The 56,789-nt window shown below is 71.4% G+C and carries 54 protein-coding genes (2 of these 54 only partly in view); 30 read left to right on the forward strand and 24 right to left on the reverse strand.

Annotated elements, in window-relative coordinates:
- From MED01_RS06405 to MED01_RS06430, 6 genes are all read right to left on the reverse strand, one after another.
- Positions 1–249, reverse strand: the 5' end (the start) of a protein-coding gene (locus tag MED01_RS06405) for a uroporphyrinogen-III synthase (RefSeq protein WP_238667554.1). 840 nt of this gene lie to the left of the window's left edge; 249 of the gene's 1,089 nt are visible here — the first part of the coding sequence; its start codon is at positions 247–249; its stop codon lies off the left edge, out of view.
- Positions 249–596, reverse strand: coding sequence for a nitrite reductase small subunit NirD (gene nirD / locus MED01_RS06410; protein WP_091402335.1), 348 nt, complete (start codon positions 594–596; stop codon positions 249–251). The genes MED01_RS06405 and nirD overlap by 1 nt, the downstream gene beginning before the upstream one ends.
- Positions 593–3,130 (reverse strand): nitrite reductase large subunit NirB, encoded by a 2,538-nt coding sequence (gene nirB, locus MED01_RS06415; RefSeq protein ID WP_238667555.1) that lies wholly within the window; start codon positions 3,128–3,130, stop codon positions 593–595. Before nirB ends, nirD begins: the two co-directional genes overlap by 4 nt.
- Positions 3,127–4,566: an FAD-dependent oxidoreductase gene (locus tag MED01_RS06420; RefSeq protein WP_238667556.1), complete on the reverse strand. Its 1,440-nt coding sequence runs from the start codon at positions 4,564–4,566 to the stop codon at positions 3,127–3,129. The genes nirB and MED01_RS06420 overlap by 4 nt, the downstream gene beginning before the upstream one ends.
- Positions 4,563–6,752 carry a molybdopterin oxidoreductase family protein gene (locus MED01_RS06425; protein WP_238667557.1) on the reverse strand — a complete coding sequence of 730 codons (2,190 nt, stop codon included), beginning with the start codon at positions 6,750–6,752 and terminating at the stop codon, positions 4,563–4,565. Before MED01_RS06425 ends, MED01_RS06420 begins: the two co-directional genes overlap by 4 nt.
- A gap of 477 nt (positions 6,753–7,229) precedes the next feature.
- The gene (locus MED01_RS06430; RefSeq protein WP_238667559.1) at positions 7,230–7,559 is read right to left on the reverse strand and encodes a hypothetical protein; all 330 of its coding nucleotides are present in this window, start codon (positions 7,557–7,559) and stop codon (positions 7,230–7,232) included.
- 264 nt (positions 7,560–7,823) lie between these two features.
- On the opposite strand from MED01_RS06430, the gene MED01_RS06435 reads away from it, so the two are divergent.
- From MED01_RS06435 to glmM, 9 genes are all read left to right on the forward strand, one after another.
- A complete protein-coding gene (locus tag MED01_RS06435) occupies positions 7,824–8,591 on the forward strand; it encodes a helix-turn-helix domain-containing protein (RefSeq protein WP_238667560.1) in 768 nt (255 codons plus the stop codon).
- Positions 8,588–8,782: a DUF397 domain-containing protein gene (locus MED01_RS06440; RefSeq protein ID WP_238667621.1), complete on the forward strand. Its 195-nt coding sequence runs from the start codon at positions 8,588–8,590 to the stop codon at positions 8,780–8,782. Before MED01_RS06435 ends, MED01_RS06440 begins: the two co-directional genes overlap by 4 nt.
- Positions 8,783–8,917: 135 nt before the next feature.
- Positions 8,918–9,613, forward strand: a complete 696-nt coding sequence (locus tag MED01_RS06445; RefSeq protein ID WP_238667561.1) for a class I SAM-dependent methyltransferase — start codon at positions 8,918–8,920, stop codon at positions 9,611–9,613.
- 88 nt (positions 9,614–9,701) lie between these two features.
- Positions 9,702–9,959: a DUF6364 family protein gene (locus MED01_RS06450; RefSeq protein WP_091403518.1), complete on the forward strand. Its 258-nt coding sequence runs from the start codon at positions 9,702–9,704 to the stop codon at positions 9,957–9,959.
- Positions 9,949–10,242, forward strand: a complete 294-nt coding sequence (locus tag MED01_RS06455) for a hypothetical protein (protein ID WP_238667563.1) — start codon at positions 9,949–9,951, stop codon at positions 10,240–10,242. Before MED01_RS06450 ends, MED01_RS06455 begins: the two co-directional genes overlap by 11 nt.
- Before the next feature lie 160 nt (positions 10,243–10,402).
- Positions 10,403–11,785 (forward strand): nitrate/nitrite transporter, encoded by a 1,383-nt coding sequence (locus MED01_RS06460; protein ID WP_238667564.1) that lies wholly within the window; start codon positions 10,403–10,405, stop codon positions 11,783–11,785.
- 209 nt (positions 11,786–11,994) lie between these two features.
- On the forward strand, positions 11,995–12,438 hold the full coding sequence (rplM, locus tag MED01_RS06465) for a 50S ribosomal protein L13 (RefSeq protein WP_053653864.1): 444 nt from the start codon (positions 11,995–11,997) through the stop codon (positions 12,436–12,438).
- A 20-nt stretch (positions 12,439–12,458) separates the two neighbouring features.
- On the forward strand, positions 12,459–12,941 hold the full coding sequence (gene rpsI, locus MED01_RS06470; RefSeq protein WP_238667566.1) for a 30S ribosomal protein S9: 483 nt from the start codon (positions 12,459–12,461) through the stop codon (positions 12,939–12,941).
- 118 nt (positions 12,942–13,059) lie between these two features.
- Positions 13,060–14,415, forward strand: a complete 1,356-nt coding sequence (gene glmM / locus MED01_RS06475) for a phosphoglucosamine mutase (protein ID WP_238667568.1) — start codon at positions 13,060–13,062, stop codon at positions 14,413–14,415.
- A gap of 72 nt (positions 14,416–14,487) precedes the next feature.
- Here glmM and MED01_RS06480 read toward each other — a convergent pair whose 3' ends face one another.
- Both MED01_RS06480 and MED01_RS06485 read right to left on the reverse strand, forming a co-directional pair.
- The gene (locus MED01_RS06480) at positions 14,488–15,684 is read right to left on the reverse strand and encodes a pyridoxal phosphate-dependent aminotransferase (RefSeq protein ID WP_308193424.1); all 1,197 of its coding nucleotides are present in this window, start codon (positions 15,682–15,684) and stop codon (positions 14,488–14,490) included.
- Between the two features lie 40 nt (positions 15,685–15,724).
- A complete protein-coding gene (locus tag MED01_RS06485; protein ID WP_238667570.1) occupies positions 15,725–16,420 on the reverse strand; it encodes an MmpS family transport accessory protein in 696 nt (231 codons plus the stop codon).
- A 559-nt stretch (positions 16,421–16,979) separates the two neighbouring features.
- Here MED01_RS06485 and glmS point away from each other — a divergent pair.
- Positions 16,980–18,893 carry a glutamine--fructose-6-phosphate transaminase (isomerizing) gene (glmS, locus tag MED01_RS06490; RefSeq protein WP_238667571.1) on the forward strand — a complete coding sequence of 638 codons (1,914 nt, stop codon included), beginning with the start codon at positions 16,980–16,982 and terminating at the stop codon, positions 18,891–18,893.
- A gap of 58 nt (positions 18,894–18,951) precedes the next feature.
- On the opposite strand, the gene MED01_RS06495 is transcribed toward glmS, so the two are convergent.
- Together MED01_RS06495 and MED01_RS06500 are read right to left on the reverse strand one after the other, a co-directional pair.
- Positions 18,952–20,544, reverse strand: coding sequence for an alpha/beta hydrolase (locus MED01_RS06495; protein WP_238667572.1), 1,593 nt, complete (start codon positions 20,542–20,544; stop codon positions 18,952–18,954).
- Entirely contained in the window at positions 20,541–20,837 is a 297-nt protein-coding gene (locus MED01_RS06500; protein WP_238667573.1) for a hypothetical protein, read from the reverse strand. The genes MED01_RS06495 and MED01_RS06500 overlap by 4 nt, the downstream gene beginning before the upstream one ends.
- Before the next feature lie 174 nt (positions 20,838–21,011).
- Between MED01_RS06500 and MED01_RS06505 the strand changes: the two genes are divergently transcribed.
- From MED01_RS06505 to ung, 6 genes are all read left to right on the forward strand, one after another.
- Positions 21,012–21,380 carry a holo-ACP synthase gene (locus MED01_RS06505; RefSeq protein WP_238667575.1) on the forward strand — a complete coding sequence of 123 codons (369 nt, stop codon included), beginning with the start codon at positions 21,012–21,014 and terminating at the stop codon, positions 21,378–21,380.
- A gap of 55 nt (positions 21,381–21,435) precedes the next feature.
- Positions 21,436–22,905, forward strand: coding sequence for an NAD(P)H-hydrate dehydratase (locus MED01_RS06510; protein ID WP_238667576.1), 1,470 nt, complete (start codon positions 21,436–21,438; stop codon positions 22,903–22,905).
- A 90-nt stretch (positions 22,906–22,995) separates the two neighbouring features.
- Complete coding sequence (alr, locus tag MED01_RS06515; RefSeq protein WP_238667577.1) at positions 22,996–24,114, forward strand: alanine racemase; 1,119 nt, start codon at positions 22,996–22,998, stop codon at positions 24,112–24,114.
- A 55-nt stretch (positions 24,115–24,169) separates the two neighbouring features.
- Positions 24,170–25,273 carry an alpha/beta fold hydrolase gene (locus MED01_RS06520; RefSeq protein WP_238667578.1) on the forward strand — a complete coding sequence of 368 codons (1,104 nt, stop codon included), beginning with the start codon at positions 24,170–24,172 and terminating at the stop codon, positions 25,271–25,273.
- Positions 25,270–25,752: a tRNA (adenosine(37)-N6)-threonylcarbamoyltransferase complex ATPase subunit type 1 TsaE gene (tsaE, locus tag MED01_RS06525; RefSeq protein WP_238667579.1), complete on the forward strand. Its 483-nt coding sequence runs from the start codon at positions 25,270–25,272 to the stop codon at positions 25,750–25,752. Before MED01_RS06520 ends, tsaE begins: the two co-directional genes overlap by 4 nt.
- A gap of 65 nt (positions 25,753–25,817) precedes the next feature.
- Positions 25,818–26,519: a uracil-DNA glycosylase gene (gene ung / locus MED01_RS06530; protein ID WP_238667580.1), complete on the forward strand. Its 702-nt coding sequence runs from the start codon at positions 25,818–25,820 to the stop codon at positions 26,517–26,519.
- 82 nt (positions 26,520–26,601) lie between these two features.
- Here ung and MED01_RS06535 read toward each other — a convergent pair whose 3' ends face one another.
- Complete coding sequence (locus MED01_RS06535; protein ID WP_238667581.1) at positions 26,602–27,306, reverse strand: helix-turn-helix domain-containing protein; 705 nt, start codon at positions 27,304–27,306, stop codon at positions 26,602–26,604.
- 371 nt (positions 27,307–27,677) lie between these two features.
- Here MED01_RS06535 and tsaB point away from each other — a divergent pair, with 371 nt between their 5' ends.
- The 4 genes from tsaB to MED01_RS06555 are packed head-to-tail and all read left to right on the forward strand — an operon-like array spanning position 27,678 to position 30,142.
- The gene (tsaB, locus tag MED01_RS06540) at positions 27,678–28,355 is read left to right on the forward strand and encodes a tRNA (adenosine(37)-N6)-threonylcarbamoyltransferase complex dimerization subunit type 1 TsaB (RefSeq protein ID WP_238667583.1); all 678 of its coding nucleotides are present in this window, start codon (positions 27,678–27,680) and stop codon (positions 28,353–28,355) included.
- Entirely contained in the window at positions 28,352–28,834 is a 483-nt protein-coding gene (rimI, locus tag MED01_RS06545; protein ID WP_238667584.1) for a ribosomal protein S18-alanine N-acetyltransferase, read from the forward strand. Before tsaB ends, rimI begins: the two co-directional genes overlap by 4 nt.
- Positions 28,827–29,873 carry a tRNA (adenosine(37)-N6)-threonylcarbamoyltransferase complex transferase subunit TsaD gene (gene tsaD, locus MED01_RS06550; RefSeq protein ID WP_238667586.1) on the forward strand — a complete coding sequence of 349 codons (1,047 nt, stop codon included), beginning with the start codon at positions 28,827–28,829 and terminating at the stop codon, positions 29,871–29,873. Before rimI ends, tsaD begins: the two co-directional genes overlap by 8 nt.
- Positions 29,874–29,887: 14 nt before the next feature.
- A complete protein-coding gene (locus MED01_RS06555) occupies positions 29,888–30,142 on the forward strand; it encodes a hypothetical protein (RefSeq protein WP_039906914.1) in 255 nt (84 codons plus the stop codon).
- A gap of 33 nt (positions 30,143–30,175) precedes the next feature.
- Here MED01_RS06555 and MED01_RS06560 read toward each other — a convergent pair whose 3' ends face one another.
- From MED01_RS06560 to MED01_RS06595, 8 genes are all read right to left on the reverse strand, one after another.
- Positions 30,176–30,916, reverse strand: coding sequence for a DUF4142 domain-containing protein (locus tag MED01_RS06560; protein ID WP_238667587.1), 741 nt, complete (start codon positions 30,914–30,916; stop codon positions 30,176–30,178).
- Positions 30,917–31,041: 125 nt separating this feature from the next.
- On the reverse strand, positions 31,042–31,338 hold the full coding sequence (locus MED01_RS06565) for a DUF1707 SHOCT-like domain-containing protein (RefSeq protein ID WP_238667589.1): 297 nt from the start codon (positions 31,336–31,338) through the stop codon (positions 31,042–31,044).
- Between the two features lie 19 nt (positions 31,339–31,357).
- Positions 31,358–32,539, reverse strand: coding sequence for an ROK family protein (locus MED01_RS06570; RefSeq protein WP_112676899.1), 1,182 nt, complete (start codon positions 32,537–32,539; stop codon positions 31,358–31,360).
- 22 nt (positions 32,540–32,561) lie between these two features.
- The gene (locus MED01_RS06575; protein WP_238667590.1) at positions 32,562–33,824 is read right to left on the reverse strand and encodes a sugar ABC transporter permease; all 1,263 of its coding nucleotides are present in this window, start codon (positions 33,822–33,824) and stop codon (positions 32,562–32,564) included.
- Positions 33,821–34,639 (reverse strand): ATP-binding cassette domain-containing protein, encoded by an 819-nt coding sequence (locus MED01_RS06580; RefSeq protein ID WP_238667592.1) that lies wholly within the window; start codon positions 34,637–34,639, stop codon positions 33,821–33,823. The genes MED01_RS06575 and MED01_RS06580 overlap by 4 nt, the downstream gene beginning before the upstream one ends.
- Positions 34,640–34,752: 113 nt before the next feature.
- Complete coding sequence (locus MED01_RS06585; protein WP_238667594.1) at positions 34,753–35,841, reverse strand: sugar ABC transporter substrate-binding protein; 1,089 nt, start codon at positions 35,839–35,841, stop codon at positions 34,753–34,755.
- 179 nt (positions 35,842–36,020) lie between these two features.
- On the reverse strand, positions 36,021–36,500 hold the full coding sequence (gene ybaK, locus MED01_RS06590; RefSeq protein ID WP_238667595.1) for a Cys-tRNA(Pro) deacylase: 480 nt from the start codon (positions 36,498–36,500) through the stop codon (positions 36,021–36,023).
- Positions 36,501–36,510: 10 nt separating this feature from the next.
- The gene (locus tag MED01_RS06595; protein WP_238667596.1) at positions 36,511–37,722 is read right to left on the reverse strand and encodes a THUMP-like domain-containing protein; all 1,212 of its coding nucleotides are present in this window, start codon (positions 37,720–37,722) and stop codon (positions 36,511–36,513) included.
- Between the two features lie 265 nt (positions 37,723–37,987).
- Between MED01_RS06595 and groES the strand changes: the two genes are divergently transcribed.
- From groES to MED01_RS06610, 3 genes are all read left to right on the forward strand, one after another.
- Entirely contained in the window at positions 37,988–38,296 is a 309-nt protein-coding gene (gene groES, locus MED01_RS06600) for a co-chaperone GroES (RefSeq protein WP_007465101.1), read from the forward strand.
- Between the two features lie 70 nt (positions 38,297–38,366).
- Positions 38,367–40,007 (forward strand): chaperonin GroEL, encoded by a 1,641-nt coding sequence (gene groL / locus MED01_RS06605; RefSeq protein WP_238667598.1) that lies wholly within the window; start codon positions 38,367–38,369, stop codon positions 40,005–40,007.
- Between the two features lie 134 nt (positions 40,008–40,141).
- The gene (locus tag MED01_RS06610) at positions 40,142–41,857 is read left to right on the forward strand and encodes a molybdopterin-dependent oxidoreductase (protein ID WP_238667599.1); all 1,716 of its coding nucleotides are present in this window, start codon (positions 40,142–40,144) and stop codon (positions 41,855–41,857) included.
- A 567-nt stretch (positions 41,858–42,424) separates the two neighbouring features.
- Here MED01_RS06610 and MED01_RS06615 read toward each other — a convergent pair.
- Together MED01_RS06615 and MED01_RS06620 are read right to left on the reverse strand one after the other, a co-directional pair.
- Complete coding sequence (locus tag MED01_RS06615) at positions 42,425–42,988, reverse strand: hypothetical protein (protein WP_238667600.1); 564 nt, start codon at positions 42,986–42,988, stop codon at positions 42,425–42,427.
- A 775-nt stretch (positions 42,989–43,763) separates the two neighbouring features.
- Positions 43,764–44,147: a WhiB family transcriptional regulator gene (locus MED01_RS06620; protein WP_091406539.1), complete on the reverse strand. Its 384-nt coding sequence runs from the start codon at positions 44,145–44,147 to the stop codon at positions 43,764–43,766.
- A gap of 253 nt (positions 44,148–44,400) precedes the next feature.
- Between MED01_RS06620 and MED01_RS06625 the strand changes: the two genes are divergently transcribed.
- Positions 44,401–45,216 (forward strand): helix-turn-helix transcriptional regulator, encoded by an 816-nt coding sequence (locus tag MED01_RS06625; RefSeq protein ID WP_238667601.1) that lies wholly within the window; start codon positions 44,401–44,403, stop codon positions 45,214–45,216.
- A 265-nt stretch (positions 45,217–45,481) separates the two neighbouring features.
- On the opposite strand, the gene MED01_RS06630 is transcribed toward MED01_RS06625, so the two are convergent.
- Complete coding sequence (locus MED01_RS06630) at positions 45,482–45,901, reverse strand: DUF5319 domain-containing protein (RefSeq protein WP_238667602.1); 420 nt, start codon at positions 45,899–45,901, stop codon at positions 45,482–45,484.
- A 186-nt stretch (positions 45,902–46,087) separates the two neighbouring features.
- On the opposite strand from MED01_RS06630, the gene guaB reads away from it, so the two are divergent.
- Both guaB and MED01_RS06640 read left to right on the forward strand, forming a co-directional pair.
- Complete coding sequence (guaB, locus tag MED01_RS06635; protein WP_238667604.1) at positions 46,088–47,650, forward strand: IMP dehydrogenase; 1,563 nt, start codon at positions 46,088–46,090, stop codon at positions 47,648–47,650.
- 30 nt (positions 47,651–47,680) lie between these two features.
- A complete protein-coding gene (locus MED01_RS06640) occupies positions 47,681–48,799 on the forward strand; it encodes a GuaB3 family IMP dehydrogenase-related protein (protein ID WP_238667606.1) in 1,119 nt (372 codons plus the stop codon).
- A gap of 70 nt (positions 48,800–48,869) precedes the next feature.
- Here the strand turns inward: MED01_RS06640 and MED01_RS06645 are convergent, their stop codons facing one another.
- Positions 48,870–49,985 (reverse strand): sugar phosphate isomerase/epimerase family protein, encoded by a 1,116-nt coding sequence (locus MED01_RS06645; RefSeq protein ID WP_238667607.1) that lies wholly within the window; start codon positions 49,983–49,985, stop codon positions 48,870–48,872.
- Positions 49,986–50,187: 202 nt separating this feature from the next.
- Here MED01_RS06645 and MED01_RS06650 point away from each other — a divergent pair, with 202 nt between their 5' ends.
- Together MED01_RS06650 and MED01_RS06655 are read left to right on the forward strand one after the other, a co-directional pair.
- The gene (locus MED01_RS06650) at positions 50,188–51,591 is read left to right on the forward strand and encodes a M1 family metallopeptidase (protein ID WP_238667609.1); all 1,404 of its coding nucleotides are present in this window, start codon (positions 50,188–50,190) and stop codon (positions 51,589–51,591) included.
- 110 nt (positions 51,592–51,701) lie between these two features.
- A complete protein-coding gene (locus MED01_RS06655; RefSeq protein WP_238667610.1) occupies positions 51,702–53,159 on the forward strand; it encodes a M1 family metallopeptidase in 1,458 nt (485 codons plus the stop codon).
- A 7-nt stretch (positions 53,160–53,166) separates the two neighbouring features.
- Here MED01_RS06655 and MED01_RS06660 read toward each other — a convergent pair whose 3' ends face one another.
- Positions 53,167–54,285, reverse strand: coding sequence for an LCP family protein (locus MED01_RS06660; protein WP_238667611.1), 1,119 nt, complete (start codon positions 54,283–54,285; stop codon positions 53,167–53,169).
- A 145-nt stretch (positions 54,286–54,430) separates the two neighbouring features.
- On the opposite strand from MED01_RS06660, the gene MED01_RS06665 reads away from it, so the two are divergent.
- On the forward strand, positions 54,431–56,128 hold the full coding sequence (locus tag MED01_RS06665; protein ID WP_238667612.1) for an FAD-dependent oxidoreductase: 1,698 nt from the start codon (positions 54,431–54,433) through the stop codon (positions 56,126–56,128).
- A gap of 146 nt (positions 56,129–56,274) precedes the next feature.
- On the forward strand, positions 56,275–56,789 hold the beginning of the coding sequence (gene guaA / locus MED01_RS06670; protein WP_238667613.1) for a glutamine-hydrolyzing GMP synthase. The gene runs 1,042 nt beyond the window's last position; the window shows 515 of its 1,557 coding nt (coding positions 1–515); the start codon lies at positions 56,275–56,277; the stop codon falls past the right edge of the window.

Here is a 56,789-nt window from a genome sequence, read left to right on the forward strand (position 1 = left end):
CCCCCAGCCCTCGGCCGCCTCCAACCAGCCGCGCATGCCGATGCCGGTGTTCGCCATCAGGATGTCCGGCGGCTGGTCGAGGCAGGCGCGGGTCGCCTCGCGCAGCTCGGTGTCGTCGGACAGCGGCACGATCCGCAGCGCCGGGGCGAGCACCACCCGGGCGCCCCGGCGTTCGAGCAGCGCGGCCAACTCGTCGCGCCGCCGGTCGGCGGTCACCCCGATGGTGAAGCCCGCCAGTTCTTCCCGCATCAACCCTCCTGTCGCAGCCGCACCTCGACCAGCCCGTTGCGGCAACGTGCGTCGTGTCGGGCCACTGCCACCCCGGGCAGGTCGAGGCAGTGTCCGCTGCGCAGGTCGTACACCTGCTTGTGCAGCGGTGACGCCACAGTCGGCACTCCGCCACGGCTGCCGACGATGCCCCGGGACAGCACGTACGCCCCGGAGACCGGATCGCGGTTGTCGATGGCGAACAGCTCGTCGGCGGTCCGGAAGAGGGCGATCTGTACCCCGTCGACCAGGGCGGCGACGCCCCGGTCCGGTTCCAACCTGTCGAGCAGGCAGACGGTGGTCCAGGTCAGCGTGAGGGTTTGGGTCATCGCCGTACCTCCGGTAGGCCGAGGGTGACCGGTTGCCGACGGTGACCGTTGGTCGGCTCAGATCCGGTCGGGGACTGGTCGCGTAGGGGAACCAGCTGGCCGCGTTCCCGGGTGAAGGTGATCGACGGGTCCGGTACGTCGGGGGCGTTGACGAAGGAGGTGTAGCGGCGCAGCCGATCCGGGTCGTCCAGGACATCGCGCCACTCGTCGGAGTACGACGACACGTGGTGGGCCATCGCCGCGTCGAGGTCCTCGCAGAGTCCGAGCGAGTCGTCCACGATCACCGAGCGCAGGTGGTCCAGGCCACCGTCCATCGCCTCGATCCAGCCGGCGGTGCGTTGCAGCCGGTCGGCGGTGCGGATGTAATAGATCAAAAATCTATCGATCATTCGAATCAGTGCCTCTGTCGAAAGATCAGTGGCGAACAGGTCGGCGTGCCGGGGGCGGAACCCGCCGTTGCCGCCGACGTAGAGATTCCAACCGGTCTCGGTGGCGATGATGCCGAAGTCCTTGCTGCGCGCCTCCGCGCACTCCCGGGCGCAACCGGAGACCGCCGACTTCAGCTTGTGCGGTGCGCGCAGCCCGCGATAGCGCAGCTCCAGCGCGACGGCAAGCCCCACCGAGTCCTGCACCCCGTACCGGCACCAGGTCTCGCCCACGCACGACTTCACGGTGCGCAGCGCCTTGCCGTACGCGTGCCCGGACTCGAAGCCGGCGTCGACCAGCCGCCGCCAGATCTGCGGTAGCTGCTCCACCCGTGCCCCGAACAGGTCGATCCGCTGCCCACCGGTGATCTTGGTGTAGAGCTGGAAGTCCCGGGCGACCTCGCCGATCACGATCAGCTTCTCCGGGGTGATCTCGCCGCCCGGGATCCGAGGCACCACCGAGTAGCTGCCGTCGCGTTGCAGGTTGGCCAGGAAGTGGTCGTTGGTGTCCTGCAACGACGCCTGTTCACCGTCGAGCACGTGCCCGCTGCCCAGCGAGGCGAGGATCGACGCCACCACCGGCTTGCAGATGTCGCAGCCGCGGCCCCGACCGTGCTCGGCGACCAGCCGGGAGAAGGTGCGGATGCCACGGACACGGACGATTTCGAACAGCTCCCGCCGGCTGACGTCGAAGTGCTCGCAGAGCGCGCTGGACTGCGCCACCCCGGCCGCGTCCAGGAGTTGCTTCAGCATCGGCACGCAGGAGCCGCAACTGGTGCCGGCCCTGGTGCACGCCTTCAACGCCGGCACGTCAGCGCAACCGTCGGCGATGGCGGCGTCCACGTCGCCCCGGGTCACCGCGTTGCAGGAGCAGACCTGCGCGGCGGCGGGCAGCGCCCCGGCGTCCGCGCCGCCGCCGTCGGGGGCGAGCAGCGCCAGCGGCGCGGCCGGCAGCGGGCCGCCCACACTGGCCCGCAGCGTCGGGTACGCGCTGGCGTCACCCACCAGGACCCCGCCGAGCAGGGTGTGCGCGTCGTCGGAGAGAACCAGCTTCGCGTAGACCCGGGTGGCCGGGTCGGTGAACGTGACGTCCAGGCAGCCCTCTGTCGTACCGTGGGCGTCGCCGAACGAGGCCACGTCGACGCCGAGCAGCTTGAGTTTGGTGGCGGTGTCCGCGCCCGGGAAGGTCGCCGCGCCGCCGACCAGCCGGTCGGCCACCACCTCGGCTGTCGCGTACCCCGGAGCGACCAGACCGTGGCAGGTGCCCTCGACAGCCGCGCACTCGCCGACCGCCCAGATCCGCTCGTCGGCGGTACGACAGGTCGCGTCGACAAGCACGCCGCCGCGCGGTCCCAGCGGCAGACCGGCGTCCCTGGCCAACTGGTCCCGGGGCCGGATGCCGGCGGCCACCACCACCAGCTCGGCGTCGAGGGCGGTGCCGTCGGAGAGTTCCAGGGCCGCGACGCCGCCGTCCGGGCCGGAACGGATCGCCGTGGTCGCCACCCCGAGATGCGTCCGTACGCCCAACTCGTCGACGTAGCGGCGGAGCATCGCGCCGCCGGCCTGGTCCACCTGCACCGGCATCAACCGGGGCGCGAACTCGACCACGTCGGTGCTCAGGCCGAGCAGCCGCAGGGCGTTCGCGGCCTCCAGACCGAGCAGCCCGCCACCGATCACCGCGCCGACCCGCCGGCCCCGCGCGTACGCCCGGATCGCCGCCAGATCGTCGAGGGTCCGGTAGACGAAGACCCCGGGCAGCTCCGTGCCGGCCACCGGCGGCACGAACGCGTACGACCCGGTGGCGAACACCAACGCGTCATAGCGGTATTCGCCGACGGCTGTGGTCACCACCTGCCGGTCCCGGTCGATGGCGGTGGCCGGCTCGCCGAGTCGCAGCCGCACCCCGTCGTGCGGGGTGTGCAGGTTGAGTTCGCCCTCGCTCACCCCGTCGAAGTACGCCGAGAGCCGCACCCGGTCGTACGCCGGGCGCCCCTCCTCGGCCAGCACTGTCACCCGCCAGTTGCCGTGTGGGTCACGGGCGCGCAGCGCGTCCACGAAACGCTGCCCGACCATGCCGTTGCCGATGACGACCAGTTCGCCGCCGCTCATCGCGTCACCTCCACCGATTCCGCCTGGCTCAGCCAGTCGACAATGCCGCTCACCGCGTCCCGGCATCCGCCGCATCCGGTGCCGGCCCTGGTCGCGGCCACCACCGCATCGACAGTCCGGGCGCCGGAGCGCCAGCTTCTGACCAGTGCGCCCTTGCTCACCGTGTTGCACTGACAGACCGTTGCCGCGTCCGGCATCAGCGCCGGTGAGGCGGCCGGGGTCGCGCCGACCGCGCCCAGTGCCCGGCCGAGCAGCAGTGCCCGTCGGTCACTCGGCACCGGCTGACCACGGTCGAAGAGTTGGATCACAGTGCCGACCGCCGGGTTGTCGCCGAGCAGGATCGCCCCGATCAGCCGCTCGTCCCGGATCCGCAAACGGGCGTAGGTGCCCCGGGTCGGGTCAGCGAAGGTCAACTCCTCGCCCGGCCCGCCACTGGCAGCCTCACCCATGGAGGCAAGGTCGATCCCGGCGGCCTTCAGCCGGGTCACCACCGGCCGGGGCCGGTACCGGGCCAGTGGGTCCGTCCCGGTCAGCACGTCCGCGAGCACCTGGGCCTGGGCCCAGGCGGGCGCGACCAGCCCGGTGAGCACGCCGTCGTGCTCGGCGCAGTCGCCGATCGCAGAGATGGACCGGTCGCTGGTGCGCAGCCGGTCGTCCACCACCACGCCGCGCCGCACCGTCAGGCCGGCGGCCTGCGCGAGGGCGGTGTCCGGGCGTACGCCACAGGAGAGCACCAGCAGGTCGGCGCGGAGCGACGTGCCGTCGGCCAGGTCGAGGCGGACACCGCTGGCATCCGCGGCCACTCCGGTCGCCGACACCCCCAGTTGGACGGTGACGCCGAAACCGGCGAGCGTGCCCGCGAGCACAGCGCCGGCAGCCGGGTCCAGTTGCCGGTCCATCAGGTGCTCTTTCGGGTGCACCACAGTGGTGGCCAGCCCTCGGGTGGCCAGCCCTCGGGCGGCCTCCAGGCCGAGCAACCCACCGCCGAGCACCAGCGCGCTGCGGGCGCCGTCCGCTGCGGCGAGGATCCGCCGGCAGTCGTCAAGGGTCCGGAAGGGGACCACCCGCTCCGGCAGGTTCGCCGGGTCGAGGCCGGGCAGTGGCGGCACCACCGCACGGGCGCCGGTGGCCAGCACCAGGTGGTCGTACCCGATTCGTTCGCCGTCGTCGGTGCGGACCTCCCGGGCGGACCTGTCGACGGCGATCACTGGTACGCCGCTGCGCAGGTCGACGCCGTGCCCGGCGGCTTCGGTCAGCTCCACGTCGGGCTCGTCGATCCGGCCGGCAAGCAGGGTGGAGAGCAGGATCCGGTTGTACGCGCGGTGCGGCTCGGCCCCGAGCACTGTGACCTTCCGGTCTCCCTCCCGGGCGTGCAGCTCACCGGCGAGGCGCGCGCCCGCCATCCCGTTGCCGACGATGACCACCCGCGCGGTCATGCCTTCTCCACCCGGACCGCACAGATCTTGAACTCGGGCATCCCGGAGATCGGGTCCACAGCGTCGTTGGTCACCGAGTTGGCGCGTCCCGCCCCGGCGTAGTGGAACGGGGCGAACACGGTGTCGGGTCGGATCCCGGCGCTGAGCCGGGCCGGCGCGCTGAACTCACCTCGGCGCGAGGTGACCCGCACCGGGTCGCCGTCGTCGATGCCCAGCCGGCTGGCCAGGTCGGGGTGCAGTTCGACGAACGCCTCCGGGGCGGCGCGCCGCAGCGCGGCCACCCGTCGGGTCTGGGTGCCCGACTGGTACTGCGCCAGCACCCGACCGGTGGTGAAGTGCAGCGGGTACGTGGCGCAGACCTCCTCGGCGGCCGGCCGATGGTCGACGGGGTGGAAGCGGGCCCGGCCGTCCGGGGTGGCGAACCGGTCGGCGAAGAGTCGGGGTGTGTCCGGCCCGTCCTCCGTCGGGCAGGGCCAGTAGACCCCGTCGTCGGCGTCGATCCGGTCCCAGCTGATGCCGGCGTAGTCGGCGGCCCCACCGGCGGAGGCGCGGCGCAGCTCGGCGAAGACGGCCGCCGGGTCGGCCGGGAACCGAGCCGCCGCGACGGCGGCCGGTCGCACGCCGGTCGGGTTGGCGTCGGTCGGGTCGGCGTCGGTCGGGGTGGCGTTCGGCGACTCGGCGTCGGCCAGCCGCGCCGCCAGGTCGGAGATGATGGCGAGGTCGGTCCGGACGCCCGGCGGGGGCGGCCGTAGCGCGCGCCGACGCAGCACCCGACCTTCCAGGTTGGTCATGGTGCCGTCCTCCTCGGCCCACTGCGCGGTGGGCAACACCACGTCCGCCAGCGCGGCCGTCTCGGAGAGCAGGAGGTCCGCGACGACCAGCAGGTCGAGGTCGCGCAGTCGGCCTTCGATCCGGGCCGCCCGGGGTGCCGAGACCACCGGGTTCGACCCGAACACCAGCAACGCGCGCGGGCCACCCGGGGTGCCGAGCGAGTCGAGCAGTTTGTAGGCGGGCACTCCCGGGCCGGGCAGTTCGTCGGCCGACACGCCCCAGACCCCGGCCACGTGCTCGCGGGCCGCCGGGTCGTCGATCCGTCGGTAGCCGGGCAGTTGGTCGGCCTTCTGCCCGTGCTCCCGCCCGCCCTGGCCGTTGCCCTGGCCGGTGAGGCAGCCGTACCCCGAACCGTCGCGGCCGGGCAGACCGAGGGCGAGGGCGAGATTGACGTACGCGGTGACGGTGTCCACCCCCTTGGCGTGCTGCTCGGCGCCGCGCGCGGTCAGGATGATCACGCGACCGCCGGTGCCCAGCGCTCGGGCGGTCGCCTCCAGGTCGGCCACCGGCACCCCGGAGAGCTGTTCCGCGCGGGCCGGCCACCAGGCGGCGACGCCTCGGCGGACCGCGTCGAATCCGCTGGTGCGGTCGGCCACGTAGGCTCGGTCGACCCAACCTTCGGTGAGGGCGATGTGCAGCAACGCGTTGGCCACCGCGAGGTCGGTGCCGGGCAGCGGTTGCAGGTGCAGGTCGGCCTGGCGGGCGGTGGCGGTGACCCGGGGGTCGATGACGATCAGTTTTCCGCCGTCGCGGCGCTGCTCGGTGAGCCAGCGCACCAGCGGCGGCATGGTCTCCGCCGGGTTCGCTCCGACAAGCAGCAGGGTGTCGGCCCGACCCAGGTCGGCGAGGGGGAACGGCAGCCCACGGTCGATGCCGAAGGCGCGCATCCCGGCGGCTGCCGCCGAGGACATGCAGAACCGTCCGTTGTAGTCGATGTGCCGGGTGCGCAGCCCGATCCGGGCGAACTTTCCCAACGCGTACGCCTTCTCGTTGGTCAGGCCCCCACCGCCGAAGACGGCGACCGCGTCCCGGCCGGCGTGGTCCTGGACGGCGCGGATGCCGGCGACCACCCGGTCGAGCGCGGTGTCCCAGCTCGCCGGGTGCAGTTCGCCGGTGGCCGCGTCACGCACCAGCGGGGTGGTTAGTCGCTCCGGGTGGTCGAGCAGTTCGGCGGCGGTCCAACCCTTCTGGCAGAGCCCGCCCCGGTTCGTGGGGAACTGGCGCGGGTGGACCGTCACCCCGGCGTCGTCCGCGCGCAGCGTCATCCCGCACTGCAATGCGCAGTAGGGGCAGTGCGTCGCCACTTCCCGGGGCGTCAGCCCCGGCGGAGTCGCCGACCGTGCACCGTCTGTCATGTCGGGAAAGCGTGCCGCCGGGCGGTTTCCGGTCCGGGTCCCTTCTGTTTCGGTCCTGTCAAGTGGGGCTCACACCGCACAGGGGCAGCGCGCGCGTTGGAGGGTGCGCCTCGGAGCCTTTGGAGCTGAATCGCTGACGACATCGGCGGTTGATTCGTTTGCGACATCAGCTCCAAAGGGCAGCGCACTTCCTCCTTGGAGGTGGTCAGCGCAGATCGGCCCGGCGTGGTCGGCGGGTCAGAGACAGCCAGCCCAGGAAACGGGCGTGCAGTGCTCGCGGGTCAGGACGAAGGCCCAGGGAGTACAGGTCGTCGACCGCGTCCTGCATGTTCGCTGCCAGATAGAACGCCAGGGCGATCGAGTGGCCGTAGAACTCGGTCGCGAAATGTAGCTGAGCCGGCGGGCAAGGCCAGGCAGCGGCGCAGTTACGGCAGAGCCACGCCGGGCGTATCGGAAGGTGCGGGCGAGGGCGGCGCGTCATCCGACCCTCGCCGGGCCGCGCTTGACGGTCGGGTGCGTGGTCGGGCGACGAGCCACCGGGGCGAGCAGGTCCGGCCAGATCAGGCCCGAGGGCATCACGAACAGGGACCGATGCGCGACCGCGTCACCATTCGCGGCCAGCTCGTAAGCGTCGATCCACAGCCACCCGTCGTACGTCGGCCAGTCGAGAACGCGAATCACGCGGACGAAGATCGGGCGCAGGAACTGCACACTCGCGGCGCGGGTCAGATGCAGGACGTCACCCGCTTGCGGCTTCCGCGGTGTGGGCTTCGGCGTGGGTCTCCGATCAGGCGGCTCGTCCGGCACGGTGCTCTCCCCTGGTCGTCACTGTGGGAAGGGGCCGCCCCGTGGTGCTCACCCGCTCAGATCTTGGACAGTTTCCGTTCTGACGTAACGGAAACTGTCCAAGATCTGCGCAGGTCCAGGGCGGCCCCGCTACGAACGCGTCCGCCGGGCCTCGGATCCCTACCGGCCGCGCCGTCTGCCGACTACATTGCCGAGAGCGATGGGATCAGTACACGACGTAGCTCTATTCCCAGGGACGTTCGGGACGTTCATCGTGGAGGCAGGATGAATCATGCACTTCGAACGGCCATGGCCGAAGCTGGCGAGACAGCCGAGAGCCTGGCAGCTCAGACGGGCGTAGACCCGAAAACGGCAGCGCGTTGGATTAGCCCGGGACGCGTGCCGCAGCCCCGTCGACGCGCAAAGCTGGCCGCGCTCCTCGGGAGGGACGTTGGGGACCTCTGGCCGGATGTCCTCAGGCGGCGGGAGCCGCAATGGTTGCGCGAGTGGGTCGACTGGGAACGTGAAGCCCTTGCGATTCGCTGGTTCGAGCACACCTGGGTGCCCGGCCTCTTGCAGACTGAGGCGTACGCGCGGGCGACATTGGCAGGCGAAGCGTTGACGGTGAGCGAAGTTGATGATGTGGTCGCGTCCCGCATCGACCGACAGGCGATTCTCCGCCGTGAACGCCCACCCCTGCTGACCGCAGTCGTACACGAACTAGTCCTGCACCAGTCGGCATACGGCGATCGACCGCTGATGCGTGAGCAGGTTGCTCACCTCGCCGAGTGCGCGCTTCTGCCCGCTGTGCAGGTGCTCGTCGTGCCGCAGGACGTCGGGATGTATCCGGGCCTTGGCGGGGGCTTCATCGTGGCCGAGCTGCCCGACGGCGAGCAGGTCGCACATATTGACAGCCAGGTGCGAGCGCAGATCGTAAATGGAGCTGCGGACGTTGCTACGCTGAGTCGCAGATGGGAGCGCATCAGAAGCGATGCCCTTTCCCGTCAACAATCCCTCGACCTGATCAGGAAAGCAGCGGGATCATGGACATGACCGGCGCGCAGTGGCGTAAGAGCACGAAGAGCGGAAACAACGGCGGCTCGTGCGTCGAGGTTGCCGACAACCTCCCCGGCATCGTCCTTGTCCGCGACACCAAGGACCGCGACGGCGGGACGCTGACCTTCGGGCCGGCAGCGTGGGCCGGCTTCGTCGACCTGGCGAAGGCGATCGGCCCCGTCGGCTGACCAATGCAGTACGTACGGCCCCCGGTGTCCTGGAGATCCCAAGGAACCGGGGGCTTTCGTGTGTCCAGGAGCAGCGGACCGCATCGCGCAGCGCCTATAATGTGGGAAATCTGTCTCACTGGATGGGAGTCCACGATGAGCGTGACGGACGTCTTCGACGCGGTGGCCGGCACGTACGACGAGTCGCGTAGGCGGCTGATCCCGTGCTTCGACGCCTTCTACGGCACCGCCGTCCAGGTGGCCGCGCCGCCGTTGCGGGCCGCGCTCGCCGCCGGACGTACCCCGGAGGTGTTGGATCTGGGTGCCGGAACCGGCCTGCTCTCCCTGCTGCTGTCCGCAGCGGTGCCCGGGGTCCGGCTGACCCTGGTGGACGGAGCGCCGGCGATGCTCGCCCGCGCCACCGACCAGTTGGACGCGCGGTCCGTGCCACACCGAACGGTCCACGCCGACCTGGCCGACGACCTGCCGCCGGGCCGGTACGACGCGGTGGTCAGCGCGCTGGCGATCCACCACCTGGACGACGCCGGCAAGCGTGCGCTCTACCGGCGGGCCGCCGCCGCGCTGGCACCGGGCGGGGTGTTCGTCAACGCCGAGCAGGTCGCCGGCCCGACCCCGGAGCTGGACCGCCGATACGACGAGGTGTGGCAGGAGCGGATCACCGAGCTGGGTGCGTCCCCCGACGAGATCGCGGCCTCCCGGGAGCGGATGCGCCACGACCTCCCGGCCACCGTGGCCGACCAGTGCCGGTGGCTCGCCGAGGCGGGCCTGGCCGACGTCGACTGCTACTTCAAGGAGTGGCGCTTCGCGGTGTTCGGCGGCCGGGCCGGGTAAGCCCCCGGAATGTGCGTTTCGCCGCCCGGGGGTGAGCCGGTGAGCGCACCGATGACTGTTGGTCATACCCGTGGGTAGTCTGCTCGGCATGACTGCCAAGGTGACTCTCTCGTTCACGGACGAGACGATCGAGGAGGCGCGGCGGTTCGCCAAGCGCGAGGGGCTGTCGCTCTCCGCGTGGATGGACCAGGCCGCCCGGGAGAAGGCGCTGCGCGAGGTCTTCACCGCGCATGCCGCTGCCGTGGGCCGCGCCAGCCTGGATCTTGAGTCCGCCGCGCTCGCCGACGCCCGCGAGGTGGGCATGGTCAACGACCTGTTCTCCGGCGGACGGCCGCGTGCTGCGTAGGGGTGAGATCTGGCGCATCGAGGGCGCCCGGGAACGCCTCGGCCTCGTGATCAGCTCGGACGTCTACAACTCCACAGACGTGCCCATCGTGATCGTGGTCGAGGTGGTCGAGGAGTCGCTCCTGCGGGACTCGCCGCTCGCCGTGTCGATGGACCGGTACGTGGTGATGCCCGACCGGATCTCCTCGCCAATGAAGAAGTGGTTCACCGCGTGCGTGGACGTCGCCGACACCGACACCATGCTGAGGGTCGGCCGAGCGCTGCGCATCCTCCAGCAGCTCTGACCGCAACGGCAGCTCTGAGCACGCCGCCCCGGTGGCGTGCTCACCATCGCCACCGGGGCGTGGTGCGATCCCCGTTTCCGGCCCGACCCGCGACGGGCACTGCCAGGTAACCGGGTGTTCCTAGCGTTTCCCCTCGTCACATCGACGAGGAGGAGCCGCCGTGAGCACGCTCACCAGCACCGTAGTCACCGCCGAGCCGCCTGCCGTCACCGGTCGCCGGCAACCGCTGCACGACTGGCGCCCCGAGGACCCGGACTTCTGGCAGGCCACCGGCGCGCCGATCGCCCGGCGCAACCTCTGGGTCTCGATCTTCGCGGAGCACGTCGGCTTCTCGGTGTGGAGTCTCTGGTCGGTCACCGTGCTCTTCCTCGGCCCCGCGTACGGCATCGACCCGGCCGGGAAGTTCCTGCTCACCGCAGTGCCGGCCGCCCTGGGCGCGGTGCTGCGGCTGCCGTACACGCTTGCGGTGGCCCGCTTCGGCGGACGACGTTGGACGATGATCAGCGCACTGCTGTTGCTGGTGCCCGCGGTCCCGATGACGGTGCTGCTGGAACCCGGGGTCTCCTACACCACCCTGATGGTGCTCGCCTGCCTCACCGGCGTCGGCGGCGGCAACTTCGCCTCCTCGATGGCGAACATCAACCTGTTCTACCCCCAGCGGCTCAAGGGACGGGCGCTCGGGCTCAACGCCGGTGGCGGCAACCTGGGCGTACCCGCCGTGCAGCTGGTCGGCCTGGCGGTCCTCGCCACGGCGGGCGCCGCGTACCCCCGGTTGGTGCCGGCGGTCTACCTGCCGCTGATCGTGCTGGCCGCGCTGGCGGCGGCCCGCTGGTTGGACACGGTGCCCGGGGCGCGCAACGAGCCGGGCGCGTTGCGGGAGGCGGCCCGCGATCCGCACACCTGGGTGATGTCGCTGCTCTACATCGGCACCTTCGGCTCGTTCATCGGCTTCGGTTTCGCCTTCGGTCAGGTGCTCCAGCTCCAGTTCGCCGAGCGGTTCCCGACCCCTGTCGACGCCGCCTGGCTGACGTTCCTGGGTCCGCTGGTCGGCTCGCTGATCCGGCCTCTGGGCGGGCACCTCGCCGACCGGTTGGGCGGGGCACGGGTGACCTTCTGGAACTTCGTGGCGATGGCGGCCGGCGCGAGCACCGTGCTGTACGCGGCGCGGGAGCGTTCGTTCGGGCTCTACCTCGCCGGGTTCCTCGCCCTCTTCGTCTTCTCCGGCGTCGGCAACGGCTCCACGTACAAGATGATCCCGGCGATCTTCCGGGCCCGGTCGGCGGACGCGGTGGCCAGGGGTCAGCGTGATCCGGAGGCCGCGGCGCGGTGGGCGCGGCGGATGACCGGCGCGTTGATCGGCATCGCGGGGGCGATCGGCGCCTTCGGCGGGGTGCTGGTCAACATCGCGTTCCGCCAGTCGTTCCTCAGCTCGGGCAACGCCGACGCCGCCTACCTGGCCTTCATCGGCTGGTACGCGTTGTGCTTCGCGGTCACCTGGGTGGTCTTCCGCCGTCCGAGGGCCGGTCGACTCGCCAACGTGTGAGCTGAGACACCCTCGGCGCGTCGCCGCGCGGGACCGCACCCCCGTTTTGACCTGCGGACGGGGCGCCGGGTATCGTTGCCTGCTGTTGTACGACATCCAGAGGCGTGCCCCATCAGGTACGCTTGGTCGTTCGTGCGCGCTGGTCCGGCCTGCTAGATCTGGTCACCTCGGCGCGCGACCCCAGACCGACGACGAGACAAGGTAGACCTGTGCGTACGTACAGCCCGAAGCCGGGTGAGATCGAGCGTCAGTGGCACGTCATCGACGCCTCTGATGTCGTGCTGGGCCGCCTGGCCACCCACGCCGCCACGTTGCTGCGTGGTAAGCACAAGCCGACTTTCGCGCCGCACGTCGACACGGGCGACTTTGTCGTCATCGTGAACGCGGGCAAGGTTGCGTTGACCGGCAACAAGCGCCAGACCAAGGTCGCTTACCGCCACTCCGGTTACCCGGGTGGTCTGAAGCAGATCGGCTACGACGAGCTGCTGACCAAGCGTCCCGAGCGGGCCATCGAGCTGGCCGTGAAGGGGATGCTCCCGCACAACAAGCTCGGCCGTCAGCTGATCAAGAAGCTGAAGGTCTATGCCGGTGCCGAGCACCCGCACCTCGCGCAGCAGCCGGTGCCGTTCGAGATCAAGCAGATCGCGCAGTGAGCGCGGGCGAAGGAAGCAGCATGACCGACATCATCGAGACCGAGGTCACCCCGGAAGCCACCGAGGCCCCCGAGGTCACCGAGGCACCGGCGCCCGTTGCCCGCGCGCCTCGTGGTGACCGGCCGATCCAGACCGTGGGCCGCCGCAAGGAGGCCATCGTCCGGGTTCGCCTCATCCCTGGCACCGGCAAGATCACCTGCAACGGCCAGGACCTCGAGGCGTACTTCCCGAGCAAGGTGCACCAGCAGCTCATCAAGGACCCGCTGGTCACCGCCGAGAAGCCCGAGCAGTTCGACGTCATCGCCAACCTGCGTGGCGGCGGCACCACCGGCCAGGCCGGTGCGCTCCGGCTGGGCATCGCCCGCGCGTTGATCATCAACGAGCCGGACGACCGCCCGGCCCTGAAGAAGGCCGGCTTCCTCACCCGTGACGCCCGCGTCAAGGAGAGCAAGAAGTACGGTCTCAAGAAGGCCCGTAAGGCTCCCCAGTACTCGAAGCGCTGATCTTTCCCAGCGCGTTGTACTTCTGACGGACGGCCGGTCCGCCTCCCCTCGGTGGGGGAGGTGGGTCGGCCGTTCCGCTTTCTCCTCACTGGTAGTGCTCATTCGGAGGTTGGCGGGTATGGGTCGGTTGTTCGGCACGGACGGCGTACGCGGGCGGGCAAACGCGGATCTCACCCCGGAATTGGCGCTGGCGCTCGCGGTGGCCGCCGCGCACACACTCGCCGAGACGGACCGCAGTCATCCACCGCTCGCCGTGGTTGGTCGCGACACCCGCGCCAGCGGCGAGATGCTGGAGGCCGCGGTCGTCGCCGGGCTGACCAGTGCCGGCGCCAACGTGGTGCGGGTCGGCGTGCTGCCCACCCCGGCGGTGGCGTTCCTCACCGCGGAGGCCAAGGCCGACCTGGGTGTGATGCTCTCCGCGTCGCACAACCCGATGCCGGACAACGGCATCAAGCTCTTCGCCGCCGGTGGGCACAAGTTGCCCGACGAGATCGAGATGCAGATCGAGGCGGCCGTCGAGACGAACGCCACCACCGCCTGGGACCGGCCGATCGGTGCCGGCGTCGGCCGGGTGCACGACCTTCTCGACGGTGCCGACCACTACGTCCAGCACCTGGTGGGCACCGTTGGGCACCGGCTCGAGGGGATCAAGGTAGTGGTCGACTGCGCCAACGGCGCTGCCGCCGAGGTCGCCCCCGTCGCCTACCGGGAGGCCGGCGCGGAGGTCATCGCCATCCACGCGGAGCCCGACGGGCTCAACATCAACGACGACTGTGGCTCCAACCACATCGAGGCGCTGCGCGCCGCGGTGGTCGAGCACGGTGCCCACCTGGGCATCGCCCATGACGGCGACGCCGACCGCTGCCTGGCGGTCACCGCCGACGGCGACGAGGTGGACGGCGACCAGGTCATGGCGATCCTCGCGCTGGCCATGCGGGACGCCGGCACGCTCACCCAGGACACCCTGGTGGCCACCGTGATGAGCAACCTCGGGCTGCGGCTCGCGATGTCCGCGCAGGGCATCCGCCTGATCGAGACCAAGGTCGGTGACCGGTACGTGCTGGAGGAGCTGCGCGCCTCCGGGCTGGCGCTCGGCGGTGAGCAGAGCGGCCACATCGTGATGCCAGCGCACGCCACCACCGGCGACGGGGTGCTCACCGGCCTGCACCTGATGGCTCGGATGGCGGCCACCGGCCAGTCCCTCGCCGAGTTGGCCTCGGTGGTCACCAAGCTGCCCCAGGTGCTTATCAACGTGCCGGTCGGCGACCGGACCATCGGTGCCGCCGCACCCGCCGTCCGCGCCGAGGTCGAGCGGGCCGAGGCGGAGCTGGGGGAGACCGGCCGTGTGCTGCTGCGCCCGTCGGGCACCGAACCGTTGGTCCGGGTGATGGTCGAAGCGGCCACCGAGGCGACCGCCCGTGCGGTGGCCGAGCGGATCGCCGAGCTGGTCCGTACCGCGAGCCCGGTCGCCTAGGACAACTGGACGCTGTGGAGCTGAACCGTTCGCGGCATCAGCTCCACAGCCCCCGCAGGTGCCAAATCGACGTCAGCGGCCCGGGGTCAGGGCGCGCAGCCGGGTGACCGCCTCGGTCAGCACCTCCGGGCGTTTGCAGAAGGCGAACCTGACCAGCCGCCGGCCCGCGTCGACGTCGTCGTAGAAGACCTGGGTGGGCACCGCCACCACACCGCAGCGCTCCGGCAACGAGCGGCAGAACTCCACACCGTCCCGGCCGCCGAGGGCGGTGATGTCGGCGGTGACGAAGTACGTCCCCTCCGAGTCGAGCACCTCGAACCCGGCGTCGGTCAGACCACCGACGAGCTGGTCACGCCGCTGTTGGAGACCGTCTCGGAAGCCGGTGAAGTAGTCGTCCGGCAGGGCCAGCGCCACGGCCACCGCCGGTTGCAGCGGCGCGGCGTTGACATAGGTGAGGAACTGCTTCACCCGAAGCACCGCCGAGACCAGCGCCGCCGGGCCGCTCGCCCAGCCGACCTTCCACCCGGTGCAGGAGAACGTCTTGCCGGCCGACGAGATGCGCAACGTCCGCTCCCGCATCCCGGGCAGGCTGGCCAACGGCACGTGCGGGCCCGTCGCGTCGGTGAAGACCAGGTGCTCGTACACCTCGTCGGTGACCGCGTACGCGCCGAACTCCTGGCACAACTCGGCGACCTGCGCCAACTCGGCCGGGGTGAAGACCTTGCCGGTCGGATTGTGCGGCGAGTTCAGCAGCACCAGCCGGGTGCGCGGACCGAACGCCGCACGCAGCGCCGCCGGGTCGAAGGCGTACCGACCGTCGGCCGCGGGGCGCAGTGTCACAGGTCGGCGGACCGCGCCGGCCAGCGCGATCGAGGCGGCGTACGAGTCGTAGTACGGCTCGAAGCAGACCACCTCGTCGCCCGGTTCGCAGAGCGCGAGGATGCTCGCCGCGACGGCCTCGGTGGCACCCGCCGTGATCACGATCTCGCTGTCCGGGTCGTACCCCAGGTCGTAGAACCGCCGCTGGTGCGCCGCGACGGCCGCGCGTAGGGCGGGGATCCCCGGGCCGGGCGGGTACTGGTTCTGCCCGTTGCGCAGTGCCTCCGCGGCGGCGGCCAGCATCTCCGGCGGGCCGTCGGTGTCGGGAAAGCCCTGGCCGAGGTTGACCGCGCCGGTGCGTACGGCGAGGGCGGACATCTCGGCGAAGATCGTCGTGCCGAACGGCCGCATCCGGGCCACCAGCGGGTCGACATCGGTGCTCGTCGTCACCTGCGCCAGCCTACGGCCACCCGCCGCCCGAACCCCAGCCTCATTCGGGTGCGCAACTGGTCGCCCAGTACCCCCGGGTCTTGTTGACGACCGGTTTGCCGGCACCGGTGACAGTGACTGTGCAGTCGAGTGGTCTCTCACCTTCGTCGTCGGCCCATCGGGCCTCCACCAGCACCCTGGTCTTGCCGTTGGTGCGAATGGTGGTGCGCCAGGGCAGCTTCTGGCCGTCGACGTGGATGAGGTCACTCTCGGCGTCGAAGTACGCCAGGTCGACGACACCCGACCCGCTGAGCTCGTAGACGACGGTCACGGGTGCCGGACCTGAGGTCGGTCGGGTGATCGGCTTCTTGCTGGTGGTGGGAGACGCGGTGGGCGGCTGCGGCGCGGTGGGTCGCTCGGGGATTACCGGCCCAGCGGTGGGCTCCGTCCAGCCGTCGTCGTCGGGGACCACCCACGGATCCTCGGCGATCGGGTCCGGGTTGGTGGTGTCGAGCCACAGACCACCCGCGCAGAGGCAGCCACACACGAGCAGGACGAGTGCCACGACGGCCGCGACGACGATCCCGACGATCCGCCCGCTGCTCGTGGCCGGCTTACCGGGGACCTGCGGATACCCGGGGTAGGTGTACGGCGGCGGATAGCCGGGCGGCGGCCAACCGGGCGGCGGATAGCCGGTGCCGGGCGGCGGATAGCCGGGCTGCTGCCAGCCAGCGGCCGGCGGCTGCCGGTCGGGCATGGGCCACCCCGCTTGCGGTGGCGATCCGGCCGACGGCGCGCCTGGGGCGTCGGGCCACCCTGGCGGCGTCTGTGGGTCGGGTGCCCACGGCGTCGCCGACGGTTGTGGCGTCCACTGGGTGGCGGGCGGAGGCGGCGTCCACGGCGCGGCCTGCGGAGGCGGCGACCAGGGGGCCTGCGGTGCCCACGGCTGACCCGCAGCCAGCGGGTCGGGGGCCGGAAACGGAGTCGAGGACGGCGGCGCCGTCGGATCCGGCGGGGGCGCGGGGGAGGCCGGTTCCGGAGCGGATGAGGGGGTTGGGTCGGGCGACGGGGTATCGGACATGGCTGCTCCGGGCGGGAGTGGGTATGGAACGAACGGGCCGTGGACGGGAGCGCCAAACCCGCCGAGAGACTTTCGCACCGGAAGGCGTGTTGCAACCCCGCCCGTCAGAGCGGGGCGCGAGCGGCTGTGACGCTCGTCCCGTTGCGACCCCCGACCACCGATCGCTCAGATTCCGTGATTGATAACCCGACTTTCGAGCAACCATGATGAGTGAAACTGGGTTAGGCTGCGGGCCATGTGTGGAATCGTGGGATACGCGGGCGCGCGCCCCGCACTCGGCATCGTCCTCGACGGGCTGCGGCGACTGGAATACCGTGGCTACGACTCGGCAGGCGTCGCGATCGTCTGTGACGACCAGCTGCTGACCGAGAAGAAGGCCGGCAAGCTGGCCAACCTGGAGAAGGTGCTGTCCGAGCGGGCCGCCGACGACCCGACCTCCTGCGCGGCCAGCCCGATCGGCATCGGTGACGGCACCACGGGCATCGGGCACACCAGGTGGGCCACCCACGGCGGCCCGACCGACCGCAACGCCCACCCACACGTCGCCCCCGACGGGCGGGTCGCGGTGATCCACAACGGCATCATCGAGAACTTCGCCAAGCTCCGCGCCGAGCTGGAGGCCGACGGCGTCCAGTTCACCAGCGACACCGACACCGAGTGCGCCGCACACCTGCTCGCCGCCGCGCTGGCCGACCTGCGCGCCGCCGGCCAACCGGACAGCCCGCAACTGCTCGCCGCCGGCATGCGCGTGGTCTGCCAGCGACTGGAGGGCGCGTTCACGCTGCTCGCGGTTGACGCCGCAGTGCCCGGTGCGGTCGTCGGCGCCCGGCGCAACTCGCCGCTGGTGGTCGGCCGCGGCGACGGGGAAAACTACCTGGCCAGCGACGTGGCCGCGTTCATCGAGCACACCCGGGAAGCGGTCGAGCTGGGCCAGGACCAGATCGTGCTGATCACCGGCGACAGCATCGAGATCACCGACTTCGAGGGCCAGCCCGCCACCGGCAAGGACTTCCACATCGACTGGGACTCCTCGGCCGCGGAAAAGGGCGGCTACGACTGGTTCATGCTCAAGGAGATCGAGGAGCAGCCGCAGGCCATCGCCGACACGCTGCTGGGCCGGCTCACCGAGAGCGGTGAGATCGCCCTCGACGAGGTCCGCCTCAGCGACCAGGACCTGCGCGACGTCGACAAGATCTTCATCGTGGCCTGCGGCACGGCGTACCACGCCGGCATGGTCGCCAAGTACGCCATCGAGCACTGGACCCGGATCCCGTGCGAGGTGGAGCTGGCCAGCGAGTTCCGCTACCGCGACCCGGTGCTCGACCGGTCCACGCTGATCGTGGTCATCTCGCAGTCCGGCGAAACGATGGACACCCTGATGGCGCTGCGCCACGCCAAGGAGCAGAAGGCCCGGGTGCTGGCGATCTGCAACACCAACGGCTCGACGATCCCCCGCGAGTCCGACGCCGTGCTCTACACCCACGGTGGGCCGGAGATCGCCGTCGCCTCCACCAAGGCGTTCCTCACCCAGGTCGTCGCCTGCTACCTGATCGGCCTGCACCTGGCCCAGGTGCGCGGGATCAAGTTCGCCGACGAGGTGGGCGCCGTGGTCGCGCAGTTGCAGGAGATTCCCGGCAAGCTGCGTGAGCTGCTCGACCGGATCGAGCCCGTCCGCGAACTGGCCCGGGAGCTGAAGTCCGAGCCGACAGTGCTGTTCATCGGCCGGCACGTCGGCTACCCGGTGGCCCTGGAGGGCGCGCTGAAGCTCAAGGAGCTGGCCTACATGCACGCCGAGGGCTTCGCCGCCGGTGAGCTGAAGCACGGCCCGATCGCCCTGATCGACAAGGGCACCCCGGTGATCTGCGTGGTGCCCTCGCCGGTGGGCCGGGGCATGCTGCACGACAAGGTCGTCTCCAACATCCAGGAGGTCCGGGCGCGCGGCGCACGGACCATCGTGATCGCGGAGGAGGGTGACGAGGCGGTCGTCCGGTACGCCGACCACCTGATCTACGTGCCGCGTACGCCCACCCTGCTGGCCCCGCTCGTCACCACCGTGCCGTTGCAGGTGCTCGCCGCCGAGATCGCCGCCGCCCGGGGGCACGACGTGGACCAGCCCCGCAACCTGGCCAAGTCGGTCACCGTCGAGTAGCCACCGCCCACGTCCGGAACCCCGCTCGCCGCACCTCGCGGCGGTCGGGGTTCCGTCGTCACCGGCCCAGCACGACCCGGGCCATCCCGTCCAGCGCCGGGTTTCCCGCTTCCCAGTAGCCGGTGTGCCCGCCTCGACCGCTCGGGAACACCCGCCCACCGAAGCCGGGGTCGGCCGGGTCGTGACCGAACCACAGCTCGTGCCCTGTTCGCCCGGGCCAACCCAGCACAGCGGCGAGTGGTGCCGCGCCGAGCAGGGCCCGTCGGCCCAGCTCCTCCGGTGACCGGGCCGCCCGGATCACGTCGTCCGGGGCGCTGCTAGCCCAGACCTCCCCGGGCGGCACACCCAGCTCGGCGGCGTGCGACGCGCCGACACCGGGGGAGCCGACGAAGACCAGCGCGTCGGCGGCCAGGCCGTGCTCCCGGGCGGCCACCCCCACCACCAGCGACCCGTAGCTGTGCCCGAGCACCGTCTGCCGGGCCGGCGGCCCGTCGTGGCTGACGCGCAGCCCCTCCTGGAAGCGGTGCAACGCCGGGCCTGCGTCCCGGGCCTGACCCGCCGAAGCGGCCTCGTTCAGCAGGTCCGGAGCGTCGTAGTCCAACCAGAGCACCGCCGCGCTGCGCTCATCCGGGGCGAGTGCGGCACACCGCTCCAGCACCCGGGCCGCTCTGCCCAGCTCGCCCGAGGCGTCGTCCAGGCCGGCGGTCATCCCCGGCACGTAGGTCAGCACCCGGTCGGCGTGGTCCGGGTCGCCGAGCGCCACCACTGCCCGGCCCTCACCCGCCGGATCCAATCCGAGCAGGTACGCCCGGGGCACCTCGCCGGCCGTCAGCCGCCCGCCCAGCGCGTCCAGACCGGCCAGCCGCCCGGCCACCCCACGCAACCGGATCAACGCGAGGGGCCCCGGCGGCACCCGGGACAACAGCCGCCGCCGCTCGGCCAGCAGCTCGGCACGCCAGGCGTCGAGCCGTAACCGGTTGGCCTGGTCGCGGGCGGCCACCGGCAGCCCGTCCAACCGCCCGACCAGGGCCGGCTCGCGCCCGATCAGCCACCGTCGCTGCGCCGGGGTCAACCCGGACCACCAGGCGCTGACCAGCGAGGGTGCCGCGCCGAGGGTCGGTCGGCCCGGCGGGGGCGGGGACGCCCAACCGGTGCTGGCGGCCCTCGCCAGGTCATCCAACCGGTCGGCGGCGACCCGGTCCGCGGCGGCTGCCCCGTCGAGCGCGGCCCGCAGGGCCGCGGCCACCCCCGCCGCGGCGACCCCGGCCCGCTCGGTGGGCCGAAACCGGGCGGGATCGACCCGCACCGCACCCGAGCGGTCCACCAGCAGGCCGGCCGCATCGGCCTGGGCGACCGCCTGGGCGAGCCGCGCCTTCGCCACCGCCAGCCCACCGGCCAACTCGGCCAGCACCTGGTCGACCTCGATCAACGCGGGTGCGATCGAGGCCAGTTCGTCACGCAGACCGCCGAGTCGAGTGTCCGCAGCCGTGGCTGCCGCACCCGACCAACCGCCCCGCAACTGCCCGGTGGCCGCGCGTAGCTCGCCGAGGCGCAGATCGAGTGGCCCGGCCAACCCCGCCCACGCCGCCCCGGCGGCCCGCCACCCGCCGGGATCGACAGCCCACAGCTGGCGGTAACCGACGCTGCTCACCGGGGTAGGGAGGCGAAACGGCCGGCGGCCCGGTCGTCCACCGTCTCGTACGCCTCGGCCGCCACCCGGACCCCGCCGGCGGTCGCCGCGACCCGGGCGCCCAGCCGGCAGAACCAGGCGTGCCCGGCCGCCTCCAACCCGGCCAACGCCGCGGCAGCTCGCCACTCGGGCGCCGCCACCACCAACCCGGGCAACCCCGCGAGGCCCGACGCCAACCGGCGCGCCTCGTCGTCGAGCAGGACGGCGACCGCCCGCAACTCCTCCGGCTGCACGGCGAACGGCTCGTCGGTCATGACCACACCCCCATGGACGACAGGCATCGACGCGCTGACGCTAGGCACGTACCGAAGGTCGTGCGGTGCCCTGTGGACAGCCGACGTCGAGGCGTACCCCGCGGTGTCCACAGGCGTTGCCCAGCGCGAGCCCGACGGCTAATCTGCGGCCTCGACCGCCGGTAGGGTGATGTGGTGATCGTCGCTGTCGGCATCGACGTGGTCCTGGTCGACCGGTTCGCCCGGGCCCTGGCACGGACGCCGCTGCTCGCCGACCGGCTCTTCACCGAGGCCGAGCGGCACACCCGCGCCGGCAGCCCGCGTTCGCCCGAGTCGCTCGCCGCCCGGTTCGCCGCCAAGGAGGCGGTGGCCAAGGCCCTCGGCGCCCCGGCCGGGCTGAGCTGGCACGACTGCGAGATCGTGCCCGACCCGGATGGCCGCCCCTGGCTGGCCGTCTCCGGCACCGTCGCGGCGGTGGCCGACGCACGCGGGGTCAACCACTGGCATCTCTCGCTGTCGCACGACGGCGGGATCGCCTCGGCAATGGTGGTCGCGGAACGATGACGTCGGCCGGGAGGGCCGGTCAGGTCCGCCCGCTAATGGAATGGGACACGGTGGCATGAGAGCGGTGTGGCGGGTGGCCGACGTACGGGCGGCCGAGGCGGGGTTGATGGGCACACTGCCGGAGGGGACGCTGATGCAGCGGGCCGCCGCCGGCCTGGCCCGCCGGGCCGCGCTCCTGCTCGCCGAGCGGGGCGGAGTCTACGGAGGCCGGGTCCTGCTGCTGGTCGGCTCCGGTGACAACGGTGGCGACGCGCTGTACGCGGGGGAGCGGTTGGCCCGCCGAGGTGTCCAGGTGTCCGCCCTGCTGCTCACCCCCGGGCGGGCGCACGCCGCCGGCCTGGCCGCGCTGCGAGCCGCCGGTGGCCGGCTGGTGCCGGAACCGGCCGGCCCTGTCGACCTGGTCCTCGACGGCATCGTCGGCATCGGTGGCACCGGCGGGCTACGGGCGAACGCGGACGAGGTGGTCCAGCGCCTCGGTGAGCTGCGCGGACGCGACGGGGGACGGGCCACAGTGCTGGCTGTCGACGTGCCCAGCGGAGTCGCTGTCGACACCGGCCACGTGCCGCTGTCCGCGTCCGGCCGGCCCACCGCGGTCCGCGCCGACGTGACTGTGGCCTTCGGCGCGCTGAAGCCCGCCCTTGTGGTCGGGCCGGCCGCCGCCCTGGCCGGGCAGGTCGAGCTGGTCGACATCGGGCTGCGGCAGTGGCTTCGCGGCACCCCGGCGCTGCGGGTCACCGAGTGGTCCGACCTGGTCGACTGGTGGCCCCGGCTGGGCCCGGCGTCGGAGAAGTACACCAGGGGCGTGGTGGGGGTGGCGACCGGCTCGGCGACCTACCCCGGTGCGGCGGTGCTCTCCGTGGGCGGCGCCCTGGCCGGGCCGACCGGCCTGGTCCGCTACGCCGGCAGCGCCCGCGCCGAGGTGCTGCACCAGCATCCGTCGGTGATCGCCAGTGGGCGGGTCGCCGACGCGGGCCGGGTGCAGGCCTGGGTCTGCGGCTCCGGGCTGGGCACCGGTGCTGACGCGGCGGCCGAGCTGCGCGCCGTACTGGCCGCACCGGTGCCTGTGGTGCTCGACGCCGACGCCCTGACTCTGCTGGTGGACGGCTCGCTCGCCGACCGGCTGCGCGGTCGGGACGCGCCCATCGTGGTCACCCCGCACGACCGGGAGTTCACCCGTCTCTGCGGGGAGGAGCCGGGCGCCGACCGGGTCGGCGCCGCGCTGCGGCTGGCGGCCTGGATGAACGCGGTGGTGCTGCTCAAGGGCGATCGCACCGTGATCGGCACGCCGGACGGTCGGGCGTACGTCAACCCGACCGGCACCCCGGCACTGGCCACCGGCGGCACCGGCGACGTGTTGGCCGGGCTGCTCGGCTCACTGCTGGCGGCCGGGGTACCCGCCGATCGGGCCGCCGCCTCGGCCGCGTACCTGCACGGGCTCGCCGGGCGGGAGGCGGCGCGGGGTGGGCCGGTGACCGCGCCCGACGTGGCGACCGCCCTGCGTCCGGTGCTGGCCCGGCTGGGCTGAACGGGGCGGTTCCGGCTGCGGTGCCCGGATCGCCGTGTCGGGACGTGCGTCGCCGCCCGCGGTGATCACGGCGGAAAGTAGGCTGGGTGCATGTGGCAGGCCGAGGTACGCGTCGATCTTGACGCCATCCGCGAGAACGTGAGCAGGCTCCGCTCCGGCACCACCGCCGAGTTGATGGCAGTGGTGAAGGCCGACGGGTACGGCCACGGCATGCTTCCGGCCGCCCGCGCGGCGCTCGACGCCGGCGCTGACTGGCTCGGTGTCTGCACCCTCGACGAGGCGCTCACCCTGCGGCGGGCCGGGGTGACAGTGCCGGTGCTGGCCTGGCTGCTCGCCCCCGGATTGCCGCTGCACGAGGGGGTCAGCGCCGGAGTGGACCTGGGCGCGGCCAGCCTGGCGCAACTGGACGAGATGATCGAGGCGAGTCGCCTCGCCGGGCGTCCCGCCCGCCTGCACCTCAAGATCGACACGGGGTTGTCCCGGGGCGGTGCGACGGTCGCCGACTGGCCCGCGCTGCTGGACGCCGCAGCCAAGGCGCAGGCCGACGGCCTGGTCGAGGTGGTCGGCGTGTGGAGCCACTTCGTGTACGCGGACTCGCCGGGCCACCCCACCACCGACCGCCAACTGGCCGTCTTCCACGAAGGACTGGCCATGGTCGAACGGGCCGGGCTGCGGCCGCGCTGGCGGCACCTCGCCAACTCGGCCGCCACCCTCACCCGCCCGGACACCCACTTCGACCTGGTCCGCCCCGGCCTGGCCATCTACGGGCTGTCCCCGGTGGCCGGCGAGACGTACGGGCTGCGGCCGGCGATGACCGCCCGCGCCCGGGTGATGCTCACCAAGCGGGTGCCCGGCGGCACCGGTATCTCCTACGGGCACGCCTACACCACGGAAGCCGACGCGAACCTGGCAGTGGTGCCGCTCGGGTACGCCGACGGGGTTCCACGGCACGCGTCGAACACCGGCCCGGTGCAGCTCGGCGGTGCACGCCGGACGATCTCGGGGCGGGTCTGCATGGACCAGTTCGTGCTCGACTGCGGCGACGACCCGGTGGCCGACGGCGACGTGGCGACGCTCTTCGGCAGCGGCGTCGACGGCGAACCGACAGCCGACGACTGGGCCGAGGCGGTCGGCACGATCAACTACGAGATCGTCACCCGGTTCGGCGGCACGCGAGTACCCCGGGTCTACGACGGCGAGAAACCGTGAGCGTGAGGAGTGAGCCGGGGTCGCGAGCCCCGCAGTCGCGAACCAAGGTGGCGCCATGAGTTACCGCGTTCCGCGTCCGCGGACGGCCGCGGGTCGGGTCGCGGGGATCGTCGGCGCGGCGGTGGGGGTGGCCGCGGCAGGTCTGGCGGCTGGCGTCGCGACCGAGCGGACCCTGGTCCGCCGGCTCAAGGCCGACCCGGCCGACCGCTACGCGCACGAGACGTTCGACCAGCAGCGGTACGACGAGGCGTTCCGCCTGGAACTGCCGGACGGCACCGACATCCACGTCGAGGTGGTCGAGCCGACCCGGCCGGTGCCGGGGCGACCGACCGTGGTGCTGGTGCACGGCTTCTGCCTGGACATGGGGACGTTCCACTTCCAGCGCCAGATGCTCGCCGCCCGCGGTGACTACCGGATCGTGGCGTACGACCAGCCCGGTCACGGCCGGTCCGGCCGGCTGGAGACCGGGGAGTACGACCTCGCCGTGCTCGGCCGGACGCTGCGCCAGGTGATCGACCGAACCGCCCCGGACGGCCCGCTGGTGCTTGTCGGCCACTCGATGGGCGGCATGACGATCATGGCGTTCGCCGAGCTGTTTCCGGAGCTGTTCGGTGACCGGGTGGTGGGCACCGTTCTGATGGCCACGTCGGGCGGGCTCATCGCGGAGACCAAGCTGGTCGCGCCCGCGCTGCTCGGCCGGGTCGGCGGCCCGGTGCTCTACATGGTCAGCAACGCCACCCGGTACGGCGGCCCGGTGATCGACAAGGCCCGCAAGTCGACGTCGAACGTGGCCTGGCTGCTGACCCGCAGGTACGGCTTCGGTACCCGTAAGCCCAGCCCGTCGCTGGTGTCCTACGTGGAGACGATGAACTCCCGGACGTCGGCCGACACGGTGACCCGCTATCTGCGGACCCTGGCCACCCACTCGCGCTTCCCGGCGTTGGCGGCGCTGGCGGCGACTCCGGTGCTCGTGGTGGTCGGCGACAAGGACATGATCACGCCGGTGACGCACTCCGAGGAGATCGTCCGCCGGTTGCCGCACGCCGAGTTCGTGAAGATCAAGGACAGCGGCCACGTGGTGATGTTGGAGCACGCGGACGAGGTCAACGCCGCCCTGGCGCGGTTCCTGGAATCATTGCAGAGCGTGGAGGAACGGTGAGTCACGTCGTCAAGCTGCCGACCGTCGAGGACACTCGGGACTTCGGCCGGCGGCTGGCAGGGCTGCTGCGCGCCGGCGACCTGGTGCTGTTGACCGGCCCGTTGGGCGCCGGCAAGACCGCACTCACCCAGGGCATCGGCACCGGGCTCGGTGTCCTCGGAGACATCACCTCGCCGACCTTCGTGATCGCCCGGGTGCACCGCCCCGACCCGGTCCGGGGCGGCCGGGTGGCGCTCGTGCACGCCGACGCGTACCGGTTGGGTGACGCCACCGACCCGCGCGCCGAGATCGACGACCTGGACCTCGACGCGTCGGTGGACGACTCGGTGACAGTGGTGGAGTGGGGCGAGGGCCTGGTGGAGCAGTTGGTGGACGCGCACCTGCGGGTTCGCATCGACCGCCGCGACGACGACACCCGCATCGTCGAGCTGGACCCGGTCGGCGGTGACTGGGCCCGGCGGCTCGCCGACCTGGGCTAGGTCGGTGGCTGTCGTACCCGATGCCTAGAGTGCGGGAGACCGACCCGCGCTGTGAGAGGTTCCCGATGCCCGACGACGCTCCCGCCCTGGATCTGCTGGCCCTGCTGCCGGAGCAGTGGCGCACAGTGCTCACCCCGCACCTCGACCCGGCACGCACCGCCGCGCTGGGCGACTTCGTCGCCCGGGAATACGCGACGCAGACGGTCTTCCCGCCGCTGGAGGATCTGTTCTCGGCATACCGGCTCTGCCCGCCGCAGGGCACCCGGGTGCTCATCCTCGGGCAGGATCCCTACCACCGGGCTGGGCAGGCACACGGGTTGAGCTTCAGCGTCCGCGACGGTGTGACGGTGCCGCCGTCGTTGCGCAACGTCTTCAAGGAGTTGGGCGAGGACGTGGGCGTCCCCAAGCCGCGCAGCGGCAACCTCGACGGGTGGGCCGCACAGGGGGTGCTGCTGCTCAACGCGGTGCTGACCGTCCGGCAGGCCACCCCGGGCTCGCACGCCAACGCCGGCTGGGAAGAGTTCACCGACGCGACCATCCGGGCACTGGACGCGACACCGGACCGGGTGGTCTTCCTGTTCTGGGGTGGCTACGCCCGCAAGAAGGCGGCGCTGGTCACCAGTCCGCAGCACGTGGTGCTGGAGGCGGGTCACCCCAGCCCGATGAACCCGCGCGGCTTCCTCGGTAGCCGCCCGTTCAGCGCCGCCAACAAGGCACTCGCCGACGCCGGCCTGCCCACCATCGACTGGGAGCGCACCGCCGGCTGAGCCCGCTCGTCAACGTCCTGCTGCTCGCCTGGCGGCCTGAACGGGCCGTCGACGTCCGTCAGTTGGCGCTACCGGCGCTGGCTCAGCTTCCGCTGGCTGACTGCCGGCCCCGGTAGCGGCGCAACAGCTCGGCGGCGCGTGGGTCGCTCAGCTCCAACTCGACGAGCGGCACCACCTGGTAACTCCGCCCACCGTGACGCACCTCGATCGTCTCGGGCAGCTCGTCGCACATCGTGGCCCTGATCTCTCCGTACCGGGTCGACCAAAAGTGTTCGCCCGGCTCGTCAGGCTCCAACCACACGCCGCCGAACTCACCCCAGCGAGCGTCCCACCGCTGGCCGTAGTTCGTCTCCAGCCAGCGGGTGAAGAGTTTGGCGTCCTGCCAGCGCAGGGCGATCTCCAGCGCGTCCACCGGCACCGGCGCTCCCTGCAACAGCGCTGCGGCACACCCGGTGATCACCTGCGGAAAGTCGGTGAGCCGATCCAGCAGCCGATTCACATTCAGCCCGTCGATCCGCTCCGCGATCGGCCGGGCGGCCAGGTCGTCGATCCGGGCGTCGAGGTGCGCGTCCAGCGGCTCAACCCCGATGACCAACTGCACATCCATCGCGGCGAGCAACCGTTCCAGCACCGGGACGGTCGTCGCTCGCTCACCACGCTCGAACCGGGCCACCGCTGCCTGGTCGACCCCGGCGAGCGCGGCCAACTGGCGCTGGCTCAGGTCGCGCAGGTGTCGTTGATGCCGCACGACAGCGCCGAGCACTGTGACAAGGCGAGTGGATGACATCCCGGCATGGTGGACCACTGGCGGGATGTCCGCGATCCCGCTACGGCAGATCGGCGAAATGCCGCCGATCCGGACCCGGGGATCGCCAGGCCCGTGAACCGGCGGATGGTGAGCCTTACTTCAATGAGCGTGATGTCCGTGAGTCATCACGATGACTCAGAGACATCAGGCTCATTGGGGAATGTGGCTCGAGCGCTTGTCCGAGGGCCAGGCGGTTGGCCCGGTCGCACCCAATGGCTACGGCGGCGGGCAAGCCCGTGGCGGGGCGAAGGCCGCGGGTGGGGTGAAGGCCGTGGTGCGGTGAAGGCCGCGGGCGGTGGCGGGGCGGGGCATGACCGGGGCGGAGGGCGGGGCGGCTAGGCTGGCTTACCGTGCTCGTACTCGTGGTGGACAGCTCGACCCCCGCGGTCACCGCGGCGCTGGTGGAGGTCTCGGCAGACGGTGTGGCGTCGCGGGCGCACCGGTGCACCGTCGACGCCCGCGCCCACGGTGAGCTGCTCGCGCCCCAGGTGGATGCGGTCCTCGCCGACGCTGACGCGCGCCCGCGTGACCTGGCCGCCATCGTCGCCGGGCTCGGTCCGGGTCCGTTCACCGGGCTACGGGTCGGCCTGGTGACCGCCGCGACGATGGGTCAGGTGCTCGGCATCCCCACGTACGGCGTCTGTTCGCTGGATGCCATCGGTTACCCGGCGGCGTCCGGCGCGCCCGTCCTGGCCGCCAGCGACGCCCGCCGCAAGGAGCTCTACTGGGCCGTCTACGACGGCGCCGGCCAGCGGATCGTCGGACCCGAGGTGTCCGCGCCGGCGGTCGCCGCCGCGCGCGCCCGCGAACTGGGCGCGACGATCGCGGTCGGTGACGGCGCGCACCGGTACGCCGAGGTCCTGGACCTGCCCGTTCGGGTCGAGCCGCGCTACCCGGACGCGACAGTGCTGGCGTTGCTCGCCGCCGAGCGGATCCGGGCGCGGGCGACCAGTGAGCGGCTCACCCCGCTCTACCTGCGCCGCCCCGACGCGGTGGCGGCGACCGGCCGCAAACCGGTCCTGCCATGACGGCGGTACGGCTCGAACCGTTCCGCTGGTGGCACATCGACGACGTGCTGCCGATCGAGGCGGACCTGTTCGGCGCTGAGAAGTGGTCGCCCGCCATGTTCTGGAGCGAGCTCGCCAACGGGCACCACTACCGGCTCGCCGTCGACGCGGACGGGTCGGTGCTCGGTTACGCAGGGCTCGCCGGCCTTCCGCCGGACGAGGTGTGGGTGCAGAACATCGCCGTCCGCCGGGACGCCCAGCGGCGCGGCGTAGGGCGTGCCCTGCTGGAGGAGCTGCTCGCCGAGGCGGTCCGGCGCGACGCCCGCAGCACCCTGCTGGAGGTCGCCGTGGACAACGCCGCAGCTCAGCGGCTCTACGCGACGTACGGTTTCGAGCCGATCGGGGTGCGGCGCGGCTACTACCAACCGAGCAACACCGACGCGCTGGTCATGCGGCGCGACGCCGAGCCGACCGGGGACGGACCACACGACCATGGCTGACGAACCACTGATCCTGGGTATCGAGACCTCCTGCGACGAGACCGGTGTCGGCATCGTGCGGGGGCACACACTGCTGGCCGACGCGCTCGCCTCCAGCGTCGAGGAACACGCCCGGTTCGGGGGCGTGGTGCCGGAGGTGGCCAGCCGGGCACACCTGGAGGCCATCGTGCCGACGATGGACCGGGCACTGACCGAGGCCGGTGTCACGCTGGCCGACATCGACGCGATCGCTGTCACCTCGGGGCCGGGGCTGGCCGGTGCGTTGCTGGTCGGCGTCGCTGCCGCCAAGGGGTACGCGGTCGCCGCCGAGAAACCCATCTACGGCGTCAACCACCTCGCCGCCCACGTCGCTGTGGACACCCTTGAGCACGGCCCACTGCCCGAACCCGCCATCGCCCTCCTGGTGTCCGGCGGTCACTCGTCCCTCCTGCTCGTGGACGACCTGGCCCGGGGTGTCACCCCGCTGGGCGCCACCATCGACGACGCGGCCGGGGAAGCGTTCGACAAGGTCGCCCGGCTGCTCGGGTTGCCGTTCCCGGGCGGCCCGCCCATCGACCGGGAGGCCCGTGCCGGCGACGCCGCAGCGATCGCCTTCCCCCGCGGGCTGACCGCCGCGAAGGATCTTGCCGCCCACCGGTACGACTTCTCGTTCTCGGGTTTGAAGACCGCGGTGGCCCGGTGGGTCGAGGCCCGCCAGCGCGCCGGTGAGCCGGTTCCGGTGGCCGACGTGGCCGCGTCCTTCCAGGAGGCGGTCTGTGACGTCCTGACCAGCAAGGCGCTCGCCGCCTGCCGGGCGCAGGGCATCGAGACCCTGGTCATCGGCGGGGGAGTGGCAGCGAACTCGCGACTGCGGGCGATGGCCGAGCAGCGAGCCGAGAAGTACGGCATCCGGGTCCGGGTACCCCGGCCGAAGCTGTGCACCGACAACGGCGCGATGGTGGCCGCGCTCGGTTCGCACCTGGTCGCCGCCGGTGTCGCCCCGAGCCGACTGGACCTGCCAGCCGATTCGGCACTGCCGCTGACCACTGTCAGCGTGTGACGGGAGCGGCGAACATGATCGTGCGGATGTGGGAGGCGCGCGCCGAGGCGTACGGAGTCGCCGACCTGATCACCTGGGTGTGCGACACCGCCCTGCCCGAGTTGGAGCACGACCCGCTCCACGTCTCCAGCGAGGTCTTCTCCTCCACCGACCACCGCGTGGTGGTGATCTCCAAGTGGCGCAGCAGCCCTCGCCCGCTGCCGGACCCGCCAGCCCTGCTGGTGGCCCGCGCCCCGCACTCCTGGGACTTCACCCAGGTAGACCGGTAACGCGAGCCACCATCCAGGCCGCCGGCTGACCGGTCAGCTGCGGCGCAACATCCGGTAGGTGGCGATTCCGCCAGTGCCCAGCGCGGCCAGGAAGACCAGCCAGACGACTGTGCTGCTGACTCCGACCTGCGGGCCTGAGTTGGCGGAGGCGGCGGCCAGGAGCCCGTCCTCGCCCGGGGCGGGCAGCGCGGCCGGCGGCAGCTCCGGCCAGCGGACCAGGCCGGTGCTCTCCAACATCTGCATGTGGTGCAACACGAAGCCGTTGGAGTCGTCGCAGAGCTTGCGGACGGTGGCGTCCCGGGTGCTGGCGCGGACCGCGCCGATCACCGGGAAGATCTTGCCGTGGGCGACCCGGAGCCGGGTGACGAAGATCTGGTCGAACCGAGCGCCGGAGGCCTTCTGCATCTCGGCCAGCCAGCCCTTCTGCTCGGCGGTCGGCTCGCTGGGGATCGTCGCGCCCAACTTGTTGGCCGCGTCGACCACGAGCTGGTCGAGCTTCTGGTGCTCGCCGGCGATGCCGGCGCCGATCTCCCGGACCTTCGCCGACTGCCCCTTCTCGGCGGCCATCTGACCGGCTGGCATCTCCCAGAGCCCGGCCAGCCGCACCCCGTTGAGCAGTGTCATGTCGGCAGCGTTGAGCTGCTGGCCACCGGCGGGCGCGGCGACGGCCACGCCGGGCAGGACACCGACCCCCGCGATGACCGCGATGAGCAGCATCGCCGATCGGTGGGTCCGGGTGCCCAGTCGGCGATGGGCGGATCTGAGCGGTGCCATGTCTGTGGTGCCTCCTCGGTCCGGACCGGAACGCGTCTGGACCGGGCAGCCGTACCCTGCCGGTTGCCCGTCCGCCCACTGGTACGGACTGATCGCGCGATCAGTTCATCGTGGAGCGCCCCGGATCAGCGGGTGACGGCGAGCAGGCCGCCGAGCAGCAGCAGGGTGATCGCCGCGGCGGCGAAGACCATCAGCAACTCCTGACGCCCCCGCGCGACCGGGCCGGCGTCGACGACCGCTGTGGGTAGGGCCGGTAAATCGCGGGTCAGCGCGGCCAGGTCACCGAGGGTGCGGGCCGTCCACACCGCACCGGCGCGATCGGAGAACTCGTCAAGCGTCAGCCGGCCCGCCGCGGTGTGCTGGTGCAGCGCGGCGACCACCCGGTTGCGGTCGTCGTCGGAAGCGCGCAGCTCGACATCCACGCCGGACAGCGTACGCGGATCAGCCCACGTCGAGGGGGTCGGCGAGGAGCCGTTCGAAGGCCAGTTCGGCGGCACCGATCAGGGGCGCGTCGGTACCCAGTTTCGGCGTGCGCAGCCGGACGTGCTCCAGGCAGGCCCCGAGCGCGTTGGAGTTGAGCCGGCTGCGGATCTGGGCCGCCGCCGCGAGGTAGAGGTCACGCATGGTCCCGCCGAAGATGACCATCTCGGGGTTGAAGACGTTCACCAGGTTGGCCACGCCGAAGCCGAGCCAGTCGCCGGCCTGGCGGACCGCTGTCTGGGCCCGGGCGTCCCCCCGGTCGGCCGCGTCGAAGACCTCCAGCAGCGCGTCGCGGCCCCGGGCGTCGGAGCGTCCGGCAGCGCGCAGGAGGCCGTGCTCACCGATCTCGGTCTCCCAACAGCCCCGGGAGCCGCACTCGCAGGGCTTGCCGTCGCGGACCACCTTCATGTGGCCGACCTCGCCGCCGTAGCCACCGTGCCCGGTCAGTCGGCGTCCACCGGCGATGATGCCGGCACCCACGCCCACGTCGCCGTACAGGTAGAGGACGTTGTCGCAGCCTGCCGCCACACCTCGTGCGTGCTCGGCGAACGCGGCGACGTCGGCCACGTTGCCCACTGTGATCGGTACGTCGATGCCCAACTCGTCGGCGAGGGCCGCGCCGATCGGCTCGTCCACCCATCCGGTGGTGGGGCCGAGTCGGACCAGACCGTCGTCCCGGCGGACCATCCCGCAGACCGCGACGCCGGCACCGACGCAGATCGCGTCCGCCGGCACCAGCTGCTGCATCTCCTTGACCGCGCCGGCCAGCAGCGGCGCGGCCTCCGCGGCCAGCAGCCCGCGCGGCCGGTCCAGATCCCGGCGGTCCAGGACCGCGCCACCCAGCCCGATCCGGGCGGCGCGCAGCCGGTCCACCTCCACTGAGTACGCGTACGCGTAGACCCGGGCCGACTCGGGCCGGACGACCAGTGACGGTCGTCCGGCCCGGCCGGTCTCCTTCGGTGCGCCTTCGCTGACCAGCCCCACCGCGGACAGGTCGGCGGTGAGCGCGCCGATGGTGCTGCGGTTGAGGCCCAGCGTGGTGGTCAGCTCGGCCCGCGTGGTCGCCCCGTGGACGTGTACGTGCCGCAGCAGGGCCCCGAGGTTCTGCCGCCGGACGTCATCCTGGCTCGGTCCTGGGCGCATGCTGGTGCTACCTCCCGCGCGGTCAGCGGGAGCCGGTGGCTGCCGCGCGGCGGCGGGAGAGCGCGTCGACGCTGGCGGCGAGTAGCAGCACGACGCCGGTGACCACGTACTTGACTCCCGCGTCGTACCCCATCAGGCCCATTCCGTTTTCGATGACAGCGACCACCGCGCCGCCGAGTACGGCGTCGAGGACGCGGCCCTTGCCACCGAAGAGGCTGGTGCCGCCGATCACCGCTGCGCCGACCGCGTAGAGCAGTACGTTACTGCCCCCGGTGTTCGGGTCGACCGAGTTGGCCCGGCTGGCCGCCACGATGCCACCGATGGCGGCCATGGACGAGCAGATCACGAAGACCGAGATCCGGATCCGGTCGACGTCGATGCCGGCCCGACGGGCCGCTTCCCGGTTGCCGCCCACGGCGTAGATGTGCCGGCCGTAGCTGGTGCGTTGGAGCACGAAGGTCCAGATGACCAGCAGCACCGCGATGATCGGCACCACGATCGGCACGCCCTTGAGCGAGACGATGAGGACGTTGCGGCTGCGCTCCAGGTTGAGGACGTACATGGCGGTGCCGAGGATGACGGCGAGCCCGCCGATCCGCAGCGCCAGCACGGCGATCGGGTCGGTGATCAGACCGCGGGCCACCCGGTTGCGGTGGCGCAGCAGTTGCACAGCCCCGTAGCCGACGACCGCGAGGGCGGTCAGCGCCCAGCCCAGCGTTGGGGCGAGGTTGCGGTTGGCGATGGCGACCAGCACCTCGTCGCGGACGGAGATGTTGGTGCCCTCCTGCACGAGCAGCAGCACGACGCCCTGGAAGGCGAGGAAGCCGGCGAGGGTGACCACGAAGGACGGAATGCCGATCTTCGCGACGAGCATGCCGAGCGTGGTGCCGATGACCACGCCTGTGGCGACCGCGGCGAGCACCGCGACCCACCAGGGGTAGCCGAGCACTGTGACCACATTGGCCAGCACGGCCGCGCAGACGCCGCTGGCGAAGCCGGCGGAGAGGTCGATCTCGCCGAGCAGCAGCACGAAGACCAGGCCCATCGCGATCAGCGTGACCGCCGCGCCCTGGGTGAAGAGGTTGGCGAAGTTGCCGGCCGACAGGAACGACGACGGCCGCAGGATCGCGAAGACGGTGCAGAGCACGATCAGGCCGAGCACAGCCGGCAGCGCGCCGACGTCGCCACCGCGTACCCGACTGAGGTAGTTGCGGACGTGGCCTCCGACGGTCGGCGCCGGTGTGACGGCCGCGGGGCCGTCCTTCCGCACGGCGGTGGTGGTCATCGGACGCCTCCTGAGATCGAGTCGGCCGGCTCCGGGCCGTCGCCGTTGCTGCCCGGGTCGGTGGCGAGGCCGAGCCCGCCCGAGCGCCCGGCGGTGATCAGCTCGACCACCTGGGCGTGGGTGATGTCGGTGGTCTTCACCTGGGCGACCATCTGGCCGAGGTACAGCGCGGCGATCCGGTCGGAGACGGCGAAGACGTCGTTCATGTTGTGCGAGATGAGCACCACGGCCAGGCCGTTGTCGGCGAGGCGGCGGACCAGTTCGAGCACCTGCGCGGTCTGTGCCACGCCGAGCGCCGCGGTCGGCTCGTCCAGGATGACGAGCTTGCTGTTCCACAGCACCGCCTTGGCGATGGCCACGGTCTGGCGCTGGCCGCCGGAGAGGCTGGACACGTGCTGGCGGAGTGAGGTGACGGTGCGGATGGAGAGCCCGGCCAGGGTTTCGGCGGCGAGCTGTTCCATTGTCGGCTCGTCCAGGACGATGCCGCTGCGCCTCTCCCGGCCGAGGAACATGTTCTGCACGATGTCCAGGTTGTCGCAGAGCGCGAGGTCCTGGTAGACGACCTCGATGCCGAGCGTGGCGGCGTCGCGAGGGCTGCCGATGTGCACCGGTTCACCGTTGAACAGGAACTCTCCGGCGTCGGAGGGGTGGATGCCGCTGATGCACTTCACCAGGGTCGACTTGCCGGCGCCGTTGTCGCCGACCAGTGCGGTCACTTCGCCTGGGTGGACGGTCAGGGCGACGTCGCGGAGCACCTGGACGGGACCGAAGCTCTTGTCGATCCCGCGGAGTTCCAGCAGGGGGGTCGCGGACACGGGGTCTCCTTCTTAAGGGAGGGTCGGGGCCCGTCCGGCGGGCGCCGCCCGGCACGGGAGGGTGCTCCCGTGCCGGGCGGCGGTGGTCGTTCCGGCGGGTACTGCGGCGTCGGTCAGCTGATGCCGGCTTCGGCGCAGAACTTGGCGTAGGCCCCGGTGCAGACCTGCTCCTTGGTCGCGTAGCCGTCGGCGATGACGTCCTTGACGTTGTCCTTGTAGATGGCCTTCGGGGTGAGCAGCACCGAGGGGACGTCGCGGTCACCGTCCTTCACCGACTGGCCGGTGTCCTTCTTCTCGCCCTTGGCCAGCGCGATGGCCAGGTCCGCGGCGGCCTTGGCCTCTTCCCGGACCGCCTTGTAGACGGTCATGCACTGGTCACCAGCGAGGATGTTCTGCAGGCCCTCCACGCTGGCGTCCTGGCCGGTCACCGGCACCTTGCCGTTGATCTTGTTCTTCTTCAGGATCGAGATGGCGGCGTTGCCGAGAGTGTCGTTGGCAGCCAGCACGCCGTCGATCTTGCCCTTGGTCGCGGTGAGCTGCTGCTCGAAGATGGTCGCGGCGGTGGGGCCGTCCCAGCCCGGCACGGCGTCGTCCGGGCCCTTGGTGTATTCCTTGGAGTCGAACTTCGGCTTGAGCACCGAGTCGTAGCCAGCCTTGAACAGGGTGGCGTTGTTGTCGGTGGGGGAGCCGTTCAGGTACGCCACTACGGGGTTCTTGGCGCCCTTCTCGGTCAGGCACTTCGCCAGACCCTCGCCCTGGAGCTTCCCGACGGTCTCGTTGTCGAAGCTGACGTAGTACTGGGCGGAGCCGCCGAGGGTGAGCCGGTCGTAGTCGATGGTGGCGACGCCCTGCGACTTGGCCTTGTCGAGCACTGCCTTGCCGGTGCCGGAGTCCAGGTTGACGATCATCAGGGCGGTGACGCCGCTGGTGATCATCTGGTCGGCGATGGTCTGGAAGGCGCTCTTGTCGTTCTGGGCGTTCTGGATGTCGGACTCGACGCCGGCAGCCTTGAACGCCTCCTCCAGGAAGCGGCGGTCCGCCGTCTCCCAGCGGGGGGAGGACTTGCTGTCCGGAAGGATCACGCCGATCTTGGGAGTCTTTTTGGAGTCGGCCGAGCCGGTGCCGGAGTCGTCGCTACAGGCGGTCAAACCGCCGGTCGCGAGCAGGCCCACGGCGGCGATGGTGAGGATCCCCTTACGCATGTGCAGGGTCCTTTCGGAGGTGGGGGAGGTGTTGTTTTGTTGTGTCCGGCAACGTATTTCGCGTCACACCGGCTCCACAAGACCGCGCAGGTGCATAGTTTGTTGGGAGCGATAACAATTCAGCAACGCGACTGTTACTCCCTGGGTATCCCACGGGGAAGTCGACGTAACGACTGTCGTCAGCGGGTCTGCAACGCAGCGGTGCGGGCGTCGGTCAGCGCCACCAGATCCACCGCTGCCAGTTCGAGTTGCAGACCGCGCCGACCAGCCGAGACGTAGATCGTCGGGAGATCCAGCGCGGACTCGTCCAGCACCGTGGGCAACCGTCGACGCTGCCCGAGCGGGCTGATCCCACCTCGTACGTAACCGGTGGCCCGCTCGGCGACCGCCCGGTCGGCCAACGCCGCCCGCTTGCCGCCGACCGCCGCCGCGAGCGCCTTCAGATCCAACTCGCCGGTGACCGGAACGACAGCCACTGTGAGCGCGCCGTCGACAGCGGTCACCAGCGACTTGAACACGCGCTCCGGTGCCACACCGAGCGCCACCGCCACCAACGCGCCGTAGTTCGGGGCGTCCGGCGACACCCGGTACGGATGGGTGCGATGCGCGATCCCGCGCTTGACCAACAGTGCCGTTGCCGGCGTGCCCTGTCCCGCCACAGCGACGAGGCTAGTCGAGACGGTGCTGGTCGACCGGCTGGCCGATCAGCACCGTCGGTGCGCCGTCGACCCGGGTGAGCACCAGGCTCGCCGCCGCGTCCCCGGCCAGCCGCAGGTCCCGCCGGAGCTGCTCCGGGGTGAGCGCCGAACCCCGCTTGAGGATCTCCACCCGGCCCACCCGGCGCTCGCGCAGCAGCGCCCGCAGGCGCTTGAGCGAGAACGGCAGCACGTCGGTGATCTCCAGGCAGCGCGCGTACGGGGTGCGGACCGGCTGGTCGGCGTAGAGATAGGCGATGCTCGGATCGCCGAGGGTGGCGTCCAGTTCGGTGGCCAGTTCGGCGACGAGATGCGCGCGCACCACCGCCGGGTCCGGGTCGTACAGGTAGCGACGCGGCGGCCCGACCGGTGCCTCGGCGGCACCCGAGCCGGTGAGCTGGTGACGGTGGGCCTCGACGCCCCGCTGGCGGTAGAGGGTGGCGCGACGGGGCACCTCCGCCAGCTCACCGCACCAGAGCGCGGCCTCGACCAGGTCCCCATCCACGCCGACCCACTCGGCCTCCGCGCCGGCCGGAATGAGCGCGTGGTCCACGCCCGGCGCGACCTTCACCACTGTGCGCGGCACCCGGTCGGCCAGCCCGGTGACGAAGTCCCACGGCGGCGAGTAGGCGCGCGGGTCGAAGATCCGACGCCCGGTGCCGGTCGTGCGGCGGGCCGGATCGCAGAAGACTCCGTCGACCGCTGACACGTCGAACCCGGTCGCGTCGCCGCACTCGACAGTGAACAGCTCGGCCAGCCCGGCCGCCTCGGCGTTGGCGGCGGCCATCGCCGCGGTCACCGGGTCGGCCTCCACCCCGTACACCCTGATGCCGGCGCGGGCGGCGGCCAGCGCGTCGGCCCCGAGCCCGCACCCGAGGTCGGCCAGGGTGCGCACGCCGGCCGCGTACAACCGGGCCGCCCGACTGTCGGCGACCACCCGGCGGGTGGCCTGCTCCAGGCCGGGACGGGTGAGGAACATCCCAGCGGCGGCCGGGCCGAACTTGCCGACCGCCCGGTGCCGCAGCTCGGCCTGGGTGAGCGCCGCCGCGGCCAACGTCGGCGGCACCCCGGTCGCGCGCAGCGCCGACGCCGCGACCAGTGGATCACCGCCGGCCAGGTCGGCCGCCGCTGTGAGGGCGGCCGACCCCTCAGGGGTACGCAGCGCTGCCAGCTGATCGAGATCCACCCGGCCATTGTCCCGGCCGGCAGGGAAATCCTGGTTGTCGGGGCGCGACGCGCTGGCACTCTCCTTGACGGAGTGCTAGCCACGGAATAACCTGCGATTAGCACTCTCACCCTGAGGGTGCCAGCTTCCGGGTCTCGCGACCCGGGTGCGCACGCCAGGCGGACCGGCACCCGCGACGACGGCACCGCCCGGTGGCATGAGGCAGATTGACGCTGGTCAGCCCCGCTGGCCAGCAACGAAACCAGTACCCCAGGAGGGTATGCCCGTGACTACCGCGACCAAGGTTGCGATCAAGCCGCTCGAGGACCGCATCGTGGTCCAGGCGAATGAGGCTGAGACCACCACGGCGTCGGGCATCGTGATCCCCGACACCGCCAAGGAGAAGCCGCAGGAGGGCACTGTCCTCGCTGTGGGCCCGGGGCGCGTCGACGACAACGGCAACCGGGTTCCGGTTGACGTGCAGGTCGGCGACACCGTCCTCTACTCGAAGTACGGCGGCACCGAGGTCAAGTACGCCGGCGAGGAGTACCTGGTGCTCTCCGCCCGCGACGTCCTCGCGGTCATCGAGAAGTAAGCAACCGATCAGTGCCACTGCCCCGGTCCGGCTCGCCGGGCCGGGGCAATGGCGCTTCGAAGGGACATTAATGGCGAAGATCCTGAGCTTCTCGGACGACGCCCGGCACCTGCTGGAGCACGGTGTCAACGCCCTCGCGGACGCGGTCAAGGTCACCCTCGGCCCGCGCGGGCGCAACGTCGTCCTGGACAAGAAATTCGGTGCGCCGACGATCACCAACGATGGTGTGACCATCGCCAAGGAGATCGAGCTCACCAACCCGTACGAGAACCTTGGCGCGCAGCTGGTCAAGGAGGTGGCGACCAAGACCAACGACGTCGCCGGCGACGGGACCACCACCGCGACGGTGCTGGCCCAGGCGATGGTTCGCGAGGGTCTGCGCAACGTGACCGCCGGAACCAACCCGGCCGGCCTCAAGCGGGGCATCGACGCGGCGGCCATGAAGGTCTCCGAGGCGCTGCTCGGCCGTGCAGCCGAGGTCACCAGCAAGGAGTCGATCGCGAACGTGGCGACGATCTCCGCGCAGGACTCCACGATCGGCGATCTGATCGCCGAGGCGATGGAGCGGGTCGGCCGCGACGGTGTCATCACCGTCGAGGAAGGCTCGATGCTCACCACCGAACTGGACGTGACCGAGGGTCTCCAGTTCGACAAGGGCTTCATCTCGCCGAACTTCGTCACCGACCTGGAGGGTCAGGAGTCCGTCCTTGAGGACGCGTACATCCTGGTCACCACCCAGAAGATCTCGGCGATCGAAGAGCTGCTGCCGCTGCTGGAGAAGGTCCTGCAGAACAGCAAGCCCCTGCTGATCATCGCCGAGGACGTGGACGGCCAGGCGCTCTCCACCCTGGTGGTCAACTCGCTGCGCAAGACCCTCAAGGTCTGCGCGGTCAAGGCCCCGGGCTTCGGTGACCGGCGCAAGGCAATGCTCCAGGACATCGCGATCTCCACGGGCGCCGAGCTGGTCGCCCCGGAGCTGGGCTACAAGCTCGACCAGGTCGGCCTGGAGGTGCTCGGCACCGCCCGGCGCGTCGTGGTCGACAAGGAGAACACCACGATCGTCGACGGCGGTGGCCAGAAGGCCGACGTCACCGACCGGGTGTCCCAGATCCGCAAGGAGATCGAGGCCTCCGACTCCGACTGGGACCGGGAGAAGCTGGCCGAGCGGCTGGCGAAGCTCTCCGGTGGCATCGCCGTCATCAAGGCTGGCGCGGCGACCGAGGTCGAGATGAAGGAGCGCAAGCACCGCATCGAGGACGCCATCGCGGCGACCAAGGCTGCGGTCGAGGAGGGCACTGTGCCCGGCGGCGGCGCCGCCCTGGTGCAGATCCTCTCGGTGCTCGACGACGACCTGGGCTTCACCGGTGACGAGAAGGTTGGCGTCTCGGTAGTGCGCAAGGCGCTCGTCGAGCCGCTGCGCTGGATCGCCCAGAACGCCGGTCACGACGGTTACGTCGTGACGCAGAAGGTCGCCGACCTCAAGTGGGGCAACGGCCTCGACGCCGCCAAGGGCGAGTACGTCGACCTGGTCAAGGCCGGCATCATCGACCCGGTGAAGGTGACCCGCAACGCGGTCACCAACGCCGCCTCGATCGCCGGTCTGCTGCTCACCACGGAGAGCCTCGTGGTGGAGAAGCCGGAGCAGGCCGAGCCGGCCGCCGCCGGTGGGCACGGCCACGGTCACGGCCACCAGCACGGCCCGGGCTTCTGATCCGGTAGCGACACCCGTTCCGGGGCGCACCGCCGTCAGGCGGTGCGCCCCGGCTCGTTCCTGCGGGCTGGCAGGTCATTACCGAACGCTGACGTTGTTGGCGACCGGGCGAGATGATCGCGCACACTGGGCCGATGAGCACCACGTCACGGCGGTACGCCGCGTTGGCCGGGATCACCGCCGCCGCCGTCGCGATCGGGATCGCCGAACCGGTCGCGGTGTTGACCGGTCCCCGGTCGGCGCCCCTGGTCGCGGTCGGCGGGGTCATCGTCGACGCCGTCCCCGAATCGCTGAAGCAACTCGCCATCGACCTCTTCGGCACCGCCGACAAGATCGCGCTGCTGGTCGGAACTGCCGTGTTGCTGGGAGGCTTCGCCGCGCTCTTCGGCGTCCTGGCGGTCCGCCGGCTGGCACTCGGCCTGGCCGGCATTGCCGCGTTCGGCGCCATCGGCGTGGCCGCCGCGCTGACCCGCTCCGGCGCCGACCTCGCCGACGCGCTGCCGTCAGTGGTCGGCGCCGGTCTTGGCGCACTGGTGCTCTGGTTGTTCATCGGCGGACCTTTCGAGCTGGACCCCTGGTCCTGGTCACCACCCACGCCGACCGCTGGTCCGGTGTCGTCCGCTGGTCCGGTGTCGTCCGCTGGTCCGGTGTCGCCGGCTGGTCCGGTGTCGCCGGTTGGTCCCGGGTCGTCCGCTGATCCCGGGTCGCCCGCAGAGTCGGTGCCGGTGACTCCCTCCGGGCCGACGGCCGCCGCCGAACCGGTCGGGCCCGCCGAAGTGGACCCGGAGTCGCGGCGGCGGTTCCTCACCGGCAGCGGGGTGCTGCTCGGCACCGCCGTGGTGGCCGGCCTCGGTGGGCGCTGGCTGGCAGGGCGGCGCGGCGTGTCCGCAGCCCGCGAAGCGATCCGCCTGCCCGCGCCGGTCGCCCCCGCACCGGCCGTACCGGCGGGCGCGGACCTCTCGTTGACGCAGCTCGCGCCGTACGTCACCCCGAACTTCGGGTTCTACCGGATCGACACCGCGCTGGTGGTGCCCCAGGTCGACCCGGACACCTGGCGGCTGCGGATCCACGGACGGGTCGGCAGGGAACGCACCTACAGCTACGCGGATCTGCTGGCCCGACCGCTGGTCGAGCGGTACGTCACGCTTGCCTGCGTCTCCAACGAGGTGGGCGGGGACCTGATCGGCAATGCCCTATGGCTCGGCGTACCCCTGCGAGAACTGCTGGACGAGGTCGAGCCGGACGACGACGCCGACCAGGTCGTCGGCCGGTCGGTCGACGGCTGGACCTGCGGCACCCCCACCGCCGCGCTGCGCGACGGACGGGACGCGCTGCTGGCCGTAGGGATGAACGGCGAGCCGCTGCCGGTCGAGCACGGCTTCCCGGTCCGAGTGGTGGTGCCGGGCCTCTACGGCTACGTGTCGGCCTGCAAATGGGTGACCGAACTGGAGTTGACCCGATTCGCCGACTTCGACGCGTACTGGGTGCCGCGCGGCTGGTCCCCCCAGGGGCCGATCAAGACCCAGTCGCGGATCGACACGCCCCGGAAACGTAACCGGCTGACCGCCGGCCCGGTGACCGTCGCCGGGGTGGCCTGGGCACAGCACCGGGGCATCCGCCGAGTCGAGGTACGCGTCGACGACGGCCCGTGGCAGGAAGCCGCGCTGGCCCCGACCGTGTCGGTGGACACCTGGGTGCAATGGTCCTGGCGCTGGGACGCCACACCGGGCGAGCACCGGCTCCAGGTCCGCGCGACGGACGCGACCGGTGAAACCCAAACCGAACGTACGCAGGACGTCGTCCCGGATGGCGCCACCGGCTGGCACACGGTCACCGTCACCGTCCGCTGATCCACGCCATGGCCTCGTCGCCCGGGCTCCGTCCGCGACGTGTGTCCGCGACGTGCTCTGCGCGTTCGTGGGCTGTGCTGGCGGCCTGCCTGGCGTGCTGGTGGGCTGTGTTCGCCACATGTTCCGCGGGTCGGCGGGCGGTGTCCGCGACCTGCTCCGTGGGGTCGGTCGGTGGGCGGTCTCCGCGACCTGCTCCTGGGTCGGATCGGTGGGTCGTCTCTGCGACCTGCCCTGCGGGTGGGCGGGCTGGTTGGCGACGTGCGTTGCCGGGTTTCCGCGACCTGCTCTGCGGGTGAGCGGGGCTGTTGGCAACCTGCGTTGCCGGGTCCCGCGACTCTCCTTCGGGCCGGCGGGCGGCTGCCTGGTTGACCGGTGGTGTCCCAGACCGTGCATGCAAATCTTGGACACTTTCCGTTCGGCGCGAACGGAAAGTGTCCAAGATCTGCGGGTTCAGGGCAAAGAAAACGCCGCTGGCCGGCACCCCGGGTCGGGGTGCCGGCCAGCGGTCGGTGTCGTGCGGTGGTGCTGTCGTGCGTGGTGTTGCTGCTTGTCCTGCTGTGGTGCGGGTCAGCTGTTCCAGTACTGGCCGACCAGGTCGGTGGCCTGCTGCTCCCACTGGGCGTAGGCGTCCGGGTACGCCGACACCTGCACGGTCTGCGCGGCGTCGGTCAGGGGCATGTCCTGCCACCCGTCGACCTGCTTCAAACCCTTGAGGAACGCGGTCGTGGAGTACTCAGGGTTGGTGATCTGCTCCGGGGTGCCCCAACCACTGGACGGGCGCTGCTGGAACAGACCCAGCGAGTCGTGGTCGTTCATGTCGCCGAGGTGGCCCAGGTTCTCCAGCTTCGACTCCTGCAGGCTCGTCGCGATCGAGATCACCGCGGCCCGCTCGGGCAGGCCGGCCTTCTTCGTGGCGGCGATGATCGCCTTCACGTTCGCGGTCTGCTCATCGTTGAGGCTGATGTGGGACTGGTCGCCCTGCGGCTTCGGCGCCGACTGCACGGCCACGGCGGCGGGCTTGGCATCCACGGCCGGGGTGGCGGCGTGGGCGGCGATCGGGCCGGCGAAGACACCACCGGCGAACGCGAGACCAGCAACGGACAGCATGCTCTTACGGAAGATCGTGTTCATGAGGGGTAGCTCCTTCGGGGGTAGGACACCCAACCACCACATGGGGGGCGGCGGCGGGGTGTGAGCACCTCGTCCGGCGCTGCACAAACAAAGGGGAAAAGTCTGGGGGGTGACGCCCATCAGGGCGTCGGGTCGGCGACCTGCCGAGCGGGGGGCTCGTGGCGCCGGGACCCTGTGTAACGACCGGGGGGCCGGGGTCATTCCGGGTTGGCCCACCGTCGGCACCCTCATCAAGGCGGTGCCCGTTGGTCGTTCGTGGGGACTGTAACGACCGGGTGGAGGCTGGCATTCCAGCCTGCGTGACCAGCCCTCAGGGGCGGGCGGCGGGTCGGTGGTACTGCGATCGTCAGGGTATGTAACGACCCCGGCCCCGCCACGATTCCAACCTACGAGTGCGTCCGGTCACCGGACAAAAGCCGCGTACCTCGCAGCAGCTTAAGCCCCGCACCTGGCTCGAATGCCCCATACCCGGCAAAACTCCGCAGCGCGATCTCTCTGCTCGCCCGCGAGACCGGACACTCGGCTTGATCCACTCGGGGTCATTGAAATCGGGGTGTCCGGGCGGGCGGGATGCCCCGACATCAAGGAACCCGTGTTGATCAAGGCATTGTCGGTGGTCCTGGGAAACCGCCTGAGCGACACGAACCGCGCCGTCGGCGGTGGCGCGGGCCCTGGCCGTGGGGGAACCGCATGAACGACACGAAACCCCATGAACGACACGAAACCGCGCCCTCGCTGGGAGGGCGCGGTTCGCGGATGTTGGGGACGCGTCGGGTCAGGCGACGTTGCGTTGGGCCGGGACGGTCGACTTGTGCGGGCGGCCCAGACGGGCCTCCAGCCGCGCGACGTCGACCCGGGCGTGCCGGCGGTCTGCCAGATCCTCCCAGCCGACGGCGAGTAGTCGCAGGCGCTCCGACTCGCTGAAGCCGCCCCACACGCCGTAAGGCTCCCGTACCGACAGGGCGTGGGCGGCGCACTCGGCGCGAACCGGGCAGGCGCGGCAGACCGACTTGGCAGCGGACTCGCGACGCAACCGGGAGGAACCACGCTCACCGTCGGGGTGGAAGAACTGGGCGCTGTCGCGCCCCCGGCAGGCACCGAGTCGCTGCCAGTCCCAGAGATCGACGATGGGTCCGGGCAGTCTACGTACGTTCGACATCAGCACCCCTCCTCCCGCGCGGCTCCGCGAGAATCCTTATGGCCGGCATCCGGGCGGCGGGCCGCGCAGGCGCACCGTTCCCGGCCTGGATCTCCCGGTACCCGGGCTGTCGCCAACTCACACGTCTGTGATCGAAAACGTCCGAGAAATTGCGGCTTTTGCCCTATCTGTCGGAAAAGTTCGAAGGATTGCCGGGAACCCCCTCCCCAGCCGACCTCGTCATGGTCTGCTCGTTGGCGGAGAGGAGACCACAGTGCGTACCGTTCTTGTGTGCGTTCGGACACCACTCGCGGCCCAGCATCTTACTTCTGCTGCCGCGCGGCTGGGGTTGTCCGCGATCGTTCGTACCGCCGTCTCTGATCCAGAGGTGATGCTGCGTCTGGCCGAGCGACCGGCCGACGTGGTCCTGGCCGACACGGCCCTCACCCGGCCGGACAGCGCCGGTTTCGTCCGCCGGGTGTTGGCGCGTGCGCCCCAGGCGGCGGTGCTGCTGCTGGGCACCGAGGAGTCCGAGGCCGCGGCGGCCACCATCAGCGCCGGCGCGCGGGGGCTCATCCAGAATGTCGACCATGACCTGACCAGCGCAGTGGCAAAGGCGCTCCTGCTGCTCACCGCGCCTGGCCGAGCCTCCCGGCAGCGGATCACCGATCCGGCCCGCGACGCGGCGGCGGTGGGTGGCTCCGGCCGCTCCGGGCCGTCGCCACGCGGCTCCGGTGAACCCGGCTGGGCGGCCACAGCAGCCGACGGGCCGGCCGGGGTGGCGTCGGTGCCGGTACAGCGGGGCGACGACGAGGCGGAGGCAGGGACCGGCGAGTCGTCGACCCAGACCGAACCGGGCCGTCCCGCAGCGAACGCCCGACCCAGTCGGGCGTCGATCGGCCTCACCGAGCGTGAGCTTCAGGTGCTGCTCGGCATGGCCGAGGGCAAGAGCAACGCGGAGATCGGCCGGGAGCTGTTCGTCTCGGAGGACACCGTCAAGACGCACGCCCGCCGGTTGTTCCGCAAGCTTGGCGCCCGGGACCGGGCCCACGCGGTGGCAGCGGGTTTCCGCGCCGGTCTGGTGGCCTGACCGACGCACGCCGCGCGACGGCAGGGCAGCCCGGGCGCGCGGCAGCCCGGGTACGCCGCGCGACTAAAGGGCAGGCCGCGCGACTGCAAGGCACCGCTGCGCGACTGCTGAGCCTCCGGGGTGCGCGGCAGCCCGGGTACGCCGCGCGACCGCTGGGCACCGGGGGGCGCGACTGCAAGGTACGCCGCGCGACTACAGGGCGGACAGCGCGGCAGCGGAGCATCCGGGGCGCGGGGCAGCGGGGGTGCCCGCCGCCCGGCAGGCGTTACTTGGTGGCGGTCGGGGCGTCCGGCTCGTCCTCGGTGCCCTCGGACAGGGTGTCGTGCACCCCGTCCGCGTACCCCCGGGCGTAGTCCCAGGTCACGTAGTGGTCCGGGTCCGGGTCGTAGGCGGGTTCGTGCACCCGGGGCCGGCCCGAGTTGAGCAGGTGCCGCAGGTTGCCGCGGAGCAGGTCCCAGTCGAAGTAGTGCGGCTCGCGGCAGTCCTCGCATTCGATCACCAGCCCGCGGACCCCGATCGGGGCCAGCAGAGCCTGGTAGATCTCCAGGTCAGCGAGGTCTTCCAGCACATCCTGCCGCTCGACGTCGGTCAGCGGATCCGGCGTCGCGTCATCGCCCGGGTCTTCCAGACCCGCTGTCGGATCGGCCGGGTCGCCATTGAACGGGTCGATGGGCTCGTCGTGCACCCCCTCACCGTAGACCCAACGCGGCGCGAACGTCCGCCCCCCGGCCTCCGCGCCGGCCCGGCCTGCCACGGACGGGTCGCCCAGCTCACTGGGTACGATGAGGCGACGTGCCGGCACCGTGGCGCGCTCCGGTGCCCGCCCGCGCCACCTCGCTGAAGCCCATCCGAGCAGCTCAGGGGAGCAATCGTGGAAAATTCGCCCAGCACCGATCTTCCGGCCGGCGTGGAGCACGCCGACCTGGGCGGCCACCTGCCCGAGCTGCCGGCCGGCTCCGCCCGGGTGGTTCCGCTCGGCCTCACCTTCGACGACGTGCTACTCCAGCCGGGCGAGTCGGACGTGGTGCCCAGCCGGGTCAACACCCGGACCAAGCTCACCCGCAACATCGAGTTGTCCATTCCGCTGTTGTCCAGCGCGATGGACACGGTGACCGAGGCCCGGATGGCGATCGCCATGGCCCGCCAGGGCGGCATCGGCGTCCTGCACCGCAACCTCTCCCTGGAGGACCAGGCCCTCCAGGTCGATCTGGTGAAGCGCTCCGAGTCGGGCATGATCACCAACCCGGTGACCGCCAGCCCGGATGACACCCTGCGCGAGGTCGACGAGTTGTGCGGGCGTTACCGCATCTCCGGCGTTCCGGTGGTGGACGGCGACGGCCAGCTTGTCGGCATCGTCACCAACCGGGACATGCGTTTCGTCTCCGAGCCGGACACCCCGGTTCGGGAGATCATGACCCACACCCCGCTGGTCACCGCGCGGGTCGGGGTGAGCAAGGACGACGCCCTGGCGTTGCTGCGTCAGCACAAGGTCGAGAAGCTGCCGATCGTCGACGACTCGGGTCGGCTGCGTGGCCTGATCACCGTCAAGGACTTCACCAAGAGCGAGCAGTACCCGGACGCCAGCAAGGACGACGCCGGCCGGCTGCGGGTCGCCGCCGCGATCGGTGTGGGCGAGGACGCGTACAAGCGGGCCCGTGCCCTGGTCGACGCGGGCGTCGACGTGCTGATCGTGGACACCGCGCACGGTCACCAGCGGGCCGTGCTGGACATGGTCCGCAGGCTCAAGGCCGATGTGGCTGTCGACGTCATGGGCGGCAACGTGGCCACGTACGCCGGCGCGAAGGCGCTTGTCGACGCCGGAGCCGACGGCGTCAAGGTGGGCGTGGGGCCGGGCGCGATCTGCACCACCCGGATCGTCGCCGGGGTCGGTGTGCCGCAGGTGACCGCGATCATGGAGGCGGCCCGGGCCGCCCGCCCGGCCGGTGTGCCGGTGATCGGCGACGGCGGCATCCAATATTCTGGCGACATCGCCAAGGCCCTGGTGGCCGGCGCCGACACGGTGATGCTCGGCAGCCTGCTGGCCGGCTGCGAGGAGAGCCCCGGCGAGCTGATCTTCGTCAACGGCAAGCAGTTCAAGACGTACCGCGGGATGGGGTCGCTCGGCGCGATGCAGTCCCGTGGCCAGGCGAAGTCGTACAGCAAGGACCGTTACTTCCAGCAGGACGTGCTCAGCGACGACAAGCTGGTCCCCGAGGGCGTGGAGGGTCAGGTGCCCTACCGGGGGCCGCTGTCCCGGGTCGCCCACCAGCTGGTCGGCGGGCTGCGGCTGGCCATGGGATACGCCGGTGCGGAGAACATCCCCGATCTGCACCGCCGGGGCCAGCTCATCCGGATCACCGCGGCTGGTCTGAAGGAGAGCCACCCGCACGACATCCAGATGACCGTCGAGGCGCCCAACTACCACACCCGCTGACCCAACACCCCCAACCACCTGGAGTCCCCCATGCGTGACGTGGTCGAGATCGGGCTGGGCAAGACCGCGCAGCGCGGCTACCACCTGGACGACATCGCCATCGTGCCGAGCCGCCGCACCCGCGACGTCGACGACGTCTCGACGTCGTGGCAGCTCGACGCGTACCCGTTCGGTATTCCGTGCGTCGGCCACCCCTCCGACGCCACCATGAGCCCGGCCTCGGCGGTGCGGCTCGGTCAGCTCGGCGGCCTTGGCGTGCTCAACGTCGAGGGGCTCTGGACCCGCTACGAGAACCCGACCAAGGTGCTGGACGAGCTGGCCGGCCTCGACGAGGAGGCCCGCGCCACCAAGCGGCTCCAGGAGGTGTACGCCGAGCCGATCCGCCCGGACCTGATCGCGGAGCGGGTGCGCGAGCTGCGCGCCGGTGGCAGCACGGTGGCGGTGCGGGTCTCTCCGCAGCACACCCTCGCGCTGGCGCCGGTGATCCTGGACGCCGGGGTGGACATCCTGGTCATCCAGGGCACCATCGTCTCGGCCGAGCACGTGTCGACCACCGATGAGCCGCTGAACCTCAAGGAGTTCATCGCCGACCTGGACCTGCCGGTGATCGTCGGTGGCTGCACTGACTACAAGACGGCGCTGCACCTGATGCGTACCGGCGCGGCCGGCGTGATCGTGGGTATCGGTGGCGACGAGTGGTCGACCACCGAGTCGGTGCTGGGCATCCGGGTGCCGATGGCCACTGCGATCGCCGACGCCGCGGCGGCCCGCCGTGACTACCTGGATGAGACCGGCGGCCGGTACGTGCACCTGATCGCCGACGGTGACATCCAGACCTCGGGCGACATCGCCAAGGCGCTCGGCTGCGGTGCGGACGCGGTGATGCTCGGTGAGCCGTTGTCGCTCTGCGACGAGGCCCCGGCCGGTGGTGCCTGGTGGCACTCGGCGGCGAGTCACCCGTCGCTGCCCCGGGGTGCGTTCGAGGTCGCCGGTGAGCCGCTCGGGTCGATGGAGCAGTTGCTCTTCGGGCCTGCGGACGAGGCCGACGGCCAGCTCAACCTGTTCGGTGGGCTGCGTCGGGCGATGGCCAAGTGCGGTTACCGCGACCTGAAGGAGTTCCAGAAGGTCGGCCTGGTTTTGGACCGCTGACCGATCGTGAGACGCCGGAAGGCCGGCCCCGCCTGGTGCGGGGCCGGCCTTCGTCGCGTTCAGCGGGGAGTCACTTCTCCACGTAGATGGTCAGGTCGGACATGTTGCGGTAGCTGGTCGCCGCGAAGTCGAGCGACTGGCCCCTGTTGTCCGCGCCGCCGGGGGCGGTGTCCATCTCCCAGTTGGCGTGGTGGAAGTTGCGCTCGCCGATGGTCTGGAAGAACTGCTGGAAGTTGAGGTCGCCGTCGCCCAGCGGGGTCATCTGGTACCCGTTGGGCACGCTGGTGTCCCGGTCGCCGTCCTTGGCGTGGAAGAGCGGGAACCGGGTGGTCCGGTCGGCCACTGTGAGGATCGGGTCGAACAGGTCGGTCACCTCCTGGCCGGCCGGGTTGACGTACTTCTGGTGCTTGTAACGGGCCACGTAGGCCCAGTAGATGTCCAGCTCGAAGAAGACGTACCGCGGGTCGGTGATCTCGAAGAAGTACTCGAGTCGGCGGATGCCGGAGGATCGGGTCTGCCGGCCCTGCGCGTCGCGCGGGCCCCGGTCGATCAGGAAGCTGTACGCGGCGTCGTGGTTGTGCGTGTAGAGCCGCATGCCCCGGGCCTTGGCCTGCCGGCCCAGCTCGTTCCAGATGTCCGCGGCGGCGTCCCACTCGGCCTTGTAGGCGCTGCTGGTCGGGTCGCTGCCGGTGCCGATGTTCTTCATGCCGAGTTCCTCGGCGATGTCCAGCTGTTGCTGGAAGGTGGCTGCCTGGATCGTGGCGTGGGTTCCGTTGGCCACCAGACCGTTGTCGTCGAGGATCTTGCGGATCTCGGCGGGGGTGATCTGCCGGCCCAGGATCTCGGTGCTCTGGGTGTAGCCGGCGAACTCGATCTCCTTGTAGCCGATCTCGGCGAGTCGGGCGAGGACGCGCTCGAAGCCGTACGGCACTCCGCTGTCGTCGGGCGCGGCGGTGATCCGGTCGCGGACGCTGTAGAGGATGATGCCGCGGTTGCGGGCCGGGATCAGCGGCTCCACCCGCAGCTTGCTCGCGTTGCCGGGATTGGCGAGCGCGGGGGTGCCGGTGGCGAGGACGGGTAGGCCCGCCGCGCCGATCGCGGCGGCGGCGCCGGCGGAGGCGGCGAGCAGGGATCGGCGGCTGAGCCGGCCGGTGGGGGTGGCGTCGGGGGCGGTGTGGTCTGGCATGGTTCCACCTTTCGCGACGGTGGTCGGAGACAGACACTAACGTCGGTCTAAGTCGAAAGAAAGGTTCGATCGACGGCAGCTTTTGTTGGATTCGACGAAAGTCACTGATGATCGTCGATACCGGCCGCGCGGCCCGCGATCCTGACTACGCTCGTCCTCACCGGAACGCCGCAGACGGCCGGGTGCGGCAGGAGGGGTGGGCATGGTCCTGACCGGACGGAGACTGCGCGTCGCCGCGCTGACCTGCGCGATCGGGCTGGCCGCCACCGCTTGCACCGGCGACGACCACGACGGCTTCCGGCCCGGTGCCGCCGACGTCGGCGACCCGTACGTGCCGGGGCACGGCAACGGCGGTTACGACGTCGGGCACTACGGCCTCGACGTCCGCTACGACCCGTCAACCGACCGGCTGACCGGTCGAGCCGTCATCACGGCCACCGCCACGCAGGACCTGTCCCGGTTCAACCTGGACCTGGTCGGTCTAAAGGTCAGCGCGGTCAGCGTGGGTGACGCGGCGGCCGAGCACCGGCGCGGCGACGGCGAGCTGGTGGTGACCCCCCGCGACGGACTGCCGCGCGGCCGGCAGTTCACAGTGACCGTCGAGTACGCGGGCGTCCCCACTGCTGTCGACGACGGGGTGTTGGGCAGCGGTGGTTTCCTGCACACCGCCGACGGCGCGGTGGCGCTCGGCCAACCCGATTCGGCAGCCACCTGGTTCCCGGTCAACGACCACCCGTCGGACAAGGCCACCTACGACCTGGCGGTGACCGTCCCGGACGGCCTGGCCGCGTTGGGCAACGGCGTACCCGGGCCGAAGAGCAGCGCCGACGGCTGGACCACCTGGCGCTGGTCGGAGCGCGCCCCGATGGCCAGCTACCTGAGCACGCTCGTGATCGGTGACTACCGGGTGGTGACCGGCACGCACGCCGGCCAACCGATGGTCACGGCGGTGGCCGCGAGCCTTCCGGCGACCGGCGGCGCGGCCACCTCGCTGGCCCGCACCGGCGCGATCGTCGACTTCCTGGCCAGCCGCTTCGGCCCGTACCCGTTCGACTCGTACGGGGGGATCGTGATCGCCGACGAGCGGATCGGGTACGCGCTGGAGACTCAGTCCCGGCCGGTCTACGGGCCTGGCTTCTTCGCGGACGACCGGCCGAACCCGAGCGTCATCGCCCACGAACTGGCGCACCAGTGGTTCGGCGACAGCGTGTCGCTGACCAGGTGGAGCGACATCTGGCTCAACGAGGGCTTCGCCAGCTACGCCGAGTGGTTGTGGGAGGAGCACGCCGGCGGCCGGACCGCCCAGCGCAACTTCGAGATCCAGTACGCGGCGACCGACTGGACGCAGCCGTCGGTGGAGCCGGGCCGGGAGCGGATGTTCGGCAGTGCCGTCTACAAGCGCGGGGCGCTCGCCGTGCACGCGTTGCGCCGGACCGTCGGTGACGACCTCTTCTTCCGCATCCTGCGTACCTGGACCACCGAGCGGGCGGCGGGCAACGCGACCACCGCGGACCTCGTCGCGCTGGCCGAGCGGGTCGCCGGGCGGCAACTGCGTCCGCTCTTCGACGCCTGGTTGGTGGGTGGTTCGGCCCCCACACTGCCGTGACCCGGCCCCGCTGCCCGGTCGATATGCTGCCGCCTGCGAACGGCGGGTAGGCGCCCGTTCGCGCGGGACGGCGGAGGCCGTGACCGGCCACCGTGCGGAAAGGGTGTGGGATGCGCGGGACGCGGCACAGACTGCGAGTGGCTGTCGGCCTGCTGGTGACCGGTGCGCTCGCACTGTCCGGATGTGACTCGGCGGGCCCGGAGACGGCCCCACCACCGAGCGCGTCCCCCACTCCGGCACGGACGTTCGCCGCGGGCGCCGACGGGGTCGGCGACGCCTACTTCCCGACCTACGGCAACGGCGGCTACGACGTCGGGCGGTACACGGTGAAGGTGCGCTACGACCCGGCCAAGGACCAGTTGACGGGTACGACAACGGTGCGGGCCACCGCGACCACTGACCTGTCGACGTTCAACCTCGACCTGGCCGGCCTGACCGTCAGCGCGGTCACAGTGGACGGCGCGCCGGCGACCCACAGCCGCAAGCGGAACGAGCTGGTGATCAAGCCGGCTTCCGGCCTCATCAACGGCAACGGGTTCGTCGCCGAGATCACCTACGCGGGCAAGCCGAAGCCGCTGAAGAACGAGACGCTCGGTGACGGTGGCTTCCTGCACACCGCCGACGGGGCCATCGCGCTGGGTCAGCCCGAGTCGGCCAGCACCTGGTTCCCGGTCAACGACCACCCGTCGGACAAGGCTGCCTACGACTTCGAGGTCACCGTTCCGGACGGTCTGACCGCGATCAGCAACGGCGTTCCCGGCGGGAAGACCAGCACCGGCGGTTGGACCACCTGGAAGTGGTCGGAGAAGTCGCCGATGGCCAGCTACCTGAGCACGCTGGTGATCGGCAAGTTCCGGATCACCACCGCCGAGCACAAGGGCCGCCCGGTCTACAACGCGGTCACCACCACGGTGGCCAAGGGGAACGCCGACGCGTCGATCGCGCAGACCGTCGCGGTGGCCGACTACCTGGAGAGTGTGTTCGGGCCGTACCCGTTCGACGCGTACGGCGGGGTGGTGATCTCCGACAGCCGGATCTCCTATGCCCTGGAGACGCAGAGCCGACCGGTCTACGCGGCGAGTTTCTTCCGGCAGGGCGAGAACACCGAGGTCGTCGCCCACGAGTTGGCCCACCAGTGGTTCGGCGACAGTGTCGCGCTGGCCAAGTGGGAGGACATCTGGCTCAACGAGGGCTTCGCGACGTACGCGGAGTGGCTCTGGGCCGAGCACACCGAGGCGTACACCGCCAAGGAGGCGTTCCACAGCCGCTACGCCGAGATGTCCGCGCAGGTGTGGAGGACGCCGCCGGGCAAGCCGGGCGTGGACAAGCTGTTCAGCGAGTCGGTCTACCAGCGCGGTGGGATGACACTGCACGCCCTGCGGGTGGCCGTCGGCGACAAGGCGTTCTTCGAGATCGTCAAGACGTGGGCGGCGGAGAAGCGCGACGGCACCGCCACCACCGCCGAGTTCGTGGCGCTGGCCGAGCGGATCTCCGGCAAGCAGCTCGACGCGATCTTCGACGCCTGGCTCTACGGCACCGAGAAGCCCGACCTGCCCAAGCGACTCTGATTGGCGGTCAGCTCTTCACGACCAGTTTGGGGTGGGCGGTCAGGTACGCGTCGGCGCGGCCGGCGCGGAGTTCGGTGAGGAACTTCCGGCCCTCGCTGGTCAGCTGTTCACCCCGGTAGGCGCTGCCCTTGCCGACACCGGAACCGGGCAGCCCGACCAGCGTGAAACGGTTCTCCGGCAGGCCACTGAGGGCATACGCGATGTCCACGATCCGGCGCCCACCCACGTAGACCAGCGTGTCGCCCAGCGCGGAAACCACCTGGTCGACGCGCTCCGGTTGCCGGGCCAGCCCCTCGTCCAGGATCTTGCGGGTCATGGCCCGGATCAGTTGCTGCTGGTGGCGCTGCCGGGCGTAGTCACCGCCGGTGATGTAGCGCTGCCGCGCGTAGTCGAGCGCCTGCCAGCCGTTGAGGTGCCGGTCGCCCTTCTCGTAGACCTGCTGCGGCCCCTTGTAGCCGCCCGGCGCGCTCTCCCGGTACTTGCCGTCCGGTCGGCGGTGCAGCGACTCGACCCGCTGGTCGACGTAGATGTCCACCCCACCCAGGGCGTTGACCAGCCGATCGAACCCGGTGAAGGTGAGCACCGCGCCCGCGTCGATGCGCAGACCGGTGTAACCGCTGACGGTGCTGCGCAGCAGCTCGTACCCCTGGGCGGTGCTGGGTTGTTTGGGTTTGCCCGGCACCCGGCTGCCGAAGCTCATCGCGTGCGTGAGTTTGGTCTTGCCACCCTTGTAGCCGGCCTTCGGGAACGCCGGGATGTCCACCACCAGGTCGCGGGGGAGCGAGAAGAGGTACGCCCGATCCAACCCCTTGGGTACGTGCAGCACCAGCACGGCGTCCGAGTGCGGCTCCCACCCGGGCACGCTGACCCGGGTGTCCACGCCGACCAGCAGCAGGTTGAGCGGGCCGGTGATGTCCGCGCCCGGCGGCGGGCCGCTGGGGCTCGGCGTCGGCGTGCCGATCGGCGACGGCGTCGGTGAGCCGGCCACCGGAGCGCCGCCCGGCTTGTCGTCGCCGGTCAACCGGGTGATCACTACCGTGCCGGCCGCGATCAGCGCGACGACGGCGAGGGCCGTCAGCCCCAGCAGCAGCCACCGTCGGCGCGGCGCCATCGACCCGAGAACCATGTTGGATTCCTTCCACCCGTCTGGTGAACAACGTTCCGACGGGTGCTCCGGGTTGCGGCCGGGAGGCGCCGGGTCGGTCGGCCGGAGCATGATCGCGCGAAAAGTGCCGCTGGCGCGAGCGCTACTCGCGAGTAATGATGCCTCCATGCGGTACGACGTGGTCGTCATCGGGTCCGGCTTCGGTGGCAGCGTCACCGCGCTCCGACTGGCCGAGAAGGGCTACTCGGTGGCGGTGCTGGAAGCCGGCCGCCGCTTCGCCGACGACGAGTTCCCGCAGACGTCCTGGCGGGTCCGCCGGTTCCTCTGGGCACCGAAGCTGGGCTGCTACGGCATCCAACGGCTCACCCTGCTCCGCCCGGCCGACAGACGATCCGGCGGCGGGGTGCTGGTGCTCTCCGGCGCCGGGGTGGGCGGCGGTTCGCTGGTCTACGCCAACACCCTCTACGAACCGCTGCCGGCCTTCTTCAGCGACCCGCAGTGGCGCGACATCACCGACTGGCGCGACGAGTTGGCCCGCCACTACGACCAGGCGAAACGGATGCTCGGCGTCACCACGTACCCGGTGCACACCGGCGCGGACCGCGCCATGCGCGCGGTGGCCGACCGGATGGGGGTGGGGCACACCTTCCACGCCACCCCGGTGGGCGTGCACATCGGCCGGCCCGGCCAGCGGATCGCCGACCCGTACTTCGGCGGCGCCGGCCCGGAACGCACCGGCTGCCTGCATTGCGGCTCGTGCATGACCGGCTGCCGGCACGGCGCGAAGAACACACTGGTGAAGAACTACCTCTGGCTCGCCGAACGGCTCGGGGTCACGGTCCGTCAGCTGACCACTGTGACCGCCGTCCGGCCCGCCGACGGCGGCGGGTACGAGGTGCACACCGAACGCACCGGCGCCTGGCTGCGCAAGGGACGGCAGGTCATCCACGCCGACCAGGTGGTCTTCGCCGCCGGGGCGCTCGGCACCCAGCGGCTGCTGCACGGAATGCGGGCCGATGGTGCGCTACCCGGGCTCTCGCCCCGCCTCGGCGAGCTGACCCGGACCAACTCGGAGGCGATCCTCGGCGCCTCGGTGCCCCGTCGACGGGCCCGGGCCGAGCAGTTGGACTACACCGAGGGAGTGGCCATCACCAGCTCGTTCCACCCGGACCCGCAGACCCACATCGAACCGGTCCGCTACGGGCGGGGCTCCAACGTGATGGGGCTGCTCCAGTCGCTGCTTGTCGACGGCGGCCCACACCGGGTACGCCGCTGGCTGGGCAGCATCGTGCGGCAGCCCCGGTTGGCCGCGCGGATGCTGTCGGTACGCGGCTGGTCGGAACGGACGGTGATCGCCCTGGTCATGCAGTCCGTGGACAACTCGCTGACCACCCGGTGGCGGCGTGGCCCACTCGGCAGCAGGTTGGTCACCGGGCCGGGCCACGGCACGCCGAGCCCCACCTGGATCCCGGCCGGCAACACCGCCGCCCGAATGCTCGCCGACGAGATCGGTGGCACCCCCGGCGGTGCGCTCACCGAACCCTTCGACATCCCGATGACCGCGCACATCCTGGGCGGAGCGGTCATCGGGGCCACCCCGGCCGACGGGGTGATCGACCCCTGGCACCGGGTGTACGGGCACGTCGGGCTGCACGTGGTCGACGGCGCGGCAGTCTCGGCCAACCTGGGCGTGAACCCGTCCCTGACGATCACCGCACAGGCGGAACGGGCGATGTCCTTCTGGCCCAACCGGGGCGATGAGGACCCCCGTCCGACGCTCGGGTCCCCGTACCGCCGGCTGTCGGCCGTACCCCCACGCAACCCGTCGGTCCCGCCGGGCGCCCCCGGCGCGCTGCGTCAGTGACCTCCTGCGGCGATCTTGCAGTTTCGGTCGTCGTTACACGGCTTATGTGTTTTTTGTCGGGACGGGAAGTGCAAGATCGCGGGAAAGGTGGTGTGTCGGCGAGCCGGTGCCGGCGGCGGCCGTGACTGTCGGTAGGCTTCGTGCACATGAGCCTGCCTCGCCCCGTCCTCGTGGTGGACTTCGGAGCCCAGTACGCCCAGCTCATCGCCCGCCGGGTCCGTGAGGCGAAGGTCTACTCCGAGATCGTGCCGCACTCGATGCCGATCGCCGAGATGCTGGCGAAGAACCCCGCCGCGATCATCCTGTCCGGCGGCCCGTCCAGCGTCTACGCCCCGGACGCGCCGCAGATCGACGCGGGCGTGTTCAGCGCCGACGTGCCGGTCTTCGGCATCTGCTACGGCTTCCAGGCGATGGCCCAGGCGCTCGGCGGCACTGTCACCAGGACCGGCAACCGCGAGTACGGCGGCACCCCGCTGCGCCCCCGCCTCCTCGACCCGGGTGTGCTGCTGCGTGACCTCCCGGCGGACCTGCCGGTCTGGATGAGCCACGGCGACTGCGTCACCGAGGCCCCCGAGGGCTTCACAGTCACCGCCGAGTCGGCGGGCGCGCCGGTCGCCGCATTCGAGGACCTGGCCGGTCGCCGGGCCGGCGTGCAGTTCCA

The organism is Micromonospora alfalfae (assembly GCF_022230925.1).
GTDB lineage: Bacteria > Actinomycetota > Actinomycetes > Mycobacteriales > Micromonosporaceae > Micromonospora > Micromonospora alfalfae.

Bases quoted from the DNA above. Each gene is read 5' to 3' on its own strand.
- MED01_RS06520 (WP_238667578.1), top strand. From the start codon at position 24,170: ATGAGTTACCGCGTTCCGCGTCCGCGGACGGCCGCGGGTCGGGTCGCG.
- alr (WP_238667577.1), top strand. From the start codon at position 22,996: ATGTGGCAGGCCGAGGTACGCGTCGATCTTGACGCCATCCGCGAGAAC.
- MED01_RS06620 (WP_091406539.1), bottom strand. From the start codon at position 44,147: ATGTCGAACGTACGTAGACTGCCCGGACCCATCGTCGATCTCTGGGAC.
- nirD (WP_091402335.1), bottom strand. From the start codon at position 596: ATGACCCAAACCCTCACGCTGACCTGGACCACCGTCTGCCTGCTCGAC.
- MED01_RS06440 (WP_238667621.1), top strand. From the start codon at position 8,588: ATGACCGGCGCGCAGTGGCGTAAGAGCACGAAGAGCGGAAACAACGGC.
- MED01_RS06645 (WP_238667607.1), bottom strand. From the start codon at position 49,985: ATGCCAGACCACACCGCCCCCGACGCCACCCCCACCGGCCGGCTCAGC.
- MED01_RS06575 (WP_238667590.1), bottom strand. From the start codon at position 33,824: ATGACCACCACCGCCGTGCGGAAGGACGGCCCCGCGGCCGTCACACCG.
- glmS (WP_238667571.1), top strand. From the start codon at position 16,980: ATGTGTGGAATCGTGGGATACGCGGGCGCGCGCCCCGCACTCGGCATC.
- tsaD (WP_238667586.1), top strand. From the start codon at position 28,827: ATGGCTGACGAACCACTGATCCTGGGTATCGAGACCTCCTGCGACGAG.
- MED01_RS06655 (WP_238667610.1), top strand. From the start codon at position 51,702: ATGCGCGGGACGCGGCACAGACTGCGAGTGGCTGTCGGCCTGCTGGTG.
- MED01_RS06665 (WP_238667612.1), top strand. From the start codon at position 54,431: ATGCGGTACGACGTGGTCGTCATCGGGTCCGGCTTCGGTGGCAGCGTC.
- MED01_RS06570 (WP_112676899.1), bottom strand. From the start codon at position 32,539: ATGCGCCCAGGACCGAGCCAGGATGACGTCCGGCGGCAGAACCTCGGG.
- MED01_RS06500 (WP_238667573.1), bottom strand. From the start codon at position 20,837: ATGACCGACGAGCCGTTCGCCGTGCAGCCGGAGGAGTTGCGGGCGGTC.
- MED01_RS06420 (WP_238667556.1), bottom strand. From the start codon at position 4,566: ATGACCGCGCGGGTGGTCATCGTCGGCAACGGGATGGCGGGCGCGCGC.
- glmM (WP_238667568.1), top strand. From the start codon at position 13,060: ATGGGTCGGTTGTTCGGCACGGACGGCGTACGCGGGCGGGCAAACGCG.
- MED01_RS06585 (WP_238667594.1), bottom strand. From the start codon at position 35,841: ATGCGTAAGGGGATCCTCACCATCGCCGCCGTGGGCCTGCTCGCGACC.
- groL (WP_238667598.1), top strand. From the start codon at position 38,367: ATGGCGAAGATCCTGAGCTTCTCGGACGACGCCCGGCACCTGCTGGAG.
- MED01_RS06640 (WP_238667606.1), top strand. From the start codon at position 47,681: ATGCGTGACGTGGTCGAGATCGGGCTGGGCAAGACCGCGCAGCGCGGC.
- rimI (WP_238667584.1), top strand. From the start codon at position 28,352: ATGACGGCGGTACGGCTCGAACCGTTCCGCTGGTGGCACATCGACGAC.
- MED01_RS06450 (WP_091403518.1), top strand. From the start codon at position 9,702: ATGACTGCCAAGGTGACTCTCTCGTTCACGGACGAGACGATCGAGGAG.
- MED01_RS06435 (WP_238667560.1), top strand. From the start codon at position 7,824: ATGAATCATGCACTTCGAACGGCCATGGCCGAAGCTGGCGAGACAGCC.
- MED01_RS06510 (WP_238667576.1), top strand. From the start codon at position 21,436: ATGAGAGCGGTGTGGCGGGTGGCCGACGTACGGGCGGCCGAGGCGGGG.
- ung (WP_238667580.1), top strand. From the start codon at position 25,818: ATGCCCGACGACGCTCCCGCCCTGGATCTGCTGGCCCTGCTGCCGGAG.
- MED01_RS06555 (WP_039906914.1), top strand. From the start codon at position 29,888: ATGATCGTGCGGATGTGGGAGGCGCGCGCCGAGGCGTACGGAGTCGCC.
- MED01_RS06535 (WP_238667581.1), bottom strand. From the start codon at position 27,306: ATGTCATCCACTCGCCTTGTCACAGTGCTCGGCGCTGTCGTGCGGCAT.
- MED01_RS06610 (WP_238667599.1), top strand. From the start codon at position 40,142: ATGAGCACCACGTCACGGCGGTACGCCGCGTTGGCCGGGATCACCGCC.
- MED01_RS06485 (WP_238667570.1), bottom strand. From the start codon at position 16,420: ATGCCCGACCGGCAGCCGCCGGCCGCTGGCTGGCAGCAGCCCGGCTAT.
- MED01_RS06660 (WP_238667611.1), bottom strand. From the start codon at position 54,285: ATGGTTCTCGGGTCGATGGCGCCGCGCCGACGGTGGCTGCTGCTGGGG.
- MED01_RS06425 (WP_238667557.1), bottom strand. From the start codon at position 6,752: ATGACAGACGGTGCACGGTCGGCGACTCCGCCGGGGCTGACGCCCCGG.
- MED01_RS06650 (WP_238667609.1), top strand. From the start codon at position 50,188: ATGGTCCTGACCGGACGGAGACTGCGCGTCGCCGCGCTGACCTGCGCG.
- nirB (WP_238667555.1), bottom strand. From the start codon at position 3,130: ATGAGCGGCGGCGAACTGGTCGTCATCGGCAACGGCATGGTCGGGCAG.
- MED01_RS06445 (WP_238667561.1), top strand. From the start codon at position 8,918: ATGAGCGTGACGGACGTCTTCGACGCGGTGGCCGGCACGTACGACGAG.
- rpsI (WP_238667566.1), top strand. From the start codon at position 12,459: ATGACCGACATCATCGAGACCGAGGTCACCCCGGAAGCCACCGAGGCC.
- MED01_RS06615 (WP_238667600.1), bottom strand. From the start codon at position 42,988: ATGAACACGATCTTCCGTAAGAGCATGCTGTCCGTTGCTGGTCTCGCG.
- MED01_RS06560 (WP_238667587.1), bottom strand. From the start codon at position 30,916: ATGGCACCGCTCAGATCCGCCCATCGCCGACTGGGCACCCGGACCCAC.